We start from the raw sequence: 55,254 nt of genomic DNA on the forward strand, positions 1-55,254 counted from the left end.
GAGCACATCCTGCTCGCCCGCCAGGTCGGCGTGCCGGCGCTGGTGGTGTTCCTCAACAAGGTCGACCTCGTCGACGACGAGGAGCTCCTCGAGCTCGTCGAGATGGAGGTGCGCGAGCTCCTCTCCAAGTACGACTTCCCCGGCGACGACATCCCGATCACCAAGGGTTCGGCCAAGGTCGCCCTCGACAACGGCGACAAGGCCGTCGGCCACGACGCCGTGCTGAAGCTGATGGAGTCGGTGGACGCCTACATCCCGCAGCCGGAGCGTCCGATCGACAAGCCGTTCCTGATGCCGATCGAGGACGTGTTCTCGATCTCGGGCCGCGGCACCGTGGTGACGGGCCGCGTCGAGCGCGGCATCGTCAAGGTCGGCGAGACCGTGGAGATCGTCGGCATCCGCGACACCCAGACCACCACGGTCACGGGCGTCGAGATGTTCCGCAAGCTGCTCGACCAGGGCCAGGCCGGCGACAATGTCGGCGTGCTCCTGCGCGGCACCAAGCGCGAGGACGTCGAGCGCGGCCAGGTCGTGTGCAAGCCCGGCTCGGTCAAGCCCCACACCAAGTTCAAGGCCGAGGCCTACATCCTCACCAAGGAGGAGGGCGGCCGCCACACCCCGTTCTTCACCAACTACCGGCCCCAGTTCTACTTCCGCACCACCGACGTGACCGGTGTCTGCGAACTGCCCGAGGGCACCGAGATGGTGATGCCCGGTGACAGCGTCACCATGGACGTCACCCTCATCGTCCCCGTCGCCATGGAAGAGAAGCTCCGCTTCGCCATCCGTGAAGGCGGCCGCACCGTCGGCGCAGGCGTCGTCGCCGCCATCAACGATTAAGTTCGGTACGCNCGTCGCCATGGAAGAGAAGCTCCGCTTCGCCATCCGTGAAGGCGGCCGCACCGTCGGCGCAGGCGTCGTCGCCGCCATCAACGATTAAGTTCGGTACGCTCAGTCTGCTGGGATCGACAGAGGGGCGGGTCCTCGCGCCCGCCCCTTCTTAAGTCCCGCCAAGGTTTCAGGTCATGAACGGTCAGAATATCCGCATTCGCCTCAAGGCGTTCGATCATCGCATCCTCGATGCCTCGACCCGCGAGATCGTGTCGACGGCCAAGCGCACCGGCGCGACCATTCGTGGTCCGATCCCGCTTCCGACGCATATCGAGAAGTTCACCGTCAACCGCTCGCCGCACATCGACAAGAAGTCGCGCGAGCAGTTCGAGATGCGCACCCACAAGCGCGTCCTCGATATCGTCGATCCGACGCCGCAGACCGTGGACGCGCTGATGAAGCTCGACCTCGCCGCCGGCGTGGACGTGGAGATCAAGCTCTAAGTCCCGCGGGGATTTAGAGCTTACCGTAGAATCGCGCGAGGGAGACACCTATGCGCTCAGGCGTCATTGCACAGAAGGTCGGCATGACCCGCATCTTTACGGATGCTGGCGAACATGTCCCCGTGACAGTGCTTAAAATCGATCAATGCCAAGTGGTCGCCCACCGTACCGTCGAGAAGAACGGCTACGTCGCCCTTCAGGTCGGCGTCGGCAAGGCCAAAGTGAAGAACGTGTCGGCAGCCGAGCGCGGCCGTTTCGCGGTCGCCAAGGTCGAGCCCAAGCAGAAGCTCGCCGAGTTCCGCGTGTCCGAGGACGCGCTGATCCCGGTCGGTGCCGAAATCACCGCCGATCACTTCATCCCCGGCCAGTTCGTCGACGTGACGGGCACGACCACGGGTAAGGGCTTCGCCGGTGGTATGAAGCGCTGGAACTTCGGCGGTCTTCGCGCCACCCACGGCGTGTCCATCTCGCACCGTTCGATCGGTTCGACCGGTGGCCGCCAGGACCCGGGCAAGACCTTCAAGAACAAGAAGATGCCCGGTCACATGGGCGTCGATCGGGTCACGACCCAGAACCTGCGCGTCGTGCGCACGGATCCCGAGCGTGGCCTCATCCTCGTCGAAGGCGCCGTTCCCGGTGTCGCCGGCGGCTGGATCCAGATCCGCGACGCGGTGAAGCGCAAGCTCCCCGCCGACGTGCCGCAGCCGGGCAAGTTCCGTGAGAACGGTTCTTCCACTGCTCCCGCCACCGAAGCTCCGGCTCCCGAGGCTCCCGCTTCCGAGGAGAACGCGTGATGAAGCTCGATATCACCACTCTCGACGGCGATGGCGCCGGGTCCATCGACCTGGACGAGACCATCTTCGGTCTCGAGCCCCGCGCCGACCTTCTCCAGCGCATGGTGCGCTGGCAGCTCGCCAAGCGTCAGGCCGGCACCCATGCGGTCAAGAACCGCTCGGACGTCAACCGCACGCGCAAGAAGCTGTACAAGCAGAAGGGCACCGGTAACGCTCGTCACGGCGCCGCCTCCGCTCCGCAGTTCCGCGGTGGTGGACGTGCCTTCGGTCCAGTCGTGCGCAGCCATGCCCACGACCTCCCGAAGAAAGTCCGCGCCCTGGCTCTCCGTCACGCCCTGTCCGCCAAGGTGAAGGCCGAGACCCTCATCATCGTGGACGACGTGACGCTCGCCGACGGCAAGACCAGGAACCTGGTCGAGCGCTTCGAGAAGATGGGTCTGTCCAGCGCGCTGATCATCAGCGGCGCCGAGGTCGACGTGAACTTCGGTCGCGCCGCCCGCAACATCCCGCAGATCGACGTCCTGCCGGTCCAGGGCATCAACGTCTACGACATCCTGCGTCGCGACAAGCTCGTGCTGACGCGCGCAGCGATCGATGCGCTGGAGGCGCGATTCAAATGAGTGCCGATCCGCGCCACTACGACATCATCGTCTCCCCGGTCATCACCGAGAAGGCGACGAACCTCACCGAGCAGAACAAGGTCGTTTTCCGGGTTTCCCCGAAGGCTACCAAGCCGCAGATCAAAGAAGCGGTCGAGAAGCTGTTCGACGTCAAGGTCACGGGCGTGAACACGCTCGTCACCAAGGGCAAGAAGAAGATTTTCCGCGGACTTCGCGGACAGCGTTCGGACGTGAAGAAAGCGATCGTGACCCTTGCCGAGGGTGAAACGATCGACGTCACGACCGGGCTCTGACACGAAAAGCGTTAGGATCAAGCCGATGGCCTTGAAGACATTCAAACCGGTCACGCCGAGCCTTCGCCAGCTCGTGCTCGTCGACCGCCGTGAGCTCTACAAGGGCAAGCCGGTCAAGAAACTCACCGAGGGCAAGTCGTCGTCCGGCGGCCGCAACAACCTCGGTCGCATCACCGTCCGCTTCCGCGGCGGTGGACACAAGCGCACCCTGCGCAACGTCGATTTCAAGCGTCGTGAGCAGCTCGGCGTGGCCGCCACCGTGGAGCGGATCGAGTACGATCCCAACCGCACGGCGTTCATCGCGCTGATCACGTTCCCCGATGGCGTGCAGAGCTACATCCTGGCTCCCCAGCGTCTGTCGCCGGGCGACAAGGTGATCGCCGCCGAGCAGGTCGACATCAAGCCGGGCAATGCCGGCCCGGTGGGCAACATGCCGGTGGGCACGATCGTCCACAACGTCGAGCTGAAGATCGGCAAGGGCGGCGCGATCGCCCGTTCCGCCGGAAACTACGCTCAGATCGTCGGACGCGATCAGGGATACGTCACCCTGCGTCTGAACTCGGGCGAGCAGCGCCTGGTCCACGGCAATTGCTTCGCCAGTGTCGGTGCGGTGTCGAACCCGGACCACATGAACATCTCGCTCGGCAAGGCCGGCCGCAATCGCTGGCTCGGCAAGCGCCCGCACGTTCGCGGCGTTGCCATGAACCCGGTCGATCACCCGCACGGCGGCGGTGAGGGTCGTACCTCGGGCGGCCGTAACCCGGTCACGCCCTGGGGCGTGCCCACCAAGGGGAAGAAGACCCGCTCCAACAAGCGGACCGATGTCTTCATCCTCGCCAGCCGTCACAACCGCAAGAAGTAACCCTCATGGCACGCTCGCTCTGGAAGGGGCCGTTCATCGACGGCTACCTCCTCAAGAAGGCTGAGACCGCTCGCGGATCCAGCCGCAACGAAGTCATCAAGATCTGGAGCCGTCGCTCCACGATCCTGCCGCAGTTCGTCGGGCTCACCTTCGGTGTGCACAACGGACAGAAGCATATCCCGGTCTACGTGTCCGAGGAGATGGTCGGTCACAAGTTCGGCGAGTTCTCGCCGACCCGTACCTTCCACGGCCACGCAGCCGACAAGAAGGCGAAGAGGCGCTGAGATGGGCAAGCAAGCCACCCCCCGCGCGCTCCCCGAGAACGAAGCGAAGGCCGTCGCGCGCATGCTGCGCGTGAGCCCTCAGAAGCTCAATCTCGTTGCGCAACTCATCCGCGGTAAGAAGGTCGAGTCGGCCCTGGCCGACCTGGAGTTCTCCCGCAAGCGGATCGCCCGCGAGGTCAAGAAGTGCCTCGAGAGCGCCATCGCCAATGCCGAGAACAACCATGACCTCGATGTCGACGATCTCGTCGTCTCCGAGGCCTTCGTCGGCAAGGCACTCGTGCTCAAGCGTTTCCACGCTCGTGCCCGTGGCCGCGGCGCCCGCATCCTGAAGCCCTTCGCGAACCTCACCATCGTGGTGCGCGAAGTCCCGACCGCCGAAGCGGCGTGAGGAGGACCTGATGGGCCAGAAAGTCAATCCGATCGGTCTGCGGCTCGGTATCAACCGGACCTGGGACTCCCGCTGGTTCGCCCAGAAGGGTGAATACGCGAAGCTCATGCACGAGGACGTTGCCATCCGCGCCGCCCTCATGAAGCAGCTCAAGCAGGCTGCCGTCTCCAAGATCGTCATCGAGCGTCCGCACCGGAAGTGCCGCGTCACCATCCATTCGGGTCGTCCCGGCGTGGTGATCGGCAAGAAGGGCGCGGATATCGAGAAGCTGCGCAAGCTCGTCGGCACCCTGACCAAGGCCGACGTGACGATCAACATCGTCGAAGTGCGCAAGCCCGAGATCGATGCCACCCTGGTGGCCGATTCGATCGCCCAGCAGCTTGAGCGCCGTGTCGCCTTCCGTCGCGCCATGAAGCGTGCCGTGCAGTCGGCCATGCGTCTCGGTGCCGAAGGCATCCGGATCAACTGCTCGGGTCGTCTCGGCGGCGCTGAGATCGCTCGGCAGGAATGGTACCGCGAAGGTCGCGTCCCGCTGCATACCCTGCGCGCGGATGTCGATTACGGCGTGGCGACCGCCTTCACGACCTACGGGACGTGCGGAATCAAGGTGTGGGTGTTCAAGGGCGAAATCCTTGAGCACGACCCGATGGCGCAGGACAAGCGCGCTCAGGAAGAAGGCGGCCGTTCGGGCGGACGTCGCGAGCGCGATGGCGAGGGTGGCCGCGAACGCGGCCGGCGCGAACACGCTTAAAGCGTGATCGCGTACGCCCATTAGCCATAGAAGGTGTTGAGAGGCTGCCATGTTGCAACCCAAGAAGACCAGGTTTCGTAAGCAGTTCAAGGGTCGCATCCATGGTGCGGCCAAGGGCGGCTTCGACCTCAATTTCGGGACCTTCGGCCTCAAGGCCGTGGAGCCCGAGCGTGTCACCGCACGTCAGATCGAAGCGGCCCGCCGCGCGATCACCCGTGAGATGAAGCGCCAGGGCCGTGTCTGGATCCGGATCTTCCCGGACGTTCCGGTCACGGCGAAGCCCACCGAAGTCCGCATGGGCTCCGGTAAGGGTGCACCCGAGTTCTGGGCTGCCCGCGTGCATCCCGGACGTATCATGTTCGAAGTCGACGGCGTCGCCGAGGATATCGCCAAGGAGGCCCTGCGCCTCGGTGCGGCGAAGCTCCCGATCCGCACGCGCGTCGTTCAGCGCATCGCTGACTAAGGGGAGGGGATCATGAAGTCGTCACAGAGACAGTCGGATCTGGCCGCCCTGTCGCCCGATCAGCTGAACGATGAGCTGCTGAACCTGAAGAAGGAGCAGTTTAACCTGCGCTTTCAGGGCGCCACCGGCCAGCTCGAGAACGTCGCCCGCGTCCGTGAGGTCCGCCGCGATATCGCCCGCGTTCGCACTCTCCAGCGTCAGAAGACGCTGAAGTCCGCGCAGGCTTGAGGAGTACACCATGCCGAAGCGCGTATTGCAGGGCGTCGTCGTCAGCGACAAGGGCGAGAAGACCATCGTCGTGAAGGTGGAGCGTCGCTTCACCCATCCGGTGATGAAGAAGACCGTCCGTCGTTCGAAGAACTACCACGCCCACGACGAGACCAACATCGCCAAGGTCGGCCAGACCGTGTCGATCGAGGAATGCCGTCCGTTCTCGAAAACCAAGACTTGGAAGCTCATCGAAGGTGGCGCAGCCGCCGTGGAATCACCTTCCGCCGAAGCGTGAGACCGATGCAGCTTTGTTAAAGCGGGCGCAGCTTCTGCGCCCGCTTTTTTGCGTCTTGAGCCGACTCGGGAAGAACGAGCGACTCACCGAGGCGCATGGCTTCTAGTCGGTCGCCCCATCCGACTGGTCGAGTGTCATCGAATCAGACGACTTCGACCGCGAAAACTTGCTCAGACCCGCCAAGCATTCAGTTCAGCTCTTCCACGCTCGTCACCAACGGTGCAAATCAGGATTGCTCCCGGCGTCGGAGACGACCGCTCAGGCCTTTCGATGAAGCCCCGTCCTGGATTGCCGTCTGCAGCGCAGCTGCGCGTCTTTGCTCTTGCGCCGCGCTTCCCTCTCTAGTAATAGGCCGGGCTTCGCGACATGCAAAAGGGTGTTCGCACCCTTGGACCGCGGCGACCGCGCCGGCGTTGAGAAATGCCGAATGCGCGGTCCTTCTATATGAGCCGGGGACATCAGATCCCCATCAGACGTCGTCCGCCGGACAATACCGTCCGTGTGCGGAAACCCGTCTGAAACAAGGAAAGGTCACTCTCGTGATCCAGATGCAGACGAATCTGGACGTCGCCGACAATTCTGGTGCGCGTCGCGTGATGTGCATCAAGGTTCTCGGCGGGTCGAAGCGCAAGTATGCCGGAGTCGGCGATATCATCGTCGTCTCGGTGAAGGAGGCCATTCCCCGCGGCCGCGTGAAGAAGGGCGACGTCATGAAAGCCGTCGTCGTTCGCACCGCCAAGGAAGTGAAGCGCGCCGACGGATCCGTGATCCGGTTCGACAAGAACGCCGCTGTCCTGATCAACAATCAGAAAGAGCCGATCGGCACCCGTATCTTCGGACCCGTTCCGCGCGAGTTGCGCGCCCGGAACCACATGAAGATCATCTCGCTCGCTCCGGAGGTGCTGTGATGGCTGCCAAGGTCAAGAAGGGCGACAAGGTCGTCATTCTCACTGGACGCGACAAGGGTCGCTCCGGCGAGGTCATCCAGGTGATGCCGAAGGAAGACCGTGCGCTCGTGCGCGGGGTCAATCTGGTCAAGAAGCACCAGAAGCAGACGCAGAACCAGGAAGGCGGCATCATCTCCAAGGAAGCCGCGATTCATCTGTCCAACATCGCGATCGCCGACCCCAAGGACGGTCAGCCGACGCGCGTTGGTTTCCGCATTCTCGACGACGGCCGCAAGGTCCGGTTCGCCAAGCGCTCGGGGGATCTGATCGATGGCTGAGAAGAACAACGACGCGTACACCCCTCGTCTGCGCAAGCATTACGATGAGGTCGTTCGCCAGAAGCTGATCGAAGAGTTCGGCTACAAGAACCCCATGCAGGTCCCGGTCATCGAGAAGATCGTGATCAACATGGGCGTCGGCGAGTCCACCGCCGATTCCAAGAAGGCCTCCGTCGCCGCCGGCGACCTTGCGCTGATCGCCGGCCAGAAGCCGGTCATCACCAAGGCCCGCAAGGCCATCGCGACCTTCAAGGTCCGCGAAGGGATGCCGATCGGCTGCAAGGTCACCCTGCGCAAGCACCGGATGTACGAGTTCATGGATCGCCTGATCACCATCGCGCTCCCGCGCGTTCGTGACTTCCGCGGCCTGAACCCCCGTTCGTTCGACGGCAACGGCAACTACGCGTTGGGCCTCAAGGAACACCTCGTGTTCCCGGAGATCTCCTACGACAAGGCCGATGCCACCTGGGGCATGGACATCGTGATCCAGACATCGGCTCGCACCGATGCCGAGGCGCGTGCGCTCCTCTCGCAATTCCGATTCCCGTTCCGGCAGTAAGTGCTGAAAAGCGCTTAGACGCGGACACTGGAGAGAGACATGGCAAAGAAAAGCTCAGTCGAGAAGAACAACCACCGCAAGGAACTCGTGAAGCGGTTCGCCGCCAAGCGTAAGGCCCTCCTTGCCACGGCCAACAACGAAGGCCTCGAGATGGAGGAGCGCTTCGAGGCGCGCCTCAAGCTCGCGGAACTGCCCCGCAACTCGTCGGCGACCCGGGTCCGCAACCGTTGCGGCATCACGGGACGTCCCCGCGCTTTCTACCGCAAGATGGGCATCTCGCGCGTGGCGCTTCGGGAACTTGGCAATCGGGGTCTCATCCCCGGTCTGGTCAAGTCGAGCTGGTAAGGAGCAGACACCATGGTCAACGATCCCGTGGGTGATATGCTCACCCGCATCCGCAACGGCCAGATGCGCCGCCGCAACGTCGTTCAGACGCCCGGCTCGCGTCTCCGTGCGAGCGTTCTCGACGTCCTCAAGGCCGAGGGCTACATCCGCGATTACGCCACGACCGATTTCGGCAACGGCCGCACCGAGTTCTCGATCGAGCTCAAGTACTATGACGGCCAGCCCGTCATCCGCTCGATCCAGCGCGTCTCGAAGCCCGGCCGCCGTGTCTATTCGGCCGTGACCGAACTTCCCCGCGTCGCCGATGGCCTCGGCGTCACCATCGTGTCCACCCCGCAGGGCGTCATGGCCGACCACGAGGCGCGTGAGCGCAACGTCGGCGGCGAAGTGCTCTGCAAGGTGTTCTGATCTCGGACTTGGAGGAAAGGCAATGTCTCGCGTAGGCAAGAAGCCCGTTCCCGTCCCGTCCGGTGTGACGGCCACGGTGACCGGTCAGACGGTAACGATGAAGGGCTCCAAGGGTGAGCTCAAATACGTCGTCCCCAATGTGGTGGACGTGAAGTTCGAGGACGGCGCCGTCTCGGTGCTGCCCAAGAACCAGACCAAGGAGGCCCGCTCGCTGTGGGGCACCTCCCGGGCTCAGGTGGCGAACCTCGTCGAGGGCGTCTCCAAGGGGTTCGAGAAGAAGCTCGAGATCACCGGCGTCGGCTATCGTGCCGCCATGGCCGGCAAGGCCCTCAAGCTCTCCCTCGGCTACAGCCACGACATCGAGTACGAGATCCCGGTCGGGATCACGATCGCGGTGCCCAAGCCCACCGAGATCGTCATCTCCGGCATCGACCGGCAGGTGGTGGGACAGGTGGCAGCCGAGATTCGCGATTATCGCGGTCCCGAGCCCTACAAGGGCAAGGGCGTGCGGTACGCGGGTGAGTTCATCTTCCGCAAGGAAGGCAAGAAGAAGTAAGGGCCGGCCATCATGTCACGCAAAATCGATGCACTCGACCGCCGCAAGGCGCGTGTGCGCCGCGCGCTGCGGGCGGCGGCGAATGGACGGCCCCGGCTCTCGGTGTTCCGTTCCTCCAAGCAGATCTACGTCCAGGTCATCGACGACGCCGAGGGCAAGACCCTCGCCGCCGCCTCGACCCTCGACAAGGATCTCCGCTCGGGCCTGAAGACCGGTGCCGATACGGCAGCGGCCGCGGCCGTCGGCAAGCTCGTCGCCGAGCGCGCCAAGGCCGCCGGAGTCACCAAGGTGATCTTCGACCGTTCGGGCTACATCTATCATGGGCGCGTCAAGGCGCTCGCCGACGCCGCCCGTGAGGGTGGCCTCGAGTTCTAAGACAAGGCGGAGAGGGGCGGCGCACGCCGTCCCTTGGACAAGCTATCAAGCGAGCGGGCGCCGCCGCCCGCGTCAGTGAGACAGGATTCAAACATGGCACGTGAACGGGAAGGCGGTGGCCGCGGCCGCCGCGATGAGCGCGAGGAGCGCGACAGCGAATTCGTGGACAAGCTCGTCCACATCAACCGCGTCGCCAAGGTGGTGAAGGGTGGCCGTCGCTTCGGTTTCGCCGCCCTCGTCGTCGTCGGCGATCAGAAGGGTCGTGTCGGATTCGGCCACGGCAAGGCACGCGAAGTGCCGGAAGCGATCCGCAAGGCCACGGAAGCCGCCAAGCGCGGTCTCGTCCGTGTCGCCCTGCGCGAGGGCCGTACCCTCCACCACGACGTCTACGGACGTCACGGCGCCGGCAAAGTGATCCTGCGCGCGGCCCCTCAGGGTACCGGCATCATCGCCGGCGGCCCGATGCGCGCCGTCTTCGAGACGCTGGGCATGCAGGACGTCGTGGCCAAGTCGCTCGGCTCGTCAAACCCCTACAACCTCGTCCGCGCCACTTTCGAGGCGCTGAAGAACGAGGACAGCCCGCGCGCCGTCGCGGCCCGTCGGGGTCTCAAGGTGTCGACGCTTCAAGCTCGCCGTCGCGATGCCGATCCGTCTGACCTGTCCGAAGCCGCAGTCGCTTAAGGGGAGGGTGCAATGGCAACGAAGACTCTCCGCGTCGAGCAGATCGGCTCGCCGATCCGCCGCGAGGGCGACCAGCGTGCGACGCTGATCGGCCTTAAGCTCAACAAGCTGCACCGGGTGGCCACGCTGGAGGATACTCCCTCCGTGCGCGGAATGATCCGCAAGGTGCACCACCTCGTGCGCGTCCTCGACGACGCGGCCTGAGGGAGGGCATCATGAAACTGAACGAAATCCACGATAACGACGGCGCGACCAAGAACCGGATGCGCGTCGGCCGGGGCATCGGCTCCGGCAAGGGCAAGACCGCGGGTCGCGGCGTCAAGGGTCAGAAGGCCCGTACCGGCGTCTCGATCAAGGGCTTCGAGGGCGGCCAGATGCCGCTTCACCGTCGCCTGCCCAAGCGCGGCTTCAACAACCTGTATTCCACGGACCTGAACGAGGTGAATCTCGGTCGCGTCCAACAGGCTGTCGATGCCGGCCGTCTCGACGCATCGGCGGTCGTCACGGTGGAGTCCCTCGTCACGGCCGGAATCATCGCTCGTCCCCGTGACGGCGTGAAACTGCTCGGCGTCGGCGAGCTGACCGCGAAGCTCTCCTTCGAGGTCACCCGCGCGTCGAAGTCGGCGGTCGAAGCTGTCGAGAAGATCGGCGGCACGGTCAACGTCGCTTACGGTGCCGGCATCTCCACCCGCGGCAAGCCTGCCGCGGAATAAGTCTTCCGACGCCGCTGTTGCGTAGCGTCGGGGCAGACTTTAAGTCGAAGCTCTGAGCGGCGGCCCGTGCGACCTGCGCGTGGCCGCCGTTTCAGTTTGTTCGGGGGTGCTTCAACCCCCAATCTGGATCTATCTCAGGAACGGGTGCCATGGCCTCAGCCGCCGAGCAGCTTGCCGCGAACCTCAATTTCGGGGCCATCGCCAAGGCCGACGAGCTCAAGAAGCGCATCTGGTTCACGCTGGGTGCGCTCGTGGTGTTCCGCCTCGGCACCTACATCCCGATTCCCGGCATCGACCCCGAGCAGTTCGCGCGGAACTTCCAGCAGCAAGCCGGCGGCGTCCTCGGGCTGTTCAACATGTTCTCCGGCGGTGCCGTCGAGCGCATGGCGATCTTCGCCCTCAACATCATGCCGTACATCTCGGCCTCCATCATCATTCAGCTACTCACCTCGGTGATCCCGAGCCTCGAGACGCTGAAGAAGGAGGGGGAATCCGGCCGCAAGGTCATCAACCAGTATACCCGCTATCTCACGGTGGTACTGGCGCTGGTGCAGAGTTGGGGCATCGCCTTCGGTCTCCAGAGTTCGAGCGCCGCGATCGATCCGGGTCCGTTCTTCATCCTGTCCACCGTGATCACGCTCACGGGCGGAACCCTGTTCCTAATGTGGATCGGCGAGCAGATCACCTCGCGCGGCATCGGCAACGGTTCCTCCCTCATCATCTTCGCCGGTATCGTCGCCCATCTGCCCACCGCCATCGTGGGTGCGCTCGAACTGAGCCGGACCGGTGCGTTGTCCGCCGCCGTGATCCTCGGCGTCGGCCTCGCGGCCATCGTCCTGGTCTACTTCATCGTGTTCATGGAGCGGGCCCAGCGCCGGCTTCTCATCAACTACCCCAAGCGCCAAGTCGGCAACCGCATGTACGAAGGCCAGACCTCGTTCCTGCCGCTGAAGCTGAACACCGCCGGCGTGATCCCGCCGATCTTCGCCTCGTCGCTGCTCCTGCTGCCCGCCACCGTGGCGAGCTTCTCGGCCAATAACGGCGGCACCGGGGTGCTGGCCACGATCACGACCTATCTCGGCCACGGCCGGCCGCTCTACATGGTTCTCTACGCGGCGCTGATCATCTTCTTCGCGTTCTTCTACACGGCGGTCGTCTTCAATCCGCAGGAGACGGCGGACAACCTGAAGAAGCAGGGCGGCTTCATCCCCGGCATCCGTCCGGGCGAGCGGACCGCCGCCTTCATCGACAAGGTGCTGACGCGGATCACGCTGATCGGCGCCCTGTATTTGACTTTTGTCTGCCTTGTGCCGGAGATCCTGGCCTCCTACGCATCGGCGAGCCTCGGATTCGGCGGCACCTCGCTTCTCATCGTCGTCTCGGTGACGATGGATACGGTGGCCCAGGTCCATGGACATCTGATGGCCCACCAGTATGAGGGCCTCGTGAAGAAGGCGAAGCTGCGTGGTGCCACACGGCGCCGCTGAGGCGCCCGAGACGACGCCGAACGACCAGGACGATGCCGGCAGGCATCGTCTTCTCCGTGCCCTGAACGCCTGAACCACAACGCCCGAAGCGGCCACCGGACGAGGACAACGACGCTATGCGGATCATTCTGCTCGGACCACCTGGAGCCGGTAAGGGTACCCAGTCGGCCCGGATCGTCGAGCGTTTCGGCATTCCGCAGCTTTCCACGGGTGACATGCTGCGCGCGGCCGTGGCCGCCGGTACCCCCGTCGGCCTCGAAGCGAAGTCGATCATGGAGAGCGGTGGCCTGGTTCCGGATTCCGTCGTGGTTGGAATCGTCGCCGACCGGATCGAGGAGGCGGATGCCCGCCCCGGCTTCATCCTCGACGGGTTCCCCCGCACGGTCGAGCAGGCCGCGGCCCTGGACAGGATGCTGGCCGAGAAGAACCTGTCGCTGGACACGGTCGTCGAATTCGCGGTGAACGAGGAGATCCTCGTCGGGCGCATCGCCAAGCGCGCCGCCGAGACCGCCGCACGCGGCGAGCCCGTCCGCAAGGACGACACGCCCGAAGTGTTCAAGACGCGCCTCGCGGCCTTCCGCGCGCAGACGGCGCCGCTATCCGCCTATTATGCGAGCCTCGGCATGCTTCGGACCGTCGACGGTATGAAGCCGGTGGACGAGGTGACGAACGAGGTGATGGCTCTCCTCGAACCTCTGGCCAGCACCACCGCATCCTGAAATCGTCGACTCGGTGGTCGTTGACAATGTCGTCGGGTCGCGCTAGCAGGCCCTTATTCGTCCATGCGTGATGGGTCTGGAGTGCCTTCCTTCAAGAGGCGCTGCGGGCCGATTTGTCGTTATGGGCGGCGCGCAGGGGCCGGCCTCCACCGGACGCGCGTGACACAGCAGGGCCGGACCGTTGCGTCCGAGCGCCCAATGGAGTGAGACCTTGGCCCGTATCGCAGGCGTCAACATCCCGACCAACAAGCGCGTCGTCATCGCGCTCCAGTACATCCACGGCATCGGCGCGAAGAAGGCCGAAGAGATCACCGGCAAGGTCGGCATCCCCGCCGAGCGCCGTGTGAACCAGCTGACCGACGCCGAGGTGCTGTCGATCCGCGAGACGATCGACCGCGACTACATCGTCGAGGGCGATCTGCGCCGTGAAGTGTCGATGAACATCAAGCGTCTGATGGACCTCGGCTGCTACCGTGGCCTGCGTCACCGCCGCAATCTGCCCGTGCGTGGTCAGCGTACGCATACCAATGCGCGCACCCGCAAGGGCAAGTCGAAGCCGATCGCCGGCAAGAAGAAGTAATTTTGTAAGATTGGGAGGCAGCTTTTCGCTCTGCCTCCCTGCTGTCGCGCTGGGTGGCCCGCTATCGGCATCCCGTATGGCGGCTCGGTCATCCAGAACCGCGCCGCCGACACCGCAAGAATCCCGAGCGCCTGGAATGACGGGCGCGCCTGAAGGACGAGACGAGAGACAATGGCCAAGGAAGCAACCCGTATTCGCCGCCGCGAACGCAAGAACATCGTGTCGGGCGTCGCCCATGTGAACGCGTCGTTCAACAACACGATGATCACCATCACCGACGCGCAGGGCAACACGATCTCCTGGTCGTCCGCTGGCGCCATGGGCTTCAAGGGCTCGCGTAAGTCGACCCCTTACGCCGCTCAGGTCGCCGCCGAGGACGCGGCCCGCAAGGCCTCCGAGCACGGCATGCGCACCCTCGAGGTCGAAGTGTCCGGTCCCGGTTCGGGCCGTGAGTCGGCCCTCCGTGCGCTGCAGGCCGCCGGCTTCACCGTGACCTCCATCCGCGACGTGACGTCGATCCCGCATAACGGCTGCCGTCCGCGCAAGCGTCGGCGCGTCTAATACCGGTTCGTTGCTCGGCCCTTTGGTGTAAAAGCGGAGAAACGTGTGCCCGATGCCGTGAAGGCGCTCCCCGGCGTTCTACGCTGGAGCCTTGGCGATCTGACCGTCACCGTTCTGAATGACGGTTACCTTCAAGGCTCCCTCGATCTCGTCACCGGGATCGGGTCGGACGAGGCCGGTTCGCTTCAGGCGGCCGGTTTTCGCGCGCAAGCCCCTCGGATCACGCTCAACGCCTACCTGATCGAGACGCCCGGCCGGAAGCCGATCCTCATCGATTCGGGCATGGGCCATTTCGGCGGCGAGACGCTCGGTCGCGTTCCGGCCGCGCTTGCCGCGACGGGGGTCAGCCCGGACGACATCGAGACGGTGCTGCTCACGCATCTCCATCCCGATCATGCCGGTGGCTTGATCCACCAGGACGGTTCGGCGGCCTATCCCAACGCGGAACTCGTCCTGCATCGGGCCGAGAGCGCTCATTGGCTGGCGGACGATGCGATCTCACGGGCTCCCGAGGGAGCCCGGCCGTATTTCGAGAACGCGCAGAAGGCGGTGGCCCCCTATGGCGGTCGCGTGCGGACGATGACCGACGGGGAAGTCCTTCCGGGCATCACGGCGGTTCCCTTGCCGGGGCATACGCCGGGTCACACCGGCTTTCGCATCGTGTCGGGCGCGGCGACCCTCCTGATGTGGGCGGATATCGTCCATCTGCCGGCGATCCAGTTCAAGCGTCCGGAGGCCACGATGGTCTTCGACGTCGATCCGGATCAGGCGAGAGCGGTGCGCAAGCGGATGCTGGACGAGGTCTCGAGCGAGAGAACCTTCGTCACCGGCGGCCATCTGGAATTCCCGGCGCTCGGTTACGTGGCGCGGGAGGGCGGGGCATACAGCTTCGTCCCGGAACTCTGGGTCGCGGCCCACTAACCGCCCGCTGCGTCGCGGGTACATGATTTTCGAGACCGAGCCGTGCAAGGCGATGCGCGGGAAGGGCTCAAGGACCGACCACTGCAGTGGCTCGTGTCGGAAGTGCGAGAGGTAGGACCGTGGTCATACAGAAGAACTGGCAAGAGCTCATCAAGCCGAACAAGCTCCAGGTTTCGGCCGGGCATGACCCCAAGCGGGTCGCCACCGTCGTCGCCGAGCCTCTCGAGCGCGGCTTCGGCACCACCCTCGGCAACTCCCTGCGCCGGGTTCTCCTGTCGTCGCTCCAGGGCGCGGCCGTGACCTCGGTCCAGATCGACGGCGTGCTGCACGAATTCTCGTCGATCCCCGGCGTGCGTGAGGATGTCACCGACATCGTCCTCAACATCAAGACCATCGCGATCCGGTCGCAGACCGAAGCGCCCAAGCGCCTCACCCTGCGCAAGACCGGTCCAGGCACCGTCACCGCCGGCGACATCGCCGCCGTCGGCGATATCCAGATCCTCAATCCCGAACTCGTCATCTGCACCCTCGACGATGGTGCCGAGATCCGGATGGAATTCACCGTCGCGACCGGCAAGGGCTACGTCCCGGCCGAGCGCAACCGTCCCGAGGACGCGCCGATTGGCCTGATCCCGGTGGACGCCCTGTTCTCGCCGGTCACCAAGGTGTCCTACCGCATCGAGACCACCCGCGAGGGCCAGGATCTCGACAAGGACAAGCTGACGATGACCATCGAGACCAACGGCGCCGTGTCGCCGGAGGACGCGCTGGCCTATGCCGCGCGCATCCTCCAGGACCAGCTCCAGGTGTTCGTGAACTTCGAGGAACCCCGCAAGGAAGAGGCGCAGCCGCTCGCGCCGCAGCTCCCCTTCAATCCGGCCCTGCTCAAGAAGGTCGACGAGCTCGAACTGTCGGTCCGTTCGGCGAACTGCCTGAAGAACGACAACATCGTCTATATCGGCGACCTCATCCAGAAGTCCGAGGGCGAGATGCTGCGCACCCCGAACTTCGGCCGCAAGTCGCTCAACGAGATCAAGGAAGTCCTGGCCGCGATGGGTCTCCACCTCGGCATGGACATCCCCGGCTGGCCGCCGGAGAACATCGAAGACCTCGCCAAGCGCTTCGAAGAGCACTACTGAGGCGGAGTCGGAGCCGCCTCGGGCTTAACCTTACGGGCGCATCCCGGCGCCGTTTGTTTGGTCGACCTGTCGCGGGTTCGCGCAAGCGCGAACTCCCAATGAATCCCGCCGCGGGGTCATGCGGAATGAACAGCCCCGATCATGGGGCGCTCGGCCGTACCGTGGCACGGCGGCCAGATAAGCAAGGAACAGCCAGATGCGTCATGGATTTCGCGGTCGCCGCTTCAACCGCACCACCGAACACCGCAAGGCGATGTTCGCCAACATGTCCGCCGCGCTGATCAAGCACGAGCAGATCATCACCACGCTCCCGAAGGCCAAGGATCTGCGTCCGGTCATCGAGAAGCTGATCACGCTGGGCAAGATCGACAGCCTGCATACGCGCCGCCTCGCCATGTCGCAGATCCGCGACGAGGCCATGGTTCGCAAGCTCTTCGCCGTCCTCGGCCCGCGCTACAACGCCCGTCCGGGCGGCTACTGCCGCATCATGAAGGCCGGCTTCCGCTACGGCGACAACGCTCCGCTCGCCGTGATCGAGTTCGTTGACCGCGACGTGGATGCCCGTGGCCTGGATTCGGGTCCGTCGCAGGTCTCCGACGCGGCGTAAGCCTCAACTTCCCTCTCTGACGGCGAAAAGGCGGCCCTACGGCCGCCTTTTTTCTTGTCCGCGTCACCCCGGACCACCGGCTCGGTCCCCCGCACGAAACGTCCCGAGCGGAGGCAAGGGGGCTCACTCTGCGGCGACGAGCATCCCCGACACCAGAGCGGCGAGATCGGCCGATTCGAAGGGCTTGCGCAGAACCGGCAGGTCCTCGGGGATCGGGATCGCCTCGGCATGGCCGGTCACGATGAGGATCGGGACGGTCGACCAGCGCCGCCGCACGATCTCCGCGAGTTCGACGCCCGTCATTCCCGGCATGGCGAGGTCCGCCACGATGAGGTCGAAGGAGGAGCGCTCCAACAGGGCCACCGCCGCCGCCCCGTCCGCCGCTTCGGTCTCGGTGTAGCCAAAAGTGTTGAGGAAGGAGGCGGTGACGTGCCGGACTTCGGCATCGTCGTCCACCACGAGGATACGCGCCGGGCTCACGGCGCGTGTCGCCGCCACTGCGGCGAGCGGTGGTCTCTCCTCGGCGAGGTCCGCGCGAGGGAGAAACAACTCGACCGTCGTGCCCTTCTCGACTTCGCTCGTGATGCGCAGTTTGCCCTGCGACTGCTGGGTGAGGCCGAACACCATGGCGAGGCCGAGGCCGGTGCCCTGGCCCACCGACTTGGTGGTGAAGAACGGTTCGCAGACCCGTGCCAGGATCTCGGGCGGGATGCCCATGCCCGAATCCGTGATGGTCACGGTGACGTAGTCGCCAGCCGTCAGGTCGGGATCGTCGGTCACTGTCACCGCGCCGGTGGCGATCGCGATCGATCCGCCGTCCGGCATGGCGTCACGCGCGTTGATGCAGAGGTTGAGGATAGCGAGTTCGAGCTGGTCGGGATCGACCCGCGCCGCCGGATGGGCGGCATCGAGGTTGGTGGTGACGCTGACGAGCCCGCCGAGGCTCCCGCCGAGCAGCACGTCCATCCCGGCGACGAGGGCATTCACGTCGACCGATCGGGGCCGCAGGTCGCGCGCCCGGCTGAAGCTGAGGAGGCGCTTCGTCAACGAGGCACCACGTTGGGCGGCCTGCGTCGCGTTGGTGACCAGGCGTTGGACCCGCGGCTGATCGACGATCTTGGGGCCGACCAGTTCGAGGCTGCCCAGGATCGCGGTGAGAAGGTTGTTGAAGTCGTGGGCGATTCCGCCGGCGAGGGTCCCGAGTGCCTGCATCTTGTCCGACTGGCGCAGGCGCGCCTCCAGGTTCTTCTGCTCGGTGACGTCCCGCTCGATGGTGGCGAGGTGGGTGATAGCGCCGGCGGTCCCGCGGATCGGCACGCGGGTGACGTGGCTCCAGCGCTCGGCGCCGACAGGTCCCTCGGCGGACACCGTCTCGGAGATGCTTCCGCTCGCGATGGCGGCGCGGTCGGCTTCGCGCGCGGTGCTCTCACCGTTCGGCCTGCCTTCGATCTCCTCCCTGGTGCGTCCGAGGCACTCGGCGACGGTGTGGCCGAGTCGACCGGCCTTGCGCGCGTTGAGGCGGACGAAGCGCCCGTCCTTGTCCTTGAACGCGATGGCGTCTTCCGCATTGTCGAGGAGCCCGAGCAGCAGGGCGCGCTCGGTGGCGAGTTCGCGGGCGAGGCTGTGGCGCTCGAAGGCCTGACGGACGGTGGAGCGCAGCAGGACGGGGTCCCACGGCTTGGTGACGTAACCGGTGATGCCACCCCGGTTGAGCGCGGCGACGACGGCGCTCATATCGGCATAGCCGGTGAGCAGGATCGTCTGCGCGTCGTGGAACGCCCGGGCCTCGGCCAGCATGACGTCGCCGGTCATGCCGGGCATCCGCTGATCGGAGAGGATGACGGCGATGTCCGGGCTCGCCCTGAGGATATCGAGGGCCTCGGACGGCTTCGTCGTGGTGATGACCGTGTAATCGTCCTCGAACAGGTCTTCGAGGGCGATCAGGATGTCCGGCTCGTCATCGACGGCGAGGATCGTGCCTTTGACCATGTCTACGCTGCCTGCCGCGGAATGCCGATCACGAAACAGGCTCCCCCCCCTTCGGCGGTCTCCACGCTGAGCGAGCCGCTATGCGCCTGTACCACGCTGTATGCAATCGCCAGCCCAAGACCCGTTCCCGCGCCCACGGGCTTCGTGGTGAAGAAGGGCTCGAAGATCTTTTCCCGCAGGGTCTCGGGAATGCCGGGCCCGGTATCGCTGATACGGATCACGTCCGTCTCGGGCAATTCCTGGGTGACGATGGAGATGGTGCCGGATTCCGGCATGGCATCGGCGGCATTGCCGAGGATGTTCATGACGACCTGATTGAGAAGGGCGGGGGTGCAGTGGATCTCGGGCCGGCCCGAGAAGTCGCGTTCGACGGTAATCCGCGTCCCGAGCTTGTGCTGGATCAGGGCGAGCACCGTCTCGATCGATTCGGGAACGTTGACGAGGGTGCGCTCGCCTTCGTCGAGGCGCGAGAACTTGCGCAGGTTCAGGACGAGATCCTGGATGCGCGTGAGGCCCATCCGCATGGAGCCGACGCGGTCGCGGCACTTGGCGAGCGACCGGTGCGAGGCGAGCTCCGCCTCGGATTCTGCGATCTCGCCGAGCAGGCGCTCGACCGTGCCCTGATGCGCCAGGATGAAGGCGAGGGGATTGTTGATCTCATGGGCGATGCCGGCGACGAGTTCGCCGAGGGACGCCATCTTGGCGGCCTGGACCAGCTTGGCCTGGGCATCCGTGAGCTTGCGGTTGGCGGTGGCGAGATCCTGATTGGCCTGTTCGAGGGCACCCGCCAGGGCGGCACGCGCCTCGGCCGCCTCGGCCTCGGCCCTTGCGCGTTCGAGAGCGCGCTCGCGGGCGCCGAACTCGCTGGCGATGCGGCGGTCGTCTTCTTCCAGAAGCTTGCGCCGGACGAGGCCCCTGACGCGGATGACGAGGACTTCGCCGTCGGCCTTCGAGACCACGTCGTCGGCCCCGGCCGCATAGGCTTCCACCAGGAAATCCTTGGCCGGGGCGCTGCCGGCGATGCCGACGAGGTGGAAGGTCGGCGCGCCGGCCTCCCGTGCCTCAATCCCCGCCGCCCGGCGCCGGTCGATGGCCCTGCACAAAGCGAGGCCGTCATAGGCGGGGCCGAGGAGGTCGATGGTCACGCAATCGAAGGCGGCATCGGCCTCTTCGAGGGCGGCGAGGGCGGCGTCGTGGGTGGCGGCGGTACGGACCTCGTGGCCCTCATGGGCGAGAAGGCCGGCAAGGAAGGTCCGATAGGTGGCGCTGCCGTCGACCACGAGGACGCGGCCGCGCCGGAACGCCGAGACGCCCGGACCGTCGCCGGACGCACCGCCCCCCTGGCGCTCGCGCAGAAGGGCGCGGATGCGCAGGATCAGGATGTCCCGGTCGGCGGATTTCGCCACATAGGCGTCGGCGCCGCTCTCCAGTCCCTGGCGTTCGCCGTCGCGGGCGCCGGTGAGCATCAGCAGGGGCAAAGCGCGGGTACGCAGGGAGAGGCGAAGCTGGCGAGTGAACTCGTCGCCGTTCATTCCCGGCAGGTGATGATCGGCCACGACGAGATCGGGCAGGCGGGTGTTGAGATGGTCGAGGGCCATCTCCGCCGTGGGGCAGCGCTCCACCGAGAAACCGTGGCTCTCCAGGAGCAGGCGCAGTTCCAGCGCCTGCGTCTCGGAATCCTCGACGAGCAGGATCCGAGGCCGGGGGACGGTACCGTCGGGAGTGCCGATCCCGCTCATGCGAAGGGGTCCTTCGCCGCGAAACCGGGCAAAGCGAGGCGGACAAGATGGGGGGCGACCTGGTCGAGGGGGAGGATCGCGGAGGCGCCCGAGAGGCGGATCGCCGCCGCCGGCATGCCGAACACGACGGCGGTGCTCTCGTGCTCGGCCACGGTCTGGGCACCGGCCTGGCGCATGGCGAGGAGGCCCGTGGCGCCATCCTCGCCCATGCCGGTGAGAAGCACGCCGATGCCGCGTGCGCCGGCATGGCGGGCCACCGACGAGAACAGGACGGTGGCGGCCGGGCGCTGGCCCCCGACAGGCGCCGCATCCAGGAGGCGAAGGTGTCCGCCGGGCGCCCATTCGAGGTGCCGGTCGCCTGGCGCCACGTAGACATGTCCGGCCTCGGCCCGCTCGCCATCGGCGGCGAGCCTGACTGGGAGGGAGACGACGCCGTTCAGCCAGGAGGCGAAGCCCTCCATGAAGGCCGGCCCCATATGCTGGACCACGAGGACGGGAAGCGGGAACCCGTCGGGCAGCCCGCCGATGACGCGGGCGAGGGCAGGCGGGCCGCCAGTGGAGGCGGCGATCGCCAGGACGCTGGCGGCGTTCGAGGCGGCCGGGGGCGCGGCGAGGTCGGACGGCGACAGGGGCGCGCCGCGGCGCCCGGCCCATTCCGAACCGATCGGCCGACGCCGGATCACCGGCACCTCGGCCATGATGCGCAGCTGCGTGCAGATTTCTGAAGAGACGGCATCGTAGCCGGCATGCGTCGTCGCCACCGGCTTTTCCACCACGGAGAGCGCGCCGGCGCGTAGCGCGTTCATGGAGATGCGCAGGGAGGAATCCTCCACCGAATCCGCGATGACGACGATGGGTGTCGGCTGCTCGGCCATGATCCGGCGCGTGGTCTCCAGGCCATCGATGCCGGGGAGACGAATATCCATTGAGATGACGTCGGGACGGGTATTGGGGAGCACCGCGAGGGCCTCCTCGCCGGACGCGACGGCGGCCACCACTTCGAGGCGCGGGTCGCGGCCGACGATGTGGCGCAGGAGCTCGCGGACCACGAGGGAATCCTCCACCAGCATCACGCGCACGGGGGGGCCCCGCCTCGCCGCCGGAGGGGTCTCGATCGGTGTCTGCTCGGCGTCACTCACAACAATTGCCCGATCGTGTCGAGAAGCTGGCGCTGGTCGAACGTCTGTTTCGTCAGATAGGCGTCGGCGCCGAGAGAGAGCCCCCGTGCGACATCGTCGGCATCCCCCCGTGAGGTCATCAGGATCAGGGGAAGGCGGGCGAACGCCTCGTCCGCCCGCAAGGCCTTCAGCAGCCCGAACCCGTCGAGGCGCGGCATCTCCACGTCGGCCACGACCAGATCCACGCGTTCGATGCCGGCGCGAAGGCGGTCGAGGGCATCCTGCCCGTCGACGCAAACGACGACGCGGTAGCCCGCCGATTCCAAGATGCCCTTCTCCAAGGTTCGCGTGGTGATGGAATCGTCGACCACCAGGATCGTCGAACGTCGCGGGAGCGCGGCTGTTCCGGAGGGTTCGTCGATGGGTTCCGGCGCGGCATGGCTCGTCTCGCCCGCCCGGGCGGCCAGACCGTCGGGATCGAGGACGAGGACCGGCGTATCGCCCCCCAGGACGACGGTGCCCGAGATCAGGCGCGGATCGGCGCCGATGGGCGGTGCCGGCAGGACGAGAAGGTTGCGGACATCGCGCAGGGCATCGATCCGCATCGCCCAGGACCGGCCGCCCGCGCGCATCAGCACCGCCGTCACCGGGCGGCCCTCGCTCGGACGGTTGTCCTCGCCCGCCACCCCGATGAGGCCCGCCAGATCCACCAGGGGCAGAGACAGGTCCTCGCCGCCCTCCCTCGGCAGGCGCACCATGGTCCGGCCCATCACAGAGCAGAGGCTCGACCTGTCGAGGCGCAGGAGGCGCTCCACGCTGGCGCTCGGCAGGGCGAAGATCGAGGCGCCGACATCCACCAGCAACAGGGTCCGCCGCGCCGCCGACAACGGCAGATGCATGATCAGCGACGTCCCGGCCGGGACACGCGGTTCGAGCCGGACGCTGCCGCCGAGACGCCGGACCGTGTCGGCGACGACGGACAGACCGATGCCCCGCCCGGACAGGGTGTCGATGGCGGCGGCGGTGGAGAAGCCGGGTTCGAACACCAGGGCGAGGAAGGAATCGGGATCGCCGTCGGCGGCACCGATCAGGCCGCGCGCCCGCGCCGTCGCCTCGATGGCGCGTAGGTCAGGCCCGCGCCCGTCGTCATGGATGCCGATGACCAGGCGGCCGCCGCGCACGGCGACATCGAGGGTGATCGAGAGTTCGGGGGGCTTGCCCCGGCGTTCACGCTGCTCGGGCGGCTCCGCGCCATGGCTGAGGGCATTGCGCAGGGCGTGGAGGACCGGGTCCTTCAACGATTGAAGCATGGCGCGGTCGACGGGGAGGTCGAGACCGCGCGTCACCACGTCGATCTCCCGGCCGGCCTCGCGCGCCATGTCGCGCAGCGCCCGCGGAAACGCGCCGAACACGGTCTCCGCCGGTACGAGAGCCAGGCGCTCGGCCTCGCGTCCGATCCGGGCGGAGGCGGCATCCGCCGCGGCGATGGCGCCGGTGCGGATCCGGGCGAGCAGCGCAGCATCGCGGGCGAGGGCGAGGAGCGCCGTCTCGAAACCGCGCAACTCCGCCCTGATGGCGTCGAGGCCGGACGCATCCGCCGCGGACTCGGATCGGCCCTTGCCGCTACGGGCTTCGCCGCCGCGAAGGGTCTCGGCCCGGCGGCCGAGGGCGGCAGCGTCCCTCTGGAGCTTCGCCAGCCCCTCGGCCAACACGGATTCGGCACCGAGCGCACTGGTCAGCTCATGCGAGGCCCGCGTCAACGCCTCCACCGCGTCGGCGGGCACGCGCAGGAGCGTGCCCGCATCGACGGTGGGTTCGGTCGGGATCGGCGCAGGCTTCTGCGGCGGCGATGGCGCCGGGATGCCGCCCGCCGGAGAATCCGGCCGGGCCGGCGGCGGCTCGGCGGGAACCGGGGAGGGGCCGGCAAGGCAGCGATCGAGAGACGCGAGCGCATCGGCCGGCATGGCCGGGTCCGCTTGGCCCTTGAGAGCCGCGACATAGGCCTCGATCCGGTCCAGGGCGAGGTGGACGGCCCCTGTCGCCTCGCGGTCGAGGGCGGCGTCGCCCGCGACGATTCGCTCGAACAAGGTCTCAAGGCGATGGGCCACGGCCTCGACCTTCGGCAGGTCCACCGCCCGCGAGGCGCCCTTCAGGCTGTGCGCCCGGCGGAAGACGTCGTTCCAGTCGGGAGGGACGTTCCCGGCCGCACCGGCCAAGGAAACGTGGGCTAAGGAGACATGGGCCAAGGCGGCGCGGATCGCATCGATATGCTCGCGATGTTCGACCTCGAAGGCCGCGAGGAGCTGCTGGCGGATATCCATCGGTCGGTTGCGCCCGGCCTCTCCCGTCAGTGCCGGTATCGGTCGGCGAGGGTCAGGAGCGCCTGGGCGAGTTCGGTGAGATTGGCGGAGGCCGCCTCGACCTCGCGGGTCCCGGCGGCGGTCTGCTGGCTCGCCTGCCGGATGTTCTGGAGGGCGCCCATCACCTGCTCGATGCCGAGCTGCTGCTGGTTGGTGGAGGCGACGATCTGCTGGAAGGTCTGGACGCTCTCCTCCACCTTGGCGGTGATCTCCTCGATGGTCCGCTGGGTCGTGTCCGAGCGGGCCTTGCCGGTCATGGTGCGCTTGACCGCCTCCTCGGTGAGCATGACCGAGGTGTTGATGCCCCGCTGGATCTCCGAGAGGATGGTGCGCACCTGCGCGGTGGCCGCCTTGGCCTGATCGGCGAGCAGCTTCATCTCCGAGGCGACGACGGCGAAGCTCCGGCCGCTCTCGCCCGCCGCCGCCGCCTCGATCGCCGCGTTGAGCGCCAGCAGGTGGGTGCGCTCCGAGATGTCGTTGACGGTGGTGATGATCTCGCCGATCGCCTGGGTCTTCTCGCTCAGCGAGACGATGTTGCCGGCCACCGCCTCCGCCTGCTCGCGGATGGCGTCCATGGCCTTGGCCGTATCGGCCACGGCCCGCAGGCCGGCCCGCGAGATCTGCGCGGTGGATTGGGCGGTGGCGATCACCTCGCTCGCCCGCTTGCCGATCTGGGCGCCGGAATGGGTGATCTCGTCGACCGTGGCGGCGGTCTCCTGCACGGCCGCGAACTGCTCCTCGACGCTGGCCGCCTGTTCCTGGGCGGAGGCGCGGATCTCGGCGGCGGCGGCATTGAGGTCGGAGGTGGCCGCCCGGTTGGTGCGGGCGAGGTCGGCGAGGCCGGAGACCATGGTGTTCAGGGTCGATGCCAGGCGGCCGATCTCGTCGGAGCCGGTGCGCGGGAGCGTCCGCGTCAGGTCGCCCGACCCCACATGCTCGGCGAAGGCCATGACCTCTTCGAGGGGCTTGACCACGCCCCGGCGGATGAGGCCCGTGACCACGATGCTCAGAACGACGCAGAGCGCGAGGATGAGGCCGATGGAGACGAGGCTGCGCTCGTAGATGTCGCTGGAGCGGCGCTGGCCCGCATCGATTCCCTGGTCGAGCAGGTCGCGGGTGCGGTCGAGATCGCGCAGGAACTCGTCCTGGATGCGGTTGAGATCGTCGTTGCGGGCTTCCACCCCCTCGACGTCCTTGGCCAGGATGGCGGCGAGTTGCACCTCGCTGGCGGTGCGCAGCTTCCGGAAATCCGCCGCGGCGGCGCTGGCGGCCTCGCCGAGCCGCTTCCAGATCGCCGAGCGCTCGGGAGAGGGGGCCGTGGCGCCATAACCGTCGGCGGTGCGGATGGTGTCGACCAGGATCGCTTCCGCCTCGGACGCCACGCGGCGCCAGGTATCGACGTTCGCGGCGATCTCGCCATCGGGGCGGTTGCGCATCAAAGCCGCGATGACGCCGTTGCGGCGAAGGCTGCCGAGGTCGCGCGACTTGTTGCCGAGATCGTCGAGCTTGCGCGCGATGGTCAGGTCGCGCGTGACGATCGTCGCGGTATTGTCGCGGACGGCTCCGATCTGGCCCAGCGCGTAGACGCCGAGCCCCACCATCACCAGGGTGATGGCGACGAAGCCGATGAGGATCCGTTTTCCGATCGAGATCGACACGCTGGGCGACGCTCCGAAACCGCTCGACGGGAAAGGCTCCGGGGGAGCCTTGCCGTCAGCCTTGAGGCAGGTATCGCCGCAGGAGACGCGGCAGATCGATGACGACGAAGCCGACCTCTCCGCCCTGATGGGCGGCCTCCGGGCCGGGAGCCGGTGCATAGCCCGAAACCGCATCCGCACCAAAGCCGCCCGTGAGAACCGGTTCGGTCGTGAGCGCGCCGTCCACGTCCGCGACGGCGAGAACCCGGTCGACGGCGAGGGCCACGGGGGCGATGCCGCCGCGCAGGACGAGGATGTGGCCCGTCGCCGTCGAGGACTCGGCCCGCGAAGAATCCGCCCGTGAAGAATCCGCCCGCGAGGGAAGCGGACGCGAGAGGGCGCCCGCGAGGCTGAGCACGCTGACGACGCGGCCGGAGAGGGCGATCAGGCCGAGGAGTTCCGGGGGCGCCCCCGGAACGGGCGTGTAGGTCCGCGCCGGCACCACCTGGACGACGGAATCCAGGGGCAGGCCGTAGCGGTCGTCCCCGGCGGCGCAGACCAGGAACGGGCGGGTCGCCGCCCGATGGGCGATGTCGACGCCCCGGCGGGCGAGCGCGGCCGTGCGCTCGTCGAGCAGCCTCCGGATGCGCGGATCGTCTGAAGTGTCCCCTGCGGCCGGTGCGATCACGATACGGATGTCCTCATGCCCAGGCGGGCGTCCTCCACGCTTTCGACCAATCGTCCGGCGCTCAGCCCGTCGCCTTCGCGGAGCAGGGTGTCGGGCGGCTGGTCGCGGCCGAAGCGGACGGCGTTGTCGAACGCCCGGCGGGCCTCGGCCTCGCGTCCCTGGGCGCCGAGCAGCAGGCCGAGCTGGTAATGCGCCATCACGAAGGTGCGGTCGAGATAGAGCGCCCCGCGCAGGGCACGCTCGGCCTCCGCCTCTCGGCCGAGGTCGTAGGCGAGAAGACCGTCGTAATAGTGCAGCCGCGCATCGGTGGGGGTGGTCAGGAGGGCCGCCTGAACCCTGCGCCACCCTTCCGCGATCTGCCCGGAATCGGCGAGACCCCGGATCGCGTCCAGCACCACCTCGACATCCTCCGGCCCGGCCCCGTCGAGCGAGGGCGAGGGCGGGGGCGGGGGCGGGTCCGCGATGGGAGCGGGCATCGGGGCGAAGGCGGGAGGCGGGTCGGCCTCGGGCGCCGGAGGTTCGGGAACCGGTCTCGGGAAGGCGGCCGCCACGGTCTCGGGTGGCGGCGGTGGCTCGACGGGGAGCGCGGTCGTCGGCAGGCGGTAGGCCACCGTACCGGGGAGGTTCACCGGCTGCAGGGTGGCCGCGAAGGCCGGGTTCGGTTCGGCATGGCCGATCAGGAGCCAGCCGTCCGGAACGAGGCGATGGCCGAGGCCGCGCACGATGCCGACCACGGCATCGGCCTGGAAATAGATCAGCACGTTGCGGCAGAGGATGAGGTCGAAGCCGGCGAAATGCGACGGCGCCGTACCGTCAAGCAGACTCATCAGGTTCTGGTGCTCGAACCGCACCATCCGCCGGAATTCCGGCCGCAGGGTGAAACTGCCCTCGCGGGCGATGCCCGGAAGCGAGGGGCCGAGGACGAAGTAGCGCGCGTGTTCCTCGGGCGGCAGGGTGCGCAGGGCCCAGCGCCCGAACACCGCCGCGCGGGCCGTCTCGAGAGCCTCGTGGCTGATGTCGGTGCCGGTGATGGCGATCCGCCAGCGGGGAAGGTCGTCGCCGAGGAGTTCGTGGAGCAGGATCGCGATGGAGTAGGGCTCCGCCCCCGTCGAGCATCCGGCGCTCCAGATCCGCAGGGACTTCGTCTCCGCGCGCGCGGCGATCAGGCCGGGCAGGATCGTCCCGCGCAGGGCCGCGAACTGCTCGGCGTAGCGGAAGAAGAACGTCTCGCCGATGGTTATCTCGGCCTCGAGGGCGGCCCATTCCGCAGGACCGGTGGCCTCGGCGTCGAGATACGCGAGATAGGCGGCGGAATCGGCGAGCCGGCACGCCTTGAAGCGCTTGCGCAGACGGTCGAAGAGCAGGTCGTCCTTGTCGGCGTAATAATGGTGCCCGGTCCGGGCGATCACCCTCGCCTTGAGGGCGGCGAAGGTCGGATCGCGTTCGGGGCCAGCCTTGGCCGGACGCATCATCGGGCGGACGATCCGCTCATGGGCGATCCACTCATGGTGAAGTCGCGGCGTCGAGCCCGGACAGCCGCTCGGCCGCCGCGCGGGTGAGGGCATCGAGGCGGATGCGCTCCTCTCGCGTGAGGAGGCGGGGCAGGCTCAGCACGTCGACGCGGCCGTGCCCCCGCTCGAACCCGGCGATCACGCAGCCGTTGAGGCTGCGCGTCTCATCCGCCGGTTGGATCTCGGAATCGGGAACGACGACGAGGGCCTCGGCGCGGTCGACCAGGAAAGCGGTGGAACGGGCCGAATCGAGGACGAGATGACGATCCACGTCATCAGGGTCGGCCGCCGCCTCGCTCAGCCCGAGGAGGCGCGCGAGGTCGATCACCGGAACCGCGGCACCGCCGAGGTTGAGGAACCCCGCGAGCATGCCCGCCGTGGCGGATTGCCGGTGCAACCGAGGCAACGGCAGCACCTCGCTCACGCAGGTCCGGGCCAGGGCGCAGGCGCTGCCCGCCACGTCGAGGATCAGAAAGGCCGTCGTCGCGGTCGGGGGCATCGGTCCCGGGTGGCATGATGGGAGATTCGCCCCAGATAGGACGATGCCGGAGAGCCAGGCAAACGGATTCGGTTGTCGGGGACCTGAGTTTTCGCTCCGCCACCGGTCTTGTAGAGCCGGATCAGACCGCGGCACCGTGTGGCGCGGCCGGGGGATGCGCGGCTCCCTCCGGGGCGGCGCAGCAGGTCCGGTTCCGGCCGGCGGCCTTGGCCTCATAGAGGGCGGCATCGGCCCGCCGGTAGAGGTCGAACGGGTCCGTGGAGCCGCCCGCGGCGGGCAGGGCGCTGGCCACGCCGACGCTCACGGTGATCGCGCCCGCTTCGATCTCCGCCGATGGAACCGACAGGGTCGACATCCGCGCGTGAACGCGCTCGGCCGCGCCGAGGGCGGCGGCCCCGTCGGCATCCGGCAGCAGCAGGACGAACTCTTCGCCACCGACGCGGCAGACGATGTCTCCGTCACGACGCAGGCTGGCGGACAGGCAGCGGCCGATACCCTGGAGCACCTGATCGCCGACGGCGTGACCATGGCGGTCGTTGTAGCGCTTGAAATGGTCCGCATCGACCACGAGGAGCGAGAGCGGCGTTCCGTGAAGGCGGGCGCTCGTCCAGAGCCGGGCGACCATCTCCTCGAACGCGCGGCGGTTGGGCAATCCGGTGAGCATGTCGGTTCGAGACAGGCGCTCCAGTTCCGCCTGGATCGCGGCGCGGCGGCGCAGCTCCCGCCAGAACAGGAGGGAGAGGCCGATGGTCAAGCCGCACAGCAGAACCACGATGAGGCTGATGACGAGGGCCTTCCCGCGCCATTCCGCCTCGATCTCGTAAGCCGACAGGGTGACGTTGAGGATGAAGGGAAGGTCGCCGATGCGGGTGAAGGCGAAATGCCGCTCGCTGCCGTCCCGGGGCGATGTCCCCACGAAGCTACCGCTGCCCTCCCGCCGGAACCGTTCGAATGTCGGGGTCCCCGCGATGGAGCTGCCGATATCACTCTCCAGATAAGGATGGCGGACGATGCGCATGCCGTCAGAGCGATACAGGTTGATCGCGCCATACGGGCCGAGACCGATGCGATCGAACAGCCTGTGGAAGTAGGACAGGCTCAGCGAGCCCAGCACAATGCCGCCGAAGGATCCGTCCGGCTTGTTGATGCGGCGGCTCAGGACCAGCACCGGCGTCCTCAACAGGCGCGAGACGACGGGAGGACTGATGTAGAGGCCGAGATCGGCCCGGGCCTTTTGCGCCTTGAAGTAGTCGCGATCGGAATTGTTGAGCTTGCGCGGCGTCACCGACGCGGCGTCTATGACGGTGTCTCCGTTCTCGTCGAGGACGAGCATCACCCCCATGTCCCGGGCGCTGGCGGCGCGGTCGAAGAGGATCAGCTGCCGCAATTCGGGGCTGACGTTTCGTACGCCCGGCACGTTCAGGCCGTCGACGACGCCCTGAATCGACAGGTCGATGATCTCGAAATTGCGGGCGATGTCGCGCTCGATGACCCGAAGCAGGTTTCGCGAGGTCTGCTCGGCCTTGTCCCAGGCGTCGCGCCGCATGTCGAGCAGCATCACCCCGGAGGTGATCAGCATGCCGATCGGCGCGAGAACACCGAGCACGATCCAGGTCCGGGCGGACCATGTAAACCGGCCGAGGCGAAGCTTGAGGCCCATGAACAGCCTGCGGCACGAACGTCTTCAGGTAGTCCGGGGTCTCGTGCGCTAGCCCCCGACCCTCAGTGCCTCAGCACCTAGTGCGCGATCCATAGGCAAGCAGACGCTCAGGGTTTGAATCCGGGTGGACTGTCATCACGAGGACCGACCGCGTGACCTCACTGTGGCCGTGCGAGGCATTATCTTGCCTCGAACGGCGTTGACCGGACCCTCGGACCTGTTTAAACAGGCCGGCACGAGTTTACGATTCGTCAGACCGACGAACGGCGAGGTTTTTGGTTTTCCCATGCGGGTCATCCTTATCGTAACGGAAGCGCCACCGACCGGGCGGCCCTGATACAGGGGCCGTGATCCGGATGGTGGCGCATGCAGGGTCCTTCGGGACCCTTTTTTGTTGCCGCGACGAGACGTTTGACACTGGGTTCAATCAGGTTTTGAGGAGCAGGACGATGAGCGGCGAGGTCATGACCGGGGCCGAAATGGTCATCCGGGCGTTCCGGGATCAGGGTGTCGATACGCTGTTCGGGTATCCGGGCGGTGCGGTGCTGCCGATCTACGATGCCCTCTTCCACCAGGAAGAACTGAAGCACGTCCTCGTGCGTCACGAGCAGGGCGCGGTCCATGCGGCAGAGGGCTATGCCCGCTCGTCGGGCAAGGTCGGCTGCGTCCTCGTCACGTCCGGCCCCGGCGCCACCAACATCGTCACTGGCCTCACCGACGCGATGCTGGATTCGATCCCCCTCGTCTGCATCACCGGCCAGGTTCCGACGCACCTGATCGGCACCGATGCGTTCCAGGAATGCGACACGGTCGGCATCACCCGCCACTGCACGAAGCACAATTACCTGGTCAAATCGATCGACGACCTGCCACGCATCCTGCACGAGGCTTTCTTCGTCGCCTCGAACGGGCGGCCGGGCCCCGTCGTGGTCGATCTGCCGAAAGACATCCAGTTCGCGAGCGGGATCTACGAGCGCCCCACGCATAACGGCCACAAGACCTACCGCCCCGCCTTCAAGGGCGACGCGCAGGCGATCCAGTCCGCCGTCGAACTGATGGCCGGCGCGCGCCGTCCGATCCTCTATACCGGCGGCGGCGTCATCAATTCCGGCCCGCACGCCTCGGCGCTCCTGCGCCAGCTGGCGGAGGTCACCGGCTTTCCCGTCACCTCGACCCTGATGGGTCTGGGCGCCTTCCCGGCGTCGAACGAGCAGTTCCTGGGCATGCTCGGCATGCACGGGACCTACGAGGCCAACCTCGCCATGCACGAATGCGACGTGATGGTCTGTATCGGCGCGCGGTTCGACGATCGCATCACCGGCCGTCTCGACGCGTTCTCGCCCTTTTCCAAGAAGATTCACATCGACGTCGACGCCTCCTCGATCAACAAGGTGGTCAAGGTCGATATCGGCATCGTCGGCGATTGCGGCTCGGTGCTGGAAGACATGCTCGCGGCCTGGAAGGCCCTGCCCAAGCGCCCCGACCAGGGTCGCTTCGACGAGTGGATGGCCAAGATCCGCACCTGGAAGGCGCGGGACTGCCTTGCCTATTGGCCGTCGGGCACGATCATCAAGCCGCAATACGCGGTGCAGCGCCTCTACGAGGCCTGCAAGGACCGGAAGACCTTCGTCACCACGGAGGTCGGCCAGCACCAGATGTGGGCGGCGCAGTACTTCAAGTTCGACGAGCCGAACCGCTGGATGACCTCCGGCGGCCTCGGCACCATGGGCTACGGCCTGCCCGCGGCCATCGGCACCCAGCTGGCCAATCCGGACGGTCTTGTCATCGACATCGCCGGTGAAGCCTCGATCCTGATGAACATCCAGGAGATGTCGACCGCCGTGCAGTATCGCTTGCCGGTCAAGATCTTCATCCTGAACAACGAGTATATGGGCATGGTGCGGCAGTGGCAGGAGCTGCTGCACGGCTCGCGCTATTCGCAGAGCTATTCGGAAAGCCTGCCGGACTTCGTCAAGCTGGCGGAGGCCTACGGCGCCAAGGGCATGCGCTGCGACAAGCCGGGCGAGCTCGACGGGGCGATCGCCGAGATGCTGGCCCATGACGGCCCGGTCATCTTCGACTGCATCGTCGACAAGAAAGAGAACTGCTTCCCGATGATCCCGTCGGGTAAGGCGCATAACGAGATGCTGCTCTCCGACTACCTCGGCGAGACCGGAATGGACCTCGGCGACGTGATCTCCGAGGAAGGCAAGATGCTGGTCTGACCGACGGCACGGAGGAGAGACGTCATGAACGCCATGAACACGCACTACCCCGATGCCGGTCGGGTCGAGCCCATCAACCGGCACACCCTCGCGGTCATCGTCGACAACGAGCCGGGCGTCCTCGCCCGGATCGCGGGGATGTTCTCGGGACGCGGCTACAACATCGAGAGCCTGACGGTGTCGGAGACCGAGGTGGCGCGCCACATCTCGCGCATCACCATCGTCACCGCCGGCACCGATGCGGTGATCCAGCAGATCAAGGCTCAGCTCGACCGGCTCGTGCCGGTGCACCGGGTCGTCGACCTCACGCTCCAGGGCAAGGCCCTCGAGCGTGAGCTCTGCCTCGTCAAAGTGGCGGGAACGGGCGAGCACCGCACCGAATCGCTGACCCTCGCCGCCGCCTTCGGCGCCAAGACCCTGGACGCGACCCTGAACTCCTTCGTGTTCGAGGTCACCGGCACCACCGAGGAGATCGACCGCTTCATCGGCCTGATGACGGTGATCGGCCTCGTGGAGATTTCTCGGACTGGCATCGCCGCGATGGGGCGCGGGTCCGAGGCGATGTGAGGCTTTTTCGCGGGACCACGCTATGATGGCGGTGGTCTGAGTCGGAGGCGAGGGATGGAAGCCAAGCTGGAACGAGAGGGGCCGGACTATACGGTTCGACTGTCGGCCGACGATGTCCGGACCCTTGGCCTCGTGGAAGGCCAAGTGGTGGAAGTGCTTCTCGGCCCCCTTGCGACGCGTGAAGCGGCAAGTGCCACATCACCCGCGGCGCATCGCTTCGTGAATGGCTTTCCGGTCTTCACGATGGCCGAGATGGTCGAGGAGGCGCGGCGCCTCGGCCCCGATTTCGAACCTCCGACGGTGGATTGGGGGCCTGACGTCGGCTCTGAGATCATCAACGACGATGAGCCGTACTGAGCGGCTCCGCTATCCGGGAGAGATCGTGCTGGTTGATCTGGAGCCCGTGCGTGGCACGGAACAGAACGGTCGTCGGCCGGCTCTCGACATCTGCAACGACCAGATGCATCTGCTGGCCCCACGGGTGATCGTCTGCCCCATCACTCGTAATCTCAATCCGTGGCCGACGAAGGTCCTGCTGCCGCAGGGCCTGCCGGTCGACGGCGCGGTTCTGGTGGATCAGGTCCGCTCGATCGACCGGGATACGAGCATCCTTCGCTCCCTAGGTTTTGTCCCCGATGTCATCCTCGCCGAGGTTCGCAGCAAGCTCGCGACCCTAATCGGCATGACTCCGAATGGTCCCCCGTCTCCATGACCACCCTCTACTACGCCCCCGGCGCCTGCTCGCTCGCCTCCCACATCGCCCTCGAGGAGACGGGAGCGCCCTACGAGACCGTGCGGCTCGACCTCGCCAAGGGTGACCAGCGGGCGGCCGAGTATCTCGCCGTCAACGAGCGCGGCCGCGTGCCCGCGCTGGTCGAGGAGGATTGGGTGCTCACCGAGAACACCGCCATCCTGCGCCACATCGCGCGCACGCACCCGCAGGCCGGCCTGTGGCCGCAAGCGCCCCGCGATCAGGCGCGGGTCGACGAATGGCTGGGCTGGCTCTCCACCGGCCATCACATCGCCTACGCGCATATCCGCCGGGCCGAGCGCTACACGAGCGATGAGACGGCCTTCCCGGGCATCCAGGCCAAGGGCGTCGAGACCTGTGGCGACCTCTTCACCATGACCGAGGTCAAACTCTCCAACGGCGGCTGGGCCGTCGGCGAGGCCTACAGCGTCGCCGATCCCTACCTGCTGCTTTTCTGGACCTGGGGCCGCGGACCGGCGCTCGGCTTCGACATGGCGGAGCGCTTTCCCCATTGGACCGCGCATGCCCGTGCCATGGCGGCGCGGCCCGCCGTGCAGGGCGTGTTCGCCCGCGAAGGCCTCAAACTGCCCCAATAAGGTTCGGCAGGGGTCACGCCGCCTCTTGTTCAGGCCGCAAAACCGGACTACGACGCCGCGTACCGTACGGTACGGTACTGGTTGTCTGGAAGCATGAACGCGACGGTCGCACGCGACGAGACGGGGCAGGAGGCGCCCTCGGCCCGCCAACAGGCGGTGCTCGATGCCGTGCTCGCTCTCCTCGTCGAGGAGGGCGACCAGCTCACCATGGATGCGGTGGCGCGCCGGGCGAGCTGCTCGAAGGAAACCCTGTACAAATGGTTCGGGGACCGGGACGGTCTCCTCACCGCTACGGTGCGCTGGCAGGCCTCGCGCGTCCATGCGGGGCGCGATGCGGCGGGCGCGCTCGATGCGGCCGCCTTACGCGATCGCCTGCTCGATTTCGCCGTGACCTGGCTCGATGTGATCGCGGGCCGTACCTCGGTGGTGCTGAACCGCATCGCCATCGCGCATGCCGGCTCGCGCAAGGGCAACCTCGGCGCCATCGTGCTGGCGAACGGGCGCCTTGCCATCGGCGGGCGGGTCAAGCCCGTGCTGGAGGCGGGCCGCGCGGCCGGGCTCCTCGCCTTCGAGGACGGCGAGACCGCCTTCCGGACCTTCTTCGGTCTGGTCGGGCGCGACGTCCAGATCCGACTTCTCCTCGGCGACGCGCTCGACCTCGACGCCGCCGAGATCCGACGCGACGCGGCCCGCGCCGTCGACCAGTTCCTGGCCCTCTACGGCCAGGCCCGACCCTGACACCCCAAGCGAAAAGGACATTCCATCATGCGGGTCTATTACGATCGTGACGCCGACCTCAACCTGATCAAGGGCAAGAAGGTCGTCATCGTCGGCTACGGCAGCCAGGGCCATGCCCACGCCCTCAACCTGCGCGATTCCGGCGTGAAGGGCATCGTCATCGCGCTGCGCGAAGGTTCGGCCACCGCCAAGAAGGCGGAGCACGAGGGCTTCACGGTGATGAACGTCGCCGACGCCGCGAAACAGGCCGACGTGGTCATGATGCTGACCCCGGACGAGCTGCAGGGCGATATCTACAAGGAGTCGCTCGAGCCGAACATGAAGCAGGGCGCCGCCCTCCTGTTCGCCCACGGCCTCAACGTCCACTTCAACCTCATCGAGCCCCGCAAGGATCTCGACGTGCTCATGGTCGCCCCCAAGGGCCCCGGCCACACCGTGCGCGGCGAATACCTCAAGGGCGGCGGCGTGCCGACCCTGATCGCCATCGCGCAGGACGCTTCCGGCAACGCGCACGATCTCGGCCTGTCCTACGCTTCGGCGAACGGCGGCGGCCGCGCCGGCATCATCGAGACCACCTTCAAGGAAGAGTGCGAGACCGACCTGTTCGGCGAGCAGGCTGTGCTGTGCGGCGGCCTCGTCGAGCTCATCAAGGCCGGCTTCGAGACCCTGGTCGAGGGCGGCTACGCTCCCGAGATGGCCTATTTCGAGTGCCTCCACGAGGTGAAGCTCATCGTCGACCTCATCTACGAGGGCGGCATCGCCAACATGAACTACTCGATCTCCAACACCGCCGAGTACGGCGAGTACGTCACCGGCCCGCGCATCGTCACGAGCGAGACCAAGGCCGAGATGAAGCGCGTGCTGGACGACATCCAGTCGGGCAAGTTCACCCGCGACTGGATGCTGGAGAACAAGGTCGGCCAGACCTCGTTCAAGGCCACCCGCGCCAAGCTCGCCCGTCACCCGATCGAGGAAGTCGGCGCGAAGCTCCGTGGCATGATGCCGTGGATCTCCGAGAAGGCCCTGGTCGACAAGTCCAAGAACTGACTTTTTTGGACATTGCGGCCGGGCTTCGCCCGGCCGCGTGCGAAACCCTCCCCCCTCTGCGGGGGAGGGTGCCTGCGGAGCAGGCGGGAGAGGGGGCGACCTCTCCGGAAAAGTCACACCCCTCATCCGACCCGCTTCGCGGGCCATCGTCTCCCGTAGAGGAGAGAAGGACGAGCTGCCCCCGTTGTACTCTCCGAAAAATCCGGCGATCATGCTCCGTAACGGCTGCCCATTTGAGAGCGGCCGAAGGTTGGAGGACACCCATGGCTTCGCTCTATTACGACGAGCATCGCGCGCTTCAGGAAGAGTACAATACCGTCAAGCTCGCCGAGCGCCTCGACACCGGCTGGGTGCATGACGAGATCGGTCCCGACGAGGCCGCCTTCATCGGCAGCCGCGACATGTTCTTCCTGTCCACGGTCGATCCCGACGGCATGCCCACCGTCTCCTACAAGGGCGGCAGCACCGGCTTCGTGAAGGTGCTCGACGCCAACACGCTGGTCTTCCCCGGCCTCGACGGGAACGGCATGTGGTACTCGATGGGCAACATCGAGGGTCAGTCCAAGGTCGGCCTGCTGTTCATCGATTTCGAGACCCCGCACCGTGTCCGCGTCCAGGGACACGCCCGGATGCTGCGCGACGATCCGCTGATGGCCGAATACACCGAGGCCAAGTACCTCGTGAAGATCGAGGTGACGAAGGCCTGGGTCAACTGCCCGCGCTACATCCACAAGTACCAGAAGGTGTCGCAGAACAAATACGTGCCGCGCCCCGACAAGGAGACGCCACTCGCTCTGTGGAAGCGTCTCGACATGGTCGGCGACGTGATCTCGGACGAGGACAAGGCGCGGGTCGAGAAGGAAGGCCAGCTCGCCCTGCCGGAATACGAGGCACGGGTGGCACGCGGCGAGAGCTGAAGCCCGGCCGAGCATCGTCCCGGCCATCGCATCCGGGGCGGTGCGCTATTCTGCCCGGCGGGCGACGATGAAGACCCGCGGGAAGGCGAGCAGGCGTCGCCCGTCGCTGCGCGGCGGATAAGCCTCATCGATCGCCGTCGCATAGGCGGCGAGGAACCCGGCCGTGTCCTCGGGGTCCAGCGGGTCGAGGAAGGGCCGGAGCCCGGTCGCCCTGACCCATTCGACGATGGCGGCGGCATCCGCCATCGGGTGGTGATAGGCGGTGCGCCAGACATCGACCTCGGCCGCGAGCGGCGCCAGGAGGTCGTAATAGCCGGCCGGATCCAGCATCCGCCCGAGCCGCCCGGCCATGGCCGGGTCGCTGATGGCCTCGGCCCAGGGACCGGCACACGCCACCTCGCGCATGAGGCGGTGTGAGGGCTCGGCGAGGTTGTCGGGCATCTGCACGGCGAGCACGCCGCCGGGTGCCAGGAGGCCGAGGAGCCGGGGCAGGAGCACCGGGTGGTCGGGCAGCCATTGTAGCACGGCGTTGGCGTAGATCAGGTCCGGCGCCCGCTCGGGGATCCAGGTCGCCGCATCGGCCCTTGCGAAGGCGAGGCCGGGCAGGCGGCTCCTCGCACGCTCCAACATCGCCGGTGAGGTATCGAGGCCGATCACCTCCGCTTCGGGAAAGCGTGCGGTGATGAGCGCGGTGGAATTGCCGGGGCCGCAGCCGAGATCGTAGACGAGGCGCGGGGCTTCGAGCGGCACGCGGGCCAGGAGCTCGGCCGCCGGACGGGTACGCTCGTCTTCGAAGCGTGTGTAGAGGGCGGGGTTCCAATCGGCCATCGTGCTCACCCTTCCGCTCCGTCGTCGTCAGCAGCCGAGCTGGTCGGCCAGATCCGTAAGGTCCCGGGCCGCATAGGTGACCGGAACATTGGGCGCGGTTTCGCCACCGCCCGGCCCGTGCTCGCGTGGGCGGGCGATATGGGCAGTGGACAGGCCGTGGCTCGCCGCTGCCGCGAGGTCATTCGAATGGGCGGCGACCATCAAGGTCTCGGCCGGAGCGAAGCCGAAGGCCGCCACCGCATCGCGATAGAGGGCCGGTTTCGGCTTGTAATCGCGGGAATGGCCGGCCCCCAGGATCGCATCGAAAATCAGCCCGTTGCGGCGGGCGAGGTCGGCCATCAGCCGGATATGACCGTTCGAGTTCGGCGCCAGGAGGTGGCGCGTCCGAAGACGCCGCAGGGCATGCGGTACGTCGGGCCAGGCGTCGAGCCGGTGCCAGGCCTGGACCAGTTCCCGCTGTGTGGCATCCGACACGCCGACGATGCCGAACTCCGCCAGGACGAGGGGCAGGGAGTCCGCATGGAGGGTATCGAGGTCCACGAAGGGTCGGGTCCCCGAACGCACGGTCTCCATCGAAGGCCCGTAGTGCCGACGCCACGCATCCGCGAAAGCGCCGGCATCGAGGGAGGGCGCCTCCGCACCGAGCAGGCGTGCGGCCTCGCGACCTACTCCGGAGCGCCAGTCGACGAGCGTCCCGAAGACGTCGAAGACGAGCGCCCGGATCATTACCGGACGGTCCGCAAACGCGGCCCGCGGCGGACGAAACCGACGATGTCCTTCACCGCATCCAGCGTCGGAGCCGCGATGGCCTCGGCGCGCTCGGAGCCATCGGCGAGGACGGCATCGATATAGTCGGTATCGGCCACGAGACGCTTCATCTCGGAGGCGATCGGTGCCAGCGTCTCCACCGCGAGCTCCACCAGCGCCCCCTTGAAGGCCGAGAACTGCGCGCCGCCGTAATCGGCCAGCACCTCGTCGCGGGTGACGCCCTTCAGCGCCGCGAAGATGCCCACGAGATTGTCGGCTTCGGGCCGCGCGGCGAGACCCGCCGTCTCGGAGGGCAGGGGCTCCGGGTCGGTCTTGGCCTTGCGCACCTTGGTGGCGATGGTATCCGCCTCGTCGGTGAGGTTGATGCGCGAGTTGTCGGAGGCGTCCGACTTCGACATCTTCTTGGTGCCGTCCCGCAGGGACATGACGCGGGCGGCCGGGCCGCCGATCAACGGCTCGGTGATCGGGAAGAACCCCGCACCCGCATCGTGCCCGTGGGCGGAGATCGACTCCGAAAAGTCGTTGTTGAACTTCTGGGCGATGTCGCGGGTCAGTTCGAGGTGCTGCTTCTGGTCCTCGCCCACCGGCACGTGGGTGGCGCGGTAGGCCAGGATGTCGGCCGCCATCAACACCGGATAGGCGTAGAGCCCGACGCTCGCGTTCTCCCGGTCCTTGCCGGCCTTGTCCTTGAACTGGGTCATGCGGTTCAGCCAGCCGAGGCGGGCGACGCAGTTGAAGATCCAGGCGAGTTCGGCATGGGCCGGCACCTGGCTCTGGTTGAAGACGATGCTGCGCTTCGGGTCGATGCCGGCGGCGAGGAAGGCGGCGGTGACCTCGCGGATCTGACCCTTCAGGGCGGCCGGGTCCTGCCACAGGGTGATCGCGTGCATGTCGACGACGCAGTAGAGGCACTGCGCCTCGCGCTCCTGCATCTCCACGAAGCGCTTGATGGCGCCGAGGTAATTGCCGAGATGCAGGTTGCCCGTGGGCTGAACGCCCGAGAACACAAGCTCTGTGAACGCGGTCATCGCGCGTGGTTCCTATGGCGTGAGGCGGCAGGCGCAGACAAACGTTTGCGGATTGCTTGAGATCACGCAAACGCGCAAACGAGAACGCGTTCTGGACGGGTCACCGGGGACGGTCAAGGTTCACGCACGGAAGACCGCTGCGCCTGCCCGGTCGGGCAGATGTCCAGCAACACGCACCTCCCGCACGCCGGATTGCGGTGATGGCACACGGCCTGGCCGTGGAGCATCAGGATCTCATGGTTGTCGTAGAGATCCTGCGCGCTCCACTCCGTCGGCAGCTGGGCCCGCAGGATCGGGTGCGAGGGACCGACATCGACCTTCGCGCCGATGAGGCCGGTACGCTGCGCCACCCGGTGGTGGTGGCTGTCCACCGGCAGGGCGGGCATCCGCAGCAGGCTGAACGACAGGACCGCCGCGCTGGTCTTCGGGCCGACGCCCGGAATCGCTTCGAGCCACGCACGCGCCGCATCGACCTCCATCTCCTTCAGGAAATCCAGCGAGAGGGAGCCGTGACGCTCGGCCACCGCCGCCAGGACGGCGCGGATGCGGGGGGCCTTCAGTTCCGGCCAGGTCACGCCGGAGATCGTGGCCTCAATCTCCGCCACGGGCGCGTCCACGAGGTCGGACCAATCCGGGTAGTGTGCCCGCAAAGCCTTGAAGGCGCGACCGGAATCGGCGTTCCGGGTCCGGTGGGAGAGAAGCGAGGAGACGAGCTCGCTCAGCGGGTCGAGGCTGTGGAAATACGGAATCGGGCAGCCGTAGACGGGGCAGAGCCGGCGGTGGATCTCCAGCGCCTTGTCACTGAGGCTCGCGTCGGCGAGGTCAACGGAGCACCTGGTCTGCCGGGGGCGGGGGCCGGCGAGGTCGTGCCCGGATGCGATGGCCATGACAGGCGAATCCCCGGCGAGTCCGAGCGGTTCCGCCGGACCCGAACCCTGCCGGGTGCGACACAGAATCGTGCCTTTGAAACCCGCGGCCTTGCGCCACCCCCGCCGACATGACACGTTCGACCCGTCAGCGAATGACGCAGCGGGAGAGCCCAGGCCGGTACGAACCGGTCATGGCGCCGACGGAGCAACCACCCCCGGAAACTCTCAGGCACAATCACCGCTTCGTTTTGACAATCTGGAGAGAGGCGCCTTCGCGGGCGTCCACCGAAGGAGAAATCCCAGCCCCTCGCGGGTCGGGAGAAGCTCTCAGGTAACCGTGACAGATGGGGGCAACCGGACCACTCGATCGAGTGTCCGGGGACGTTCTGTCATGGGATGACCAGATGCCGCTCGACGCTTCCAGCACGCCGCTTCACGCGCTCCACCTGCGCCACGGCGCCCGCATGGTGCCTTTCGCGGGCTATGCGCTGCCGCTGCATTATCCGGCCGGCCTGATCGCCGAACATCTGCACACCCGCAAGGCGGCCGGCCTGTTCGACGTGTCGCATATGGGCCAGATCCGGCTGAATCCGGGTCCGGGCGGCATGGCGGACCTCGCCCGCGCCCTCGAAACCCTCCTTCCCATCGACGTGCTGGGCCTGGCACCGGGCCGGCAGCGCTACGGCTTCCTCACCGACGAGACCGGCGGCATCCTCGACGACCTCATGGTCGCGCGCCTCGACGACAGCCTGATCCTGGTCGTCAACGCCGCCAACAAACTCGCCGACGAGGCCTATCTCCGCGCCCATCTCACCGGCCTGTGCGAGATCGCGGTGCTGCCCCGCGCGCTCCTCGCCCTCCAGGGGCCGCTGGCGGAAAAGGCCCTGGCACGGCTCGCCCCCGAGACCGCCGCCATGCGCTTCCTCGACGTGAAGTGGGTGGACCTCCTCGGCGCGTCCGCCCTCGTCAGCCGCTCCGGCTATACCGGGGAGGACGGGTTCGAGATTTCTCTCCCCGAGGATGCCGCGGATGCGGTCGCCGAGGCGTTGCTGCAGGACGAGGATGTGGAGCCGGTGGGGCTCGGCGCCCGCGATTCCCTGCGGCTGGAAGCCGGCCTGTGCCTGCACGGCTCCGATATCGACCCGGCCACCAGTCCCGTTGAGGCCGGTCTGACCTGGGCGATCCAGCCGGTCCGCCGCAAGGGCGGGGCGCGGGCGGGCGGGTTTCCCGGCGCCGCGCGCATCCTCGGTGAGATCGGCGACTGTCCCGCGTCGCGGCGCGTCGGCCTGCTGCCGGAAGGCCCGACCCCGATACGGGGAGGGGCCGCGCTCGTCGCAGAGGAGGCCGGCGAGGCCATCGGCCGGGTCACCTCCGGCGGCTTCAGTCCCAGCCTCAAGACCCCCATCGCCATGGGCTACGTCCCCGCCGCCCTGGCGGCGCCGGGCACACGCCTCTTCGCGGAAGTGCGCGGCCGGCGACTGCCGGTCTCGGTCGTGACGCTTCCCTTCGTGCCGGCGCGCTTCAAGCGCAGCTGAATCCCGGCCCCCGGCCGTCTTCTCCCACCACCTGTTCACGGAGCGCATCATGCTGAAATTCACGGACGAGCACGAGTGGCTGGCCATCGAGGGCGATGTCGCCACCATCGGCATCACCACCCATGCGGCGGAGCAGCTCGGAGACCTCGTCTTCGTCGAGCTTCCCAAGGTCGGCGCCAAGCTCGTCAAGGGCGAGGCCGCGGCGGTAGTGGAATCGGTGAAGGCCGCCTCCGACGTGTTCGCCCCGGTCTCGGGCGAGGTGACGGAGGTCAACGAGGCCGCCGTGTCGGACCCGGCCAGCATCGGCACCGACCCGCAGGGCGCGGGCTGGCTCTACCGCCTCCGCCTCGACGACGTCGCCTCCCTCGACGGATTGATGGACGAGGCCGCCTACGCCGAGTTCGCGAAGTAGCGCTTGGAACGACCCAGAACGCGCCCTCCTCCCCCTTGTGGGGAGGAGTTGGAGGTGGGGGTGATTGGGTGACCCGCTGCGGAGTCCGGCGGAACCACCCCCACCCTCGATCCCTCCCCACAAGGGGGAGGGAGGTGCGTTGCGACATTCGTCAGACTTCGGCACGCGAGGCCCATCATGCCCAACGATCGCTACGACCCTTACGATTTCGCCAATCGCCGCCATATCGGCCCCACCGCCGGGGAGATCGAGGCGATGCTGGCCGTGGTCGGCGCGCCGAGCCTTCACGGCCTCGTGGACGAGACCCTGCCGCCGGACATCCGCCAGGAAGAGCGCATCGATTTCGGCACGTCGCTCACCGAGCGCCGGGTGCTCGAACATATGCGCGGCATCGCCGACAAGAACCGGCTTCTCGTCTCGCTCATCGGCCAGGGCTACCACGGCACCACGATGCCGCCGGTGATCCAGCGCAACATCTTCGAGAACCCGGCCTGGTACACGGCCTATTCGCCCTATCAGCCCGAGATCAGCCAGGGCCGGCTCGAGGCGCTGCTGAACTTCCAGACCCTGGTCTGCGACCTCACCGGGCTCGACATCGCCAATGCCTCGCTCCTCGACGAGGCCACGGCGGCGGCGGAGGCCATGGGCATGGCCTCGCGCATCGCCCGCAACGGAAAGACCGCCTTCTTCGTCGATGGCGAATGCCTGCCCCAGACCATCGCCGTCCTGAAGACCCGCGCCGCGCCGCTGGGCTGGACCATCGTCGTCGGCGACCCCTCGACCGATCTCGACCCGGCGGAGGTCTTCGGCGCCATCTTCCAGTATCCCGGCGTCTGCGGCGCCATCCACGATTTTTCCGATGTCATCGCCCGCCTGCACGGGGCCGGCGCGGTCGCCGTGATGGCCGCCGACCCCCTGGCCCTCACCCTGCTGAAGCCGCCGGGCGAGATGGGTGCCGACATCGCCATCGGCTCGATGCAGCGCTACGGCGTGCCCATGGGCTATGGCGGCCCGCACGCCGCCTATCTCTCCACCCGCGAGGCGCACAAGCGCACCCTGCCGGGCCGGCTCGTGGGCGTCTCCGTCGATGCGAGGGGAAACCGGGCCTACCGCCTCGCCCTGCAGACTCGCGAGCAGCATATCCGCCGCGAGAAGGCGACCTCGAACATCTGTACCGCGCAGGTGCTGCTGGCGGTCATCGCCGGCATGTACGCGGTGTTCCACGGGCCGCGCGGGCTCAAGGCCATCGCCGCGCGGGTCCACCGCGATGCGGTGCGCCTCGCCGAAGGCCTTGAAACGCTCGGCTTCGCCGTCGAGCCGAAGGGCTTCTTCGACACGATCACGGTGGAGGTCGGCGCCTTCCAGGGGCTGATCCTGCAGAACGCGGTGAAGAACGGCGTCAACCTGCGGAAAGTGGGCTCGGACCGCATCGGCATCACCGTCGACGAGCGCACCCGGCCCGACATCGTCCAGGCGGTATGGCGCGCCTTCGGCGGGGAACATCTCACCTACGACGAGGCCTGGCCGACCCCGCGCCTGCCCGAGGCGAATCTGCGCACCTCCGCCTATCTCACCCATCCGATCTTCCACATGAACCGGGCCGAGAGCGAGATGACGCGCTACATGCGCCGCCTCGCGGACCGCGATCTGGCGCTGGACCGGGCGATGATCCCGCTCGGCTCGTGCACGATGAAGCTGAACGCCACAGCCGAGATGCTGCCGATCTCCTGGCCGGAATTCTCGGAGATCCACCCCTTCGTGCCGGCCGATCAGGCCGAGGGCTACCAGGAACTCCTGCGCGACTTCTCGCAGAAGCTCTGCGCCATCACCGGCTACGACGCGATCTCGATGCAGCCGAATTCCGGCGCGCAGGGAGAATATGCCGGCCTGCTCGCCATCCGCGCCTATCACCTCTCGCGGGGGGAGGGGCACCGCACGATCTGCCTGATCCCGTCCTCGGCGCACGGCACCAACCCGGCCTCGGCCCAGATGTGCGGCATGAGCGTCGTGGTGGTCGGCGCCGACCAGCACGGCAACATCGACGTGGAGGATTTCCGCCGGAAGGCCGAGTTGCACGGTGAAAAGCTTGCCGCCTGCATGATCACCTATCCGTCGACGCATGGGGTGTTCGAGGTTCGGGTCCGCGAACTCTGCGACATCGTCCACGCCCATGGCGGCCAGGTCTATCTCGACGGGGCCAACCTCAACGCCATGGTGGGCCTCGCCCGCCCCGGCGACATCGGCGCCGATGTCAGCCACCTCAACCTGCACAAGACCTTCTGCATCCCCCATGGCGGCGGCGGCCCCGGCATGGGTCCCATCGGCGTCAAGGCGCACCTGATCCCGTTCCTGCCCTCCGATCCGCGGACGGGCGAGGAAGGGGCCGTCTCGGCGGCGCCCTACGGCTCGGCCTCGATCCTGCCGATCTCGTGGAGCTACTGCCTGCTGATGGGCGGGCGCGGCCTCACCCAGGCCACCCGCGTGGCGATCCTCAATGCCAATTACATCGCCAGCCGCCTGAAGGGCGCCTATCCGGTGCTCTATGCCGGAGCACAGGGCCGGGTGGCGCATGAATGCATCATCGACGTGCGGCCGTTCCAGAAATCCGCCGGGATCGGCGTCGAGGACATCGCCAAGCGTCTGATCGATTGCGGCTTCCACCCGCCGACCATGAGCTGGCCGGTGGCCGGCACCCTGATGATCGAGCCCACGGAATCCGAGACCAAGGGCGAGATCGACCGGTTCTGCGACGCCATGCTGGCGATCCGCGAAGAGATCCGCGCCATCGAGGAGGGGCGGATGGACAAGGCAAACAACCCGCTGAAACACGCGCCGCACACGGTGGCGGACCTGATCGGCCCGTGGGAGCGGCCCTATTCCCGCGAGGCGGCGTGCTTCCCGTCGGGGAGTCTGCGGATGGACAAGTACTGGCCGCCGATCAACCGCGTCGACAACGCCTACGGCGACCGCAACCTCGTCTGCTCCTGCCCGCCGGTGGATGCTTATAGCGAGGCGGCGGAGTAGGGGTGGCACAACACTCGCTTCCGCCCGAAAATGGCGGGAGCGGGCGCGCGACCGAACGCTTGGTCGCATCAAGAGGGGGCTGCTCGCGACCCAACCCGGCCGCACGGTCTGTTCAGGTGATTGCTCGTTAGTAGACGTATGACAGTCCGAGTGTGGGATGCCGGAGAGGTTTCGCCACCATGACCGCCAAGTTCAAGAAAATGCGCACTGCCGGCGTCGTGCCGCCCGACTACGACGGGCCGGTATACTGGCGCGTGATGCAGTATCACCTGGTCAGCGGCGCGAGCGACGAGCCGATCGCGTTCACGGACGATCCGGCCCGCCTCGATCGCCTCTGGATCGATTGGAACAAGATGCCGGGAAAAAGCATCTTCACGTCCGGCACGGTCTTCGACGAGGACGGGGCGATCCTTCCGGAATGGAAGCAGCCCATCAAGGCCAAATGGACCAAGCCGGGACCCGTCCGCGTCGAGTATTCCCCAGGCCGATACTCGGCCCGCGTCTCCGAGCGCGTCCTGGACGCCATCGAGTCCGTCGAGCCGGGCCGGCATCACGTCTTCCCGATCGACGTGCGCTGCACTGACGGCACGATCGAGCGTCGCTACCAGATCTTCTTCGCGCAGGATGCCTTCGTCGACGGCATCGAAGCGCATCCCGTCGCGAACGCGCTGGAGCCGCTTCCGAAGCCGGTCGGCGTCTATCGCTTCAGACCGCCGACGTGGCTGTACGCGTTCGACATCGACGAGGACCAGTTCGGCTACCTCGACCGATCCGTCGTGGGCGGAATGCGATGGTTCAAGGGCACCGCCACGAACCACTATTTCTCACCGGACCTTTTCTCGAAGCTCCGGCCGATGGGCAATATCTTCCCGAAATGGGACGTCGCGCTTCCGATCGGAATGGCGGCCGATCCACCCAATCTTGATCCTTTGTCGCAAGGCTATGCCTGACGCAGAAATTTTAACCTTTTTAAAGGCGCGGGTCTTTTCGAAAGTCTGCTGTCTAGGGATCGCCATCCAAAAAGGGCACGGCGCCGCCCGCCAGGAAGCGAGACATGGCGCTTCGATCCGTCGTGGACACGGCTGTCCATCCCGATCGGGCGTGATTGCCACCGCTGATCGGCCGGCTTATCGTGCCGCTCGGGCCGACGCTGCCCGCTGCTCGCCCCCGTGAGGGGATGGTGAAAGCGTCGCTTTACGCTCTCCGCATTGCACTCCTTCCCGAGGGCGAATGCGTCAGCAACGCGAGCCCTGACGACGATTTGCCCAAGTCGAGGAAGGCTATGCGTTCTCATCATCTCGAGCCCAAAGTCATGGCCAAGGCCCTGCGCGCCGCTCTGCAGGAGCGCCAGATCGCCATCACCCATGGGACTGCACTCGAAATCGTGGCGGCCCAACACGGCGCCGCGAGCTGGAATGTCCTCGCTGCCGAAGACCGCGCGCCTGTCGGAGACGGTATGCGCTTCGGCCAGACCTGCCCGATCATGCGGATTTTCGATGAGGGGATCGCCAAGGAATTCTACCTCGACTTCCTCGGCTTCCACTTGGACTGGGAGCATCGCTACGGGGAGAACTTCCCGCTCTACGCTCAGGTCTCGAGGTCCGGGCTGACCTTGCATCTCTCCGGCCATCATGGGGATGCGACCCCTGGCTCGTCGGCCTTCGTGCGGATGCAGGGAGTCGAGGCATTTCAACGGGAACTGACGGCCAAGGATTACAAGCACAACAAGCCGGGCCTGAAGGACGAGCCCTATGGCCTCGTGATGACCGTCACCGATCCGTTCAACAACCGGATCCACTTCTGCCAGGACAAGCCGAGTATTTGAACTGGCTGGAGCAGACGTGATCCCCGACGTCTGCTCCAACCATCACGGACCACCCGCATGGGGACCGGACGTGAGGGTCTGGCAAGGAGGAGAGGCCATGCCCGACACCCGCTACACTTTCCTCGACACGCCCATCGGCGCGCTGCTTCTCGCGGGCACGGACGAGCGCCTGCGGTACATCGGGTTTCCCACCGGCAAGGGCGCGGTGACACCCCAGGCGGACTGGCACCGGGACGACGCGGCCTTCGCCGAGGGCCGACGGCAATTGAGCGCCTATTTCCAAGGCCGACTCACCCGGTTCGACCTCGACCTCGATCCGCGCGGAACGCCGTTCCAGCTCGCGGTCTGGGAAGAACTCACCCGTATCCCACCGGGCGGGACGATCAGCTACGGCGAGTTGGCCAAGCGGATCGGCCGTCCGAGCGCCAGCCGGGCCGTGGGTGCCGCCAACGGCGCCAACCCGCTCCCCATCGTGGTTCCCTGCCATCGCATCATCGGCGCGGCGGGCAGCCTCACGGGGTTCGCCGGCGACCTCGACACGAAACAATGGCTGCTCGCGCTGGAGCGCGGGGCGACCTCTCGTGTCTCGGCGCAGCTCAGCCTGCTCTGAGCGCCTGTTCGGGGTGTTTGTCCAAAGCTTGACCTCATCCTGAGGTGCCGCGGAGCGGCCTCGAAGGAGGCCTCCAGAACTAACCGAGCGAACTGGAGGGCTCCTTCGAGGCCTCCGCTACGCTCCGGCACCTCAGGATGAGGAGGTCGGCTCGGATGATCGTGTCTGGCGGGTGATCGACTCTGAGTCCGGCGCGAAGCGGCGCTATGATCATTCTCCACATCCTCACCGCGACGACAAGCCGGCCTTGCCGCAGACACGCCCTGCGTGTTTCGAATTTTGGCGCATCCCGTTCCTGACGTATCCGCCTGCGCAGCAGTCCAACGACAGGGCCGAGCCGGAGGGATGAATGGCGGGACCGGACAATCGTCTAGGCGGGCTCGGCAAGGACGCGATGCGCCTGCTGCGCCCGATCTGGCCGCTCGTGGCCGCCTCCTCGGCGATCGGGGCGCTGAGCGGCCTCGCGACGGCGACGGTTCTGGCCAAGGTCAACACGGCCATCCATGCGGAGGGCGGTCTTTCCGAGAATTTCATTCCCGTCTTCCTCGGCCTCGTCCTCCTCGGCGTGGGCGGGTCCCTTCTCTCCGGGCTCGGCAGCGCCCTGGCGAGCGGGCGCATCAGCGCCGGCCTCAGCCGCGATCTCGCCGACATGATCCTCACGGCGCCCATCGACCGCATCGAGCAGATCGGCCGCCACAAGGTCCTCGCTTCGCTCAACACCGATGCCGCCACGTTGTCGACGACGGTCTCGATGCTGTCGGGACTGATCATCCAGAGCGGCGTCACCGCCGGCTGCCTCGTCTACATGCTCACCCTGTCAGCCCCGCTCTTCGCCATCACCCTGCTGATCTTCGGCCTCGGCAGCTATGTGGAGAACATCCTGCGCCGCCGGGCCATGGTCGGCTACCGCACGCGCCGCGCCCTGGCGGACACGATGCAGAAGCATTTCCAGAGCCTGACCGACGGCAGCAGGGAATTGCGGCTCAACCGGGAGCGCCGGATGCGGCTGAGGGACGGGGCCCTGGCCTCCTCCATCGAGGAGCTCCGCCGCAACGGGTTCAGGACCAACACGCTCGTCGAATTCTCCTACCTGACGAAGAAGCTGGCCCTGTTCGCCACGATCGCGGCCATCGTGACCTGCAAGGCGACATTCGGGATCGACAACGCCGTCCTCTCCGGCTTTGTCCTGGTGCTGCTCTATATCGAGCTGCCGGTCACCTACATCCTCGCCATCCTGCCCGAGATCGGCCGGGCGCGGATCGCCTACCAGCGCATCGCCGAATTCTCGGCCGGACGCACCGTCTCGGAGCCGAACCTGCTCGCATCGGTGGAAGCACGGACGCCCCATGCGATCAGTGAGATCGCGCTTCGCGGCGTCAGTCACGCTTTCCCGGCCGCCGAGGGCAGGCCGGGCTTCACCCTCGGCCCCATCGACCTCACCGTACGGCGGGGGGAGATCCTGTTCATCGTCGGCGAGAACGGCTCGGGCAAGACCACCCTCATCAAGCTGATCCTCGGCCTGTATCCGCCACAGACCGGCACCCTGTTCCTCGACGGAGCGCCGGTGACGGACGAGACGCGGGACGCATACCGCCAGCACTTCTCGGCGGTGTTCTTCGACTATTACCTATTCGACGATCTCGTCCTGCCCGCCGGGGCGGATCCGGCGGCGGCGGATGCCTATCTCAAGACCCTGGACCTCGCCCACAAGGTGACGATTCGGGACGGGGCCTTCTCCACCGTCGATCTCTCGGCCGGGCAGCGCAAGCGCCTGGCCCTGGTCCAAGCCTATCTCGAAGGACGGCCGGTCCTCGTCCTCGACGAGTGGGCGGCGGAGCAGGACCCCACCTTCCGCCGCCTGTTCTACACACGGCTCCTGCCGGACCTGAAGCGCGAGGGCCGGACCCTGATCGTCATCAGCCACGACGACCGCTACTTCGATGCGGCCGACCGGGTGATCCACCTTAAGGACGGCGCGATCGTGGAAGCCTCACCGCCGGCCTGAGCGGCGATTCGCCTATTTCGGCAGGGCGTAGATGTTCACGTCGAGCTTCTCGTCCGCCTTGTCGTTCAGGTCGGTGACGTATTCCTCGATGAACCGGTCCTGGACCACCACGTCCTTGGCGTCGAGATAGGCGGTGAGGGTCTCGTAGGTGCCGTCGATCTCGTCGTAGGAGCCCTTGTGCGGGAAGCGCAGGGCCTTGCCGCTGGGGGTCGTGCCGAAGCGCAGGCCGCCGGTCTCGGCGGGCTTCGGGTCCGGCATGGAGGCGATGGGGATCATCGCCTCGAACTGGAATCCGTCATCGTCGGTCTTGGCGAAGACCGCGAGCGGCCGGCCGGCGGGGGTGATCCCGTCCTTGGCCAGCGCCTCCTCGATCTTCGCGAAAGCCGCCTTCAGGGCCGGCACCGCCTCCTCCCAGCTCGCACGCCCCGCCAGGATCGCGGCGGGTTTGGGCGGCAGGGAGACCTCGTCCACGTCGTTGGCGTCGCCGGGGGTCTCCACCAGGGTCGGGCGCGAGGGGCCCGGCGTGAGCGCCGGCGCGGCGGGGAGCGCCTGGGTCGGCACCGGACGCGACGGCGCGTCGGGATTGACCGGATCGGGCGCCGTCGTGGTCGGCAGCGGAGAGGAGGTCGCGGGCGAGGGCGGCTGCTGCGCGAGCGCGGAGGAGACGGCCAAAGCGGCGGCGAGGCTGACGAGCGGCAATAGACGATGACGGGTCAAGGCAACGCTCCGGAGATCGCACGCCGCGACGAATCGTACGGCTGAATCGCGAAGCCCTAAAATAGGGAGGAAGCCGCCCGCCTGCGAGGCGCCAACCCGCATCGCGCGCAGGAACGTGACGGGCGCGTCCCTTGTGCAACGCTCCCCCGAGCGGACCCCGCGTGCGCGGCCCGGCGCTTTGTCCTATATGCGGGGGCCTCGCACACGGGATGCCCCGTTCGGACAACGAAACCAAAGACGCTCATGACGAGGCTCGAGAACCGTCGGTTCCTGAAGATGCACGGGGCGGGCAACGCCATCGTGGTGCTGGACCTGCGCGGCACGGAGCTGGTCGTGCGCGCCGAGGAGGCCCGCGCCATCGCCGGCCACCCGCGCTCCGGCTTCGACCAGCTCATGGTCATCCACGATCCGCGCAAGCCCGGCACGGATGCTTATCTGCGGATCTACAATACCGACGGGTCGGAATCCGGCGCTTGCGGCAACGGCACCCGTTGCGTCGCCTTCGCCATGCTCGACGACCCCGCCATGGCGCGCCCCGCCGAGAGCGGCCGCCTCACCCTGGAGACCAAGGCCGGGCTCGTCGGCGTGAAGCGCGAGGCGCAGGCCTCCTTCACCGTCGACATGGGCCGCCCCCGCCTGAAGTGGGACGAGATCCCGCTGGCCGAGCCGTTCCCCGACACGCGGCGGATCGAACTGCAGATCGGCCCCATCGACGCGCCCGTCCTGCATTCGCCGGGGGCGGTGAACATGGGCAACCCCCATGCGGTGTTCTTCATCGAAAGCGATCCCGACGGCTACGACCTCGGCCGCTTCGGCCCGATGCTGGAGAACCACCCGATCTTTCCCGAGCGCGCCAACATCTCCCTGGCGCAGGTGACGGGACCGGAGACGATCAAGCTCCGGGTCTGGGAGCGCGGCGCCGGGTTGACGCTGGCCTGTGGCACCGCTGCCTGCGCCACGCTGGTGGCGGCCTCGCGCCTGCGCATGATCGGCCGCCACGCCACGGTGAGCCTCCCCGGCGGCGACCTCGTCATCGAATGGCGCGCCGACGAACACGTGCTGATGACCGGCCCCGTGGCCCTCGAATGGGAGGGGTTCCTATCCCCCGAGCTCTTCGCGCGGGTGGACTGAGTGGCGGTGGAGACCCTGACCTTCGGCTGCCGCCTCAACACGGTGGAATCCGAGGTGATGCGCCGCTATGCCGAGGCGGCCGGGACGGGCGCGGACCTCGTCCTCGTCAATACCTGCGCCGTCACGACGGAGGCCGGACGCCAGGCCCGGAAGGCGATCCGCAAGCTCGCCCGTGAGCGGCCGGGGGTCGAGATCGTCGTCACCGGCTGCGGCGCTCAGGTAGAAACGGAATCCTATTCGGCGATGCCGGAAGTGGCGCGGATCGTCGGCAACGATGCCAAGACCAGGGCCGAGACCTGGCTGCCCGCCACCCATCCGAGGCCGCGCCTCGCCATCGACGACATCATGGCCGCGCGCGACGCCGCGCCGACGCGAATCGCCTCGGTGGCCGGCCATACCCGTGCCTTCGTGCCGGTGCAGAACGGCTGCGACCATCGCTGCACCTTCTGCATCATCCCCTTCGGCCGGGGGAATTCCCGCTCCGTCACGCTGGAGGATGCGATCGATCAGGTCCGCCGCATCGTCGACCATGGCGGGCGCGAGGTCGTGCTCACCGGCGTCGACCTCACCGCCTACGGCCGGGATTGTTCGGAGTCATCGAGCCTCGGCCGATTGGTCCAGGCGATCCTGCGCCACGTGCCGGACCTCGCGCGCCTGCGCCTGTCCTCCATCGATTCCATCGAGGCCGACGCGGCTCTGTGGGAGGCAATTGCCGGCGAGAACCGGCTGATGCCGCATTTCCACCTCTCGCTGCAGGCCGGCGACGACCTCATTCTCAAGCGCATGAAGCGCCGGCACGGCCGCGACGATGCGATCCGGTTCTGCGAGGCAGTGCGCCGTCTTCGCCCGGACGCCGTCTTCGGCGCCGACCTCATCGCCGGCTTTCCCACCGAGACCGAGGCGCAATTCACCCGCTCCCTCGATCTCGTGGCCGAATGCGGCCTCACGCATCTCCACGTGTTTCCCTATTCACCGCGCCCCGGCACGCCGGCCGCGCGCATGCCTCCCGTCGCCGGAGACGTGATCCGCGAGCGCGCGGCCCGTCTCCGCGAGGCGGGAGCGGCGGCGTTGACGGCGCATCTCGCGGGGGAGGTCGGCCGGAGGCACCAGGTACTCACCGAGCGTGGCGGAATGGGGCGTACGGAAGGGTTCACGCCGGTCCGGCTGGCAGCCGACACGCCTCCGGGCGAGCTTCGCGACGTGACGATCGCAGACCATGACGGCCGGGTGCTGATCGGGGCGGAGTGATCCGAGCGCAACGGCTCTACCGGCTTCACACATCCGCACTTGTCGGCAGAGCGCGTCCCTCTCCCCCTTGTGGGGAGAGGTTAGGAGTGGGGGTGGTTCCGCTTGCCTCCGCAAGCTGAGGGTCACCCAACCACCCCCACCTCCAACTCCTCCCCACAAGGGGAAGGAGGGACTCGCGCCTTACTCGTCGGCCTCGTACCCGCACATCTCCATCCGCTCCCGCATATGCCCCGGCGCAGGGGCCTCGACGGTGATGGGCGGCTTCTTGGGGTAGAGCGGCAGGGTCAGCGCGCGGGCGTGGAGCTGGAGCCCCGGCCCGCCCGAGCGGGGGGCGGTGCCGTAGATCGTGTCGCCCAGGATGGGCCAGCCCATGGCGGCGCAATGGACGCGCAGCTGGTGCGTGCGGCCGGTGACCGGGCTGAGGGCGAGCCAGGCGAGGCTCCGGTCCGGCGAGCGGCCGAGAACGCGCCATGTGGTCAGCGACGGGTCACCGGCCGGGTCCGTCTTCATCCACCACGAGCGCGGGTCGTCCGAGCGGCGGGCGAGGGGGAAGTCGATGCGGCCCTCGTCTTCGGCGGGATCGCCCTCGACGATGGCCCAGTAGGTCTTCCCCACCGTGCCGCTCGCGGCGAACAGCTTGTTGAGACGGGCCAGGGCCTTGGCGTGGCGACCGAGCGCCAGGCAGCCCGAGGTGTCGCGGTCGAGCCGATGGGCCGCCTCGGGCCGGCGCGGCAGGCCGAAGCGCAGGGCATCGAGATGGTCGGTCAGGGTCTCGCCGCCCTTCGGGCCGGGATGGACGGGCAGCCCTGCCGGCTTGTCGATGACGAGGACAAGGGCATCGCGGTAGAGGAGACGCGCGCCTATGTCTGTTATGCGGTGTTCCACTGGGGCATCGGCTGACGGCATCGCCCTGCGCTACTCATGCGGGGTCGAGGGAGCAAGTGGGAATGAGCGAAGACAAGAGGCCGGGCTGGTTGCTGCGGCGGATGTTCGGGAAGAAGGAGGAAGCGTGGCCGCCCGAGCCGGTGCCGGTGCAGCCGCCCGACCGCAAGCCCGAGCCGAAACCCGAAACAGCCATCGAGCCGGCATCGCCTCCCATCGCGTCCCCCGCCTCGGCATCGGAAGGCCAGCCCGATTTCGCCACGGGCGCGGACGATATCTCGGCGATCCCGCTGCCCCCCAGCGAGCCCGCAGCGACCGATCCCGACAAGAACGCGATCCCCGACGAGATCGAGGGGGCGGACCTGCAGCCCATCGCGGGCGCGGAGGAACGCCCGCCGGCCGGTACGGCGGGCGACGATCCGGCACGCGGCGCGGAGCAGGCCGACACCACGACGGTCGCCTTCGCGCCGGAGCCCGCCCCGGTCCCGGCCCCCACGCCCGAGCCGGTCTCCGACCCGGAACCGGTCGCCGAAAAGCGCGGCTGGTGGAGCCGTCTCACGGGGGGCATGAAGCGCACCTCCTCGGCCCTGTCCGAGCGGGTGACCGGCCTCTTCACCAAGCGCAAGCTCGACGCGGACACGCTGGAGGAGCTGGAAGACGCCCTGATCCAGGCCGATTTCGGCATCGACACCGCCATGCGGATCTCGGAGGCCGTGGGCAAGGGCCGCTACGAGAAGGGCATCTCCCCCGATGACGTCCGGGCCATCCTCGCCGCCGAGGTGGAGCGGGCGCTGACCCCCGTCGCCATTCCCCTCAGCATCGACACGACGAAGAAGCCGTTCGTGATCCTGATGATCGGGGTGAACGGGGCGGGCAAGACCACCACCATCGGCAAGCTCGCTCTGAAGCTCAAGGGGGAGGGGCACAGCCTGATGCTCGCGGCGGGCGACACGTTCCGCGCCGCAGCCATCGAGCAGCTCAAGGTCTGGGGTACGCGCACCGGGGTTCCGGTGGTGGCGGGGGCGCAAGGGGCGGATGCCGCCGGCCTCGCCTTCGAGGCCTTCCAGCGGGCCAGGACCGAGGGCACCGACGTGCTCCTGATCGACACCGCGGGCCGGCTCCAGAACAAGACCGGGCTGATGGCGGAGCTGGAGAAGATC

General features: G+C 67.4%; 62 protein-coding genes, 1 pseudogene and 1 riboswitch (1 of these 64 only partly in view). Of the genes and pseudogenes, 48 read left to right on the forward strand and 15 right to left on the reverse strand.

Annotation, left to right across the window (positions count from 1 at the left end):
* The 30 genes and pseudogenes from ASF26_RS06470 to rplQ form a co-directional block, all read left to right on the forward strand.
* Positions 1–840, forward strand: an 840-nt coding sequence (locus ASF26_RS06470) for an elongation factor Tu (RefSeq protein ID WP_056251130.1), incomplete at its 5' end; no start/stop codon positions are given.
* A gap of 12 nt (positions 841–852) precedes the next feature.
* Positions 853–940: pseudogene (locus ASF26_RS23235) on the forward strand (elongation factor Tu); the annotation flags it as partial.
* 85 nt (positions 941–1,025) lie between these two features.
* Positions 1,026–1,334 (forward strand): 30S ribosomal protein S10, encoded by a 309-nt coding sequence (gene rpsJ, locus ASF26_RS06475; RefSeq protein ID WP_018044230.1) that lies wholly within the window; start codon positions 1,026–1,028, stop codon positions 1,332–1,334.
* Positions 1,335–1,384: 50 nt separating this feature from the next.
* Complete coding sequence (gene rplC / locus ASF26_RS06480) at positions 1,385–2,128, forward strand: 50S ribosomal protein L3 (RefSeq protein WP_056251132.1); 744 nt, start codon at positions 1,385–1,387, stop codon at positions 2,126–2,128.
* Positions 2,128–2,748 carry a 50S ribosomal protein L4 gene (rplD, locus tag ASF26_RS06485; RefSeq protein ID WP_027172970.1) on the forward strand — a complete coding sequence of 207 codons (621 nt, stop codon included), beginning with the start codon at positions 2,128–2,130 and terminating at the stop codon, positions 2,746–2,748. Before rplC ends, rplD begins: the two co-directional genes overlap by 1 nt.
* A complete protein-coding gene (locus ASF26_RS06490; RefSeq protein WP_018044227.1) occupies positions 2,745–3,041 on the forward strand; it encodes a 50S ribosomal protein L23 in 297 nt (98 codons plus the stop codon). Before rplD ends, ASF26_RS06490 begins: the two co-directional genes overlap by 4 nt.
* Positions 3,042–3,066: 25 nt before the next feature.
* Complete coding sequence (gene rplB / locus ASF26_RS06495; protein ID WP_018044226.1) at positions 3,067–3,903, forward strand: 50S ribosomal protein L2; 837 nt, start codon at positions 3,067–3,069, stop codon at positions 3,901–3,903.
* A gap of 5 nt (positions 3,904–3,908) precedes the next feature.
* Positions 3,909–4,187: a 30S ribosomal protein S19 gene (gene rpsS / locus ASF26_RS06500; RefSeq protein ID WP_018044225.1), complete on the forward strand. Its 279-nt coding sequence runs from the start codon at positions 3,909–3,911 to the stop codon at positions 4,185–4,187.
* A 1-nt stretch (position 4,188) separates the two neighbouring features.
* The gene (gene rplV, locus ASF26_RS06505) at positions 4,189–4,575 is read left to right on the forward strand and encodes a 50S ribosomal protein L22 (protein WP_018044224.1); all 387 of its coding nucleotides are present in this window, start codon (positions 4,189–4,191) and stop codon (positions 4,573–4,575) included.
* A 10-nt stretch (positions 4,576–4,585) separates the two neighbouring features.
* On the forward strand, positions 4,586–5,326 hold the full coding sequence (gene rpsC, locus ASF26_RS06510) for a 30S ribosomal protein S3 (protein WP_018044223.1): 741 nt from the start codon (positions 4,586–4,588) through the stop codon (positions 5,324–5,326).
* Between the two features lie 49 nt (positions 5,327–5,375).
* A complete protein-coding gene (gene rplP / locus ASF26_RS06515) occupies positions 5,376–5,789 on the forward strand; it encodes a 50S ribosomal protein L16 (protein WP_056251136.1) in 414 nt (137 codons plus the stop codon).
* Positions 5,790–5,801: 12 nt separating this feature from the next.
* Positions 5,802–6,017: a 50S ribosomal protein L29 gene (gene rpmC, locus ASF26_RS06520; RefSeq protein ID WP_018044221.1), complete on the forward strand. Its 216-nt coding sequence runs from the start codon at positions 5,802–5,804 to the stop codon at positions 6,015–6,017.
* Between the two features lie 10 nt (positions 6,018–6,027).
* Entirely contained in the window at positions 6,028–6,294 is a 267-nt protein-coding gene (gene rpsQ, locus ASF26_RS06525; RefSeq protein ID WP_056251138.1) for a 30S ribosomal protein S17, read from the forward strand.
* 539 nt (positions 6,295–6,833) lie between these two features.
* Positions 6,834–7,202, forward strand: a complete 369-nt coding sequence (gene rplN, locus ASF26_RS06530; protein WP_018044219.1) for a 50S ribosomal protein L14 — start codon at positions 6,834–6,836, stop codon at positions 7,200–7,202.
* Positions 7,202–7,519, forward strand: coding sequence for a 50S ribosomal protein L24 (gene rplX / locus ASF26_RS06535; RefSeq protein ID WP_018044218.1), 318 nt, complete (start codon positions 7,202–7,204; stop codon positions 7,517–7,519). Before rplN ends, rplX begins: the two co-directional genes overlap by 1 nt.
* On the forward strand, positions 7,512–8,078 hold the full coding sequence (gene rplE, locus ASF26_RS06540; protein ID WP_027172974.1) for a 50S ribosomal protein L5: 567 nt from the start codon (positions 7,512–7,514) through the stop codon (positions 8,076–8,078). Before rplX ends, rplE begins: the two co-directional genes overlap by 8 nt.
* 39 nt (positions 8,079–8,117) lie before the next feature.
* Complete coding sequence (gene rpsN, locus ASF26_RS06545; protein ID WP_018044216.1) at positions 8,118–8,423, forward strand: 30S ribosomal protein S14; 306 nt, start codon at positions 8,118–8,120, stop codon at positions 8,421–8,423.
* Between the two features lie 12 nt (positions 8,424–8,435).
* The gene (gene rpsH / locus ASF26_RS06550; RefSeq protein ID WP_018044215.1) at positions 8,436–8,831 is read left to right on the forward strand and encodes a 30S ribosomal protein S8; all 396 of its coding nucleotides are present in this window, start codon (positions 8,436–8,438) and stop codon (positions 8,829–8,831) included.
* A 22-nt stretch (positions 8,832–8,853) separates the two neighbouring features.
* On the forward strand, positions 8,854–9,387 hold the full coding sequence (rplF, locus tag ASF26_RS06555; protein WP_018044214.1) for a 50S ribosomal protein L6: 534 nt from the start codon (positions 8,854–8,856) through the stop codon (positions 9,385–9,387).
* A 12-nt stretch (positions 9,388–9,399) separates the two neighbouring features.
* On the forward strand, positions 9,400–9,762 hold the full coding sequence (gene rplR / locus ASF26_RS06560; RefSeq protein WP_018044213.1) for a 50S ribosomal protein L18: 363 nt from the start codon (positions 9,400–9,402) through the stop codon (positions 9,760–9,762).
* A 93-nt stretch (positions 9,763–9,855) separates the two neighbouring features.
* Positions 9,856–10,443: a 30S ribosomal protein S5 gene (gene rpsE / locus ASF26_RS06565; RefSeq protein ID WP_018044212.1), complete on the forward strand. Its 588-nt coding sequence runs from the start codon at positions 9,856–9,858 to the stop codon at positions 10,441–10,443.
* A 12-nt stretch (positions 10,444–10,455) separates the two neighbouring features.
* Positions 10,456–10,647: a 50S ribosomal protein L30 gene (gene rpmD, locus ASF26_RS06570; protein WP_018044211.1), complete on the forward strand. Its 192-nt coding sequence runs from the start codon at positions 10,456–10,458 to the stop codon at positions 10,645–10,647.
* An 11-nt stretch (positions 10,648–10,658) separates the two neighbouring features.
* The gene (rplO, locus tag ASF26_RS06575) at positions 10,659–11,156 is read left to right on the forward strand and encodes a 50S ribosomal protein L15 (protein ID WP_018044210.1); all 498 of its coding nucleotides are present in this window, start codon (positions 10,659–10,661) and stop codon (positions 11,154–11,156) included.
* 149 nt (positions 11,157–11,305) lie between these two features.
* The gene (gene secY, locus ASF26_RS06580) at positions 11,306–12,643 is read left to right on the forward strand and encodes a preprotein translocase subunit SecY (protein WP_056251141.1); all 1,338 of its coding nucleotides are present in this window, start codon (positions 11,306–11,308) and stop codon (positions 12,641–12,643) included.
* 116 nt (positions 12,644–12,759) lie between these two features.
* Positions 12,760–13,362, forward strand: a complete 603-nt coding sequence (locus ASF26_RS06585) for an adenylate kinase (protein ID WP_056251144.1) — start codon at positions 12,760–12,762, stop codon at positions 13,360–13,362.
* 211 nt (positions 13,363–13,573) lie between these two features.
* Positions 13,574–13,942, forward strand: coding sequence for a 30S ribosomal protein S13 (gene rpsM / locus ASF26_RS06590; protein WP_018044207.1), 369 nt, complete (start codon positions 13,574–13,576; stop codon positions 13,940–13,942).
* Positions 13,943–14,113: 171 nt separating this feature from the next.
* Positions 14,114–14,503: a 30S ribosomal protein S11 gene (gene rpsK, locus ASF26_RS06595; RefSeq protein WP_018044206.1), complete on the forward strand. Its 390-nt coding sequence runs from the start codon at positions 14,114–14,116 to the stop codon at positions 14,501–14,503.
* 45 nt (positions 14,504–14,548) lie between these two features.
* Positions 14,549–15,424 carry an MBL fold metallo-hydrolase gene (locus ASF26_RS06600; RefSeq protein ID WP_056251148.1) on the forward strand — a complete coding sequence of 292 codons (876 nt, stop codon included), beginning with the start codon at positions 14,549–14,551 and terminating at the stop codon, positions 15,422–15,424.
* 119 nt (positions 15,425–15,543) lie between these two features.
* Positions 15,544–16,563 carry a DNA-directed RNA polymerase subunit alpha gene (locus tag ASF26_RS06605; protein ID WP_056251151.1) on the forward strand — a complete coding sequence of 340 codons (1,020 nt, stop codon included), beginning with the start codon at positions 15,544–15,546 and terminating at the stop codon, positions 16,561–16,563.
* 196 nt (positions 16,564–16,759) lie between these two features.
* A complete protein-coding gene (gene rplQ, locus ASF26_RS06610) occupies positions 16,760–17,170 on the forward strand; it encodes a 50S ribosomal protein L17 (RefSeq protein WP_018044203.1) in 411 nt (136 codons plus the stop codon).
* Between the two features lie 123 nt (positions 17,171–17,293).
* On the opposite strand, the gene ASF26_RS06615 is transcribed toward rplQ, so the two are convergent.
* From ASF26_RS06615 to ASF26_RS06655, 9 genes are all read right to left on the reverse strand, one after another.
* A complete protein-coding gene (locus ASF26_RS06615) occupies positions 17,294–19,159 on the reverse strand; it encodes a response regulator (protein ID WP_056251154.1) in 1,866 nt (621 codons plus the stop codon).
* Between the two features lie 2 nt (positions 19,160–19,161).
* Positions 19,162–20,898, reverse strand: a complete 1,737-nt coding sequence (locus ASF26_RS06620; protein ID WP_056251157.1) for a response regulator — start codon at positions 20,896–20,898, stop codon at positions 19,162–19,164.
* A complete protein-coding gene (cheB, locus tag ASF26_RS06625; protein WP_056251394.1) occupies positions 20,895–21,968 on the reverse strand; it encodes a chemotaxis-specific protein-glutamate methyltransferase CheB in 1,074 nt (357 codons plus the stop codon). Before cheB ends, ASF26_RS06620 begins: the two co-directional genes overlap by 4 nt.
* A gap of 65 nt (positions 21,969–22,033) precedes the next feature.
* Complete coding sequence (locus ASF26_RS06630; RefSeq protein ID WP_056251160.1) at positions 22,034–24,337, reverse strand: response regulator; 2,304 nt, start codon at positions 24,335–24,337, stop codon at positions 22,034–22,036.
* Positions 24,338–24,363: 26 nt separating this feature from the next.
* Positions 24,364–26,034, reverse strand: coding sequence for a methyl-accepting chemotaxis protein (locus tag ASF26_RS06635; protein WP_056251163.1), 1,671 nt, complete (start codon positions 26,032–26,034; stop codon positions 24,364–24,366).
* Between the two features lie 55 nt (positions 26,035–26,089).
* Positions 26,090–26,701, reverse strand: coding sequence for a chemotaxis protein CheW (locus ASF26_RS06640; RefSeq protein ID WP_056251166.1), 612 nt, complete (start codon positions 26,699–26,701; stop codon positions 26,090–26,092).
* Entirely contained in the window at positions 26,698–28,173 is a 1,476-nt protein-coding gene (locus tag ASF26_RS06645; RefSeq protein WP_056251169.1) for a CheR family methyltransferase, read from the reverse strand. The genes ASF26_RS06640 and ASF26_RS06645 overlap by 4 nt, the downstream gene beginning before the upstream one ends.
* Positions 28,174–28,204: 31 nt before the next feature.
* A complete protein-coding gene (locus tag ASF26_RS06650) occupies positions 28,205–28,711 on the reverse strand; it encodes a chemotaxis protein CheW (protein ID WP_056251173.1) in 507 nt (168 codons plus the stop codon).
* Positions 28,712–28,832: 121 nt separating this feature from the next.
* Positions 28,833–30,371, reverse strand: a complete 1,539-nt coding sequence (locus ASF26_RS06655) for a sensor domain-containing diguanylate cyclase (RefSeq protein WP_056251176.1) — start codon at positions 30,369–30,371, stop codon at positions 28,833–28,835.
* 449 nt (positions 30,372–30,820) lie between these two features.
* Here ASF26_RS06655 and ASF26_RS06660 point away from each other — a divergent pair, with 449 nt between their 5' ends.
* The 8 genes from ASF26_RS06660 (at position 30,821) to ASF26_RS06695 (ending at position 37,212) form a co-directional block, all read left to right on the forward strand.
* Positions 30,821–32,596, forward strand: a complete 1,776-nt coding sequence (locus ASF26_RS06660) for an acetolactate synthase 3 large subunit (RefSeq protein WP_056251179.1) — start codon at positions 30,821–30,823, stop codon at positions 32,594–32,596.
* A 24-nt stretch (positions 32,597–32,620) separates the two neighbouring features.
* Entirely contained in the window at positions 32,621–33,163 is a 543-nt protein-coding gene (gene ilvN / locus ASF26_RS06665) for an acetolactate synthase small subunit (protein WP_018044192.1), read from the forward strand.
* A 54-nt stretch (positions 33,164–33,217) separates the two neighbouring features.
* A complete protein-coding gene (locus ASF26_RS06670; RefSeq protein WP_056251181.1) occupies positions 33,218–33,520 on the forward strand; it encodes a hypothetical protein in 303 nt (100 codons plus the stop codon).
* A complete protein-coding gene (locus ASF26_RS06675) occupies positions 33,507–33,875 on the forward strand; it encodes a type II toxin-antitoxin system PemK/MazF family toxin (protein ID WP_056251185.1) in 369 nt (122 codons plus the stop codon). Before ASF26_RS06670 ends, ASF26_RS06675 begins: the two co-directional genes overlap by 14 nt.
* On the forward strand, positions 33,872–34,510 hold the full coding sequence (locus tag ASF26_RS06680) for a glutathione S-transferase (protein ID WP_056251187.1): 639 nt from the start codon (positions 33,872–33,874) through the stop codon (positions 34,508–34,510). The genes ASF26_RS06675 and ASF26_RS06680 overlap by 4 nt, the downstream gene beginning before the upstream one ends.
* 93 nt (positions 34,511–34,603) lie before the next feature.
* Positions 34,604–35,248, forward strand: coding sequence for a TetR/AcrR family transcriptional regulator C-terminal domain-containing protein (locus ASF26_RS06685; protein ID WP_056251190.1), 645 nt, complete (start codon positions 34,604–34,606; stop codon positions 35,246–35,248).
* Positions 35,249–35,275: 27 nt separating this feature from the next.
* Positions 35,276–36,295: a ketol-acid reductoisomerase gene (gene ilvC / locus ASF26_RS06690; protein ID WP_027172993.1), complete on the forward strand. Its 1,020-nt coding sequence runs from the start codon at positions 35,276–35,278 to the stop codon at positions 36,293–36,295.
* Positions 36,296–36,558: 263 nt separating this feature from the next.
* A complete protein-coding gene (locus tag ASF26_RS06695; protein WP_018044186.1) occupies positions 36,559–37,212 on the forward strand; it encodes a pyridoxamine 5'-phosphate oxidase family protein in 654 nt (217 codons plus the stop codon).
* 45 nt (positions 37,213–37,257) lie between these two features.
* Here the strand turns inward: ASF26_RS06695 and tam are convergent, their stop codons facing one another.
* The 4 genes from tam to ASF26_RS06715 form a co-directional block, all read right to left on the reverse strand.
* Positions 37,258–38,040 (reverse strand): trans-aconitate 2-methyltransferase, encoded by a 783-nt coding sequence (gene tam, locus ASF26_RS06700; protein WP_056251193.1) that lies wholly within the window; start codon positions 38,038–38,040, stop codon positions 37,258–37,260.
* Positions 38,041–38,067: 27 nt separating this feature from the next.
* On the reverse strand, positions 38,068–38,766 hold the full coding sequence (locus ASF26_RS06705) for a haloacid dehalogenase type II (protein ID WP_056251196.1): 699 nt from the start codon (positions 38,764–38,766) through the stop codon (positions 38,068–38,070).
* On the reverse strand, positions 38,766–39,836 hold the full coding sequence (trpS, locus tag ASF26_RS06710; protein WP_056251200.1) for a tryptophan--tRNA ligase: 1,071 nt from the start codon (positions 39,834–39,836) through the stop codon (positions 38,766–38,768). Before trpS ends, ASF26_RS06705 begins: the two co-directional genes overlap by 1 nt.
* 113 nt (positions 39,837–39,949) lie before the next feature.
* Positions 39,950–40,723: a Fe-S cluster assembly protein HesB gene (locus ASF26_RS06715; RefSeq protein ID WP_056251203.1), complete on the reverse strand. Its 774-nt coding sequence runs from the start codon at positions 40,721–40,723 to the stop codon at positions 39,950–39,952.
* A gap of 228 nt (positions 40,724–40,951) precedes the next feature.
* Positions 40,952–41,059, forward strand: a riboswitch (glycine riboswitch).
* Positions 41,060–41,109: 50 nt separating this feature from the next.
* Here ASF26_RS06715 and gcvT point away from each other — a divergent pair.
* The 7 genes from gcvT to ASF26_RS06750 all read left to right on the forward strand — a co-directional run bounded on the left by gcvT (position 41,110) and on the right by ASF26_RS06750 (position 50,116).
* The gene (gene gcvT / locus ASF26_RS06720) at positions 41,110–42,240 is read left to right on the forward strand and encodes a glycine cleavage system aminomethyltransferase GcvT (RefSeq protein WP_056251206.1); all 1,131 of its coding nucleotides are present in this window, start codon (positions 41,110–41,112) and stop codon (positions 42,238–42,240) included.
* 49 nt (positions 42,241–42,289) lie between these two features.
* A complete protein-coding gene (gene gcvH / locus ASF26_RS06725) occupies positions 42,290–42,652 on the forward strand; it encodes a glycine cleavage system protein GcvH (RefSeq protein WP_018044179.1) in 363 nt (120 codons plus the stop codon).
* 177 nt (positions 42,653–42,829) lie between these two features.
* Entirely contained in the window at positions 42,830–45,676 is a 2,847-nt protein-coding gene (gcvP, locus tag ASF26_RS06730; RefSeq protein ID WP_056251209.1) for an aminomethyl-transferring glycine dehydrogenase, read from the forward strand.
* 179 nt (positions 45,677–45,855) lie between these two features.
* Positions 45,856–46,626 carry a hypothetical protein gene (locus ASF26_RS06735; protein ID WP_056251213.1) on the forward strand — a complete coding sequence of 257 codons (771 nt, stop codon included), beginning with the start codon at positions 45,856–45,858 and terminating at the stop codon, positions 46,624–46,626.
* A 332-nt stretch (positions 46,627–46,958) separates the two neighbouring features.
* Positions 46,959–47,501 (forward strand): glyoxalase superfamily protein, encoded by a 543-nt coding sequence (locus ASF26_RS06740; protein WP_056251216.1) that lies wholly within the window; start codon positions 46,959–46,961, stop codon positions 47,499–47,501.
* 97 nt (positions 47,502–47,598) lie between these two features.
* Entirely contained in the window at positions 47,599–48,111 is a 513-nt protein-coding gene (locus ASF26_RS06745; RefSeq protein ID WP_056251218.1) for a methylated-DNA--[protein]-cysteine S-methyltransferase, read from the forward strand.
* Positions 48,112–48,460: 349 nt separating this feature from the next.
* A complete protein-coding gene (locus ASF26_RS06750; protein WP_056251220.1) occupies positions 48,461–50,116 on the forward strand; it encodes a cyclic peptide export ABC transporter in 1,656 nt (551 codons plus the stop codon).
* A 12-nt stretch (positions 50,117–50,128) separates the two neighbouring features.
* On the opposite strand, the gene ASF26_RS06755 is transcribed toward ASF26_RS06750, so the two are convergent.
* Entirely contained in the window at positions 50,129–50,815 is a 687-nt protein-coding gene (locus ASF26_RS06755) for a GyrI-like domain-containing protein (protein ID WP_082477545.1), read from the reverse strand.
* A 261-nt stretch (positions 50,816–51,076) separates the two neighbouring features.
* On the opposite strand from ASF26_RS06755, the gene dapF reads away from it, so the two are divergent.
* A complete protein-coding gene (dapF, locus tag ASF26_RS06760) occupies positions 51,077–51,964 on the forward strand; it encodes a diaminopimelate epimerase (protein ID WP_056251226.1) in 888 nt (295 codons plus the stop codon).
* Positions 51,965–53,212 (forward strand): tRNA (N(6)-L-threonylcarbamoyladenosine(37)-C(2))-methylthiotransferase MtaB, encoded by a 1,248-nt coding sequence (mtaB, locus tag ASF26_RS06765; RefSeq protein WP_056251229.1) that lies wholly within the window; start codon positions 51,965–51,967, stop codon positions 53,210–53,212.
* A 180-nt stretch (positions 53,213–53,392) separates the two neighbouring features.
* Here mtaB and ASF26_RS06770 read toward each other — a convergent pair whose 3' ends face one another.
* Positions 53,393–54,118 carry an RluA family pseudouridine synthase gene (locus tag ASF26_RS06770; RefSeq protein WP_056251233.1) on the reverse strand — a complete coding sequence of 242 codons (726 nt, stop codon included), beginning with the start codon at positions 54,116–54,118 and terminating at the stop codon, positions 53,393–53,395.
* A 41-nt stretch (positions 54,119–54,159) separates the two neighbouring features.
* Here ASF26_RS06770 and ftsY point away from each other — a divergent pair, with 41 nt between their 5' ends.
* Positions 54,160–55,254, forward strand: the 5' portion of a protein-coding gene (gene ftsY, locus ASF26_RS06775) for a signal recognition particle-docking protein FtsY (protein WP_056251237.1). 297 nt of this gene lie beyond the right edge of the window; only the first 1,095 of its 1,392 coding nucleotides appear in the window; its start codon is at positions 54,160–54,162; its stop codon lies beyond the right edge, outside the window.

The sequence above is a fragment of the Methylobacterium sp. Leaf93 genome, assembly GCF_001422345.1.
Classification (GTDB): domain Bacteria; phylum Pseudomonadota; class Alphaproteobacteria; order Rhizobiales; family Beijerinckiaceae; genus Methylobacterium; species Methylobacterium bullatum.

Bases quoted from the DNA above. Each gene is read 5' to 3' on its own strand.
- gcvP (WP_056251209.1), top strand. From the start codon at position 42,830: ATGCCCAACGATCGCTACGACCCTTACGATTTCGCCAATCGCCGCCAT.
- ASF26_RS06715 (WP_056251203.1), bottom strand. From the start codon at position 40,723: ATGGCCATCGCATCCGGGCACGACCTCGCCGGCCCCCGCCCCCGGCAG.
- dapF (WP_056251226.1), top strand. From the start codon at position 51,077: ATGACGAGGCTCGAGAACCGTCGGTTCCTGAAGATGCACGGGGCGGGC.
- rplB (WP_018044226.1), top strand. From the start codon at position 3,067: ATGGCCTTGAAGACATTCAAACCGGTCACGCCGAGCCTTCGCCAGCTC.
- ASF26_RS06705 (WP_056251196.1), bottom strand. From the start codon at position 38,766: ATGATCCGGGCGCTCGTCTTCGACGTCTTCGGGACGCTCGTCGACTGG.
- ASF26_RS06680 (WP_056251187.1), top strand. From the start codon at position 33,872: ATGACCACCCTCTACTACGCCCCCGGCGCCTGCTCGCTCGCCTCCCAC.
- rplC (WP_056251132.1), top strand. From the start codon at position 1,385: ATGCGCTCAGGCGTCATTGCACAGAAGGTCGGCATGACCCGCATCTTT.
- gcvT (WP_056251206.1), top strand. From the start codon at position 41,110: ATGCCGCTCGACGCTTCCAGCACGCCGCTTCACGCGCTCCACCTGCGC.
- ilvN (WP_018044192.1), top strand. From the start codon at position 32,621: ATGAACGCCATGAACACGCACTACCCCGATGCCGGTCGGGTCGAGCCC.
- rplO (WP_018044210.1), top strand. From the start codon at position 10,659: ATGAAACTGAACGAAATCCACGATAACGACGGCGCGACCAAGAACCGG.
- ASF26_RS06630 (WP_056251160.1), bottom strand. From the start codon at position 24,337: ATGGATATCCGCCAGCAGCTCCTCGCGGCCTTCGAGGTCGAACATCGC.
- ASF26_RS06750 (WP_056251220.1), top strand. From the start codon at position 48,461: ATGGCGGGACCGGACAATCGTCTAGGCGGGCTCGGCAAGGACGCGATG.
- rplX (WP_018044218.1), top strand. From the start codon at position 7,202: ATGGCTGCCAAGGTCAAGAAGGGCGACAAGGTCGTCATTCTCACTGGA.
- ASF26_RS06695 (WP_018044186.1), top strand. From the start codon at position 36,559: ATGGCTTCGCTCTATTACGACGAGCATCGCGCGCTTCAGGAAGAGTAC.
- cheB (WP_056251394.1), bottom strand. From the start codon at position 21,968: ATGCTGGTGGAGGATTCCCTCGTGGTCCGCGAGCTCCTGCGCCACATC.
- ASF26_RS06620 (WP_056251157.1), bottom strand. From the start codon at position 20,898: ATGAGCGGGATCGGCACTCCCGACGGTACCGTCCCCCGGCCTCGGATC.
- rplQ (WP_018044203.1), top strand. From the start codon at position 16,760: ATGCGTCATGGATTTCGCGGTCGCCGCTTCAACCGCACCACCGAACAC.
- rpmD (WP_018044211.1), top strand. From the start codon at position 10,456: ATGGCAACGAAGACTCTCCGCGTCGAGCAGATCGGCTCGCCGATCCGC.
- rplP (WP_056251136.1), top strand. From the start codon at position 5,376: ATGTTGCAACCCAAGAAGACCAGGTTTCGTAAGCAGTTCAAGGGTCGC.
- rpsC (WP_018044223.1), top strand. From the start codon at position 4,586: ATGGGCCAGAAAGTCAATCCGATCGGTCTGCGGCTCGGTATCAACCGG.
- ASF26_RS06650 (WP_056251173.1), bottom strand. From the start codon at position 28,711: ATGCCCCCGACCGCGACGACGGCCTTTCTGATCCTCGACGTGGCGGGC.
- ASF26_RS06655 (WP_056251176.1), bottom strand. From the start codon at position 30,371: ATGGGCCTCAAGCTTCGCCTCGGCCGGTTTACATGGTCCGCCCGGACC.
- rplV (WP_018044224.1), top strand. From the start codon at position 4,189: ATGGGCAAGCAAGCCACCCCCCGCGCGCTCCCCGAGAACGAAGCGAAG.
- rplF (WP_018044214.1), top strand. From the start codon at position 8,854: ATGTCTCGCGTAGGCAAGAAGCCCGTTCCCGTCCCGTCCGGTGTGACG.
- rplR (WP_018044213.1), top strand. From the start codon at position 9,400: ATGTCACGCAAAATCGATGCACTCGACCGCCGCAAGGCGCGTGTGCGC.
- trpS (WP_056251200.1), bottom strand. From the start codon at position 39,836: ATGACCGCGTTCACAGAGCTTGTGTTCTCGGGCGTTCAGCCCACGGGC.
- rpsS (WP_018044225.1), top strand. From the start codon at position 3,909: ATGGCACGCTCGCTCTGGAAGGGGCCGTTCATCGACGGCTACCTCCTC.
- rpsQ (WP_056251138.1), top strand. From the start codon at position 6,028: ATGCCGAAGCGCGTATTGCAGGGCGTCGTCGTCAGCGACAAGGGCGAG.
- ASF26_RS06675 (WP_056251185.1), top strand. From the start codon at position 33,507: ATGAGCCGTACTGAGCGGCTCCGCTATCCGGGAGAGATCGTGCTGGTT.
- ASF26_RS06660 (WP_056251179.1), top strand. From the start codon at position 30,821: ATGAGCGGCGAGGTCATGACCGGGGCCGAAATGGTCATCCGGGCGTTC.
- rpmC (WP_018044221.1), top strand. From the start codon at position 5,802: ATGAAGTCGTCACAGAGACAGTCGGATCTGGCCGCCCTGTCGCCCGAT.
- rpsK (WP_018044206.1), top strand. From the start codon at position 14,114: ATGGCCAAGGAAGCAACCCGTATTCGCCGCCGCGAACGCAAGAACATC.
- ASF26_RS06645 (WP_056251169.1), bottom strand. From the start codon at position 28,173: ATGATGCGTCCGGCCAAGGCTGGCCCCGAACGCGATCCGACCTTCGCC.
- ASF26_RS06615 (WP_056251154.1), bottom strand. From the start codon at position 19,159: ATGGTCAAAGGCACGATCCTCGCCGTCGATGACGAGCCGGACATCCTG.
- rplE (WP_027172974.1), top strand. From the start codon at position 7,512: ATGGCTGAGAAGAACAACGACGCGTACACCCCTCGTCTGCGCAAGCAT.
- ilvC (WP_027172993.1), top strand. From the start codon at position 35,276: ATGCGGGTCTATTACGATCGTGACGCCGACCTCAACCTGATCAAGGGC.
- rpsH (WP_018044215.1), top strand. From the start codon at position 8,436: ATGGTCAACGATCCCGTGGGTGATATGCTCACCCGCATCCGCAACGGC.
- rplD (WP_027172970.1), top strand. From the start codon at position 2,128: ATGAAGCTCGATATCACCACTCTCGACGGCGATGGCGCCGGGTCCATC.
- tam (WP_056251193.1), bottom strand. From the start codon at position 38,040: ATGGCCGATTGGAACCCCGCCCTCTACACACGCTTCGAAGACGAGCGT.
- rpsN (WP_018044216.1), top strand. From the start codon at position 8,118: ATGGCAAAGAAAAGCTCAGTCGAGAAGAACAACCACCGCAAGGAACTC.
- ASF26_RS06770 (WP_056251233.1), bottom strand. From the start codon at position 54,118: ATGCCGTCAGCCGATGCCCCAGTGGAACACCGCATAACAGACATAGGC.
- ASF26_RS06490 (WP_018044227.1), top strand. From the start codon at position 2,745: ATGAGTGCCGATCCGCGCCACTACGACATCATCGTCTCCCCGGTCATC.
- secY (WP_056251141.1), top strand. From the start codon at position 11,306: ATGGCCTCAGCCGCCGAGCAGCTTGCCGCGAACCTCAATTTCGGGGCC.
- ASF26_RS06685 (WP_056251190.1), top strand. From the start codon at position 34,604: ATGAACGCGACGGTCGCACGCGACGAGACGGGGCAGGAGGCGCCCTCG.
- ASF26_RS06740 (WP_056251216.1), top strand. From the start codon at position 46,959: ATGCGTTCTCATCATCTCGAGCCCAAAGTCATGGCCAAGGCCCTGCGC.
- ASF26_RS06670 (WP_056251181.1), top strand. From the start codon at position 33,218: ATGGAAGCCAAGCTGGAACGAGAGGGGCCGGACTATACGGTTCGACTG.
- rpsE (WP_018044212.1), top strand. From the start codon at position 9,856: ATGGCACGTGAACGGGAAGGCGGTGGCCGCGGCCGCCGCGATGAGCGC.
- ASF26_RS06585 (WP_056251144.1), top strand. From the start codon at position 12,760: ATGCGGATCATTCTGCTCGGACCACCTGGAGCCGGTAAGGGTACCCAG.
- ASF26_RS06745 (WP_056251218.1), top strand. From the start codon at position 47,599: ATGCCCGACACCCGCTACACTTTCCTCGACACGCCCATCGGCGCGCTG.
- gcvH (WP_018044179.1), top strand. From the start codon at position 42,290: ATGCTGAAATTCACGGACGAGCACGAGTGGCTGGCCATCGAGGGCGAT.
- ASF26_RS06735 (WP_056251213.1), top strand. From the start codon at position 45,856: ATGACCGCCAAGTTCAAGAAAATGCGCACTGCCGGCGTCGTGCCGCCC.
- rpsJ (WP_018044230.1), top strand. From the start codon at position 1,026: ATGAACGGTCAGAATATCCGCATTCGCCTCAAGGCGTTCGATCATCGC.